Genomic DNA, 56,881 nt, shown 5'->3' with positions numbered 1-56,881 from the left:
GCAGCGAATCCCGCAGCTGGTCCTGGGACTGCGAGATCAGCTTGTGCACGCCGGTCGCCCGCACCGCGAAGGCCACGTTGAGACCAGCCTGGTCGGCACCGAGCAGGCCGGCCATGTCGAGGTCGCGGAGCGGGCGCACCGCGTCGGCGCCGGCGGCGAAATGCTCGACCGCCGGGTCCAGATGATCAGTCAGCGATTGTTTGAACCCTTCGAGGTCCACCGAATACCCGTCCGGCACGACCTGCCCCCTTCGTCCGTCGGCCGCCCCCGCGTGCGGCCGTACGGACAGCGAAAACCACACCGCTTTCGGAACGCTGACAGATCGCTGTCTGAAGGAGCGCCGCCGTCACGAATGCGGCCGGACGATCCTTACCAGCCACTCCGCCGCCGCGCGGGCGAGCGCGTCCAGGTCGCTCGACAGGGCGTGGTCTCCCGCCACTACGACGATCTCGTGGTGCGGCGCGGGTTCCGGACGGCCGAACGGATCGCGCTCCCCCTGTATCACCAGCGCGGGCACCTCGACCGCGTCCAGTTCCGCTTGCCGCGACTTCTCCGGCTTCCCCGGCGGATGCTCCGGGAACGCCAAGCACAGCACCGCGACCGCCTGCCCGGCCGAAGCCGTCCGGCAGGCCACTCGCGCACCCGACGAGCGGCCGCCGAAGATCAGCGGCAAATCGTCGAAACGGGCGGACACCTCGTCCGCCACCGTGAGCCACGCCGTGTCCAGTTGCTTCGCCGGAGCGGGCGCGCGCCGCCCTGCCACGCGGTACGGCTGTTCCACCAGCGCCACGTGCACTCCGACCTTGGTGGCCGCGCGAGCTACCGCGACGAGGTCCTTCGCCCCGATGCCGCCGCCCGCGCCGTGGCCGAGCAGGAGCACCGCGTCGCCGTCGGGCGCGCAATGCAGCTCGGCTCGCGCGACCCCGTGCTCGGTGTCGATCTCGAGCGTGGTCATGACAGGTCGAACAGCGAGTCGACGGACTGTTCGGTTTCCGTGCGCCGCAAGAGTTCCGGGCCGTTGTTGCGGACGTTGTTCACCAGGCTCGACACCGGCCGCAGCTCCAGCGATTCGACGACCGAGGGCGACGTCGGCACCATCAGTTCGTCCACTTCGGACCGGTCCGGGTCGAGCCAGCCCGCCCAGTTCTCGTGCGGCACGATCAGCGGCATCCGGTGGTGGACGTCGGTGAGCTGCCCCGCGGCGTCCGTCGTCAGGATCGAGAAGGTGATCAGCGGTTCGGCGTCCGCGTCGTCCTTCGGCCGCCAGCTTTCCCAGATTCCGCCGAAAGCGAGCGATTTCCCGGAGGGATCCGTCATGTAGAACGGCTCCTTCTCCTTGCCCGTGCGCCGCCACTCGAACCAGCCGTCGGCGGGAACCAGGCAGCGCCGCGACGCCAGCGCGCGCTTGAACGCGGGCTTCTCCTTCGCGGTTTCCGCACGCGTGTTGATCATCCGCGAACCCGCCGAAGGATCCTTGGCCCAGAACGGAACCAGGCCCCACCGCATGATCCGCAGCGAGCGCTCCGCCGGTTCGTCCTCGAGAACGAGCCCCTCGGCGTCGCGGGGGTGCCGCTGCACCACGGTCACGACGTTCTTGGTCGGCGCGACGTTGTGGTCCACTCGCGCCCGGCCCTCGGTCAGGTCGACCGCGGCGAACTCCTCGACCAGCTTCGCCGGGTCTTTCGTCGCGGCGTAACGGCCGCACATGCCAACCTCCTCGGGGTGCCTCGAACGCCATCGTCGCACGCAAACCGGGCCCGGCGCGACCGGCATGGGATCATTCGACCAGGCAAAGGGCGACCGGGAGGACGTGGGCGGCTTGGGGCGAGGCGACTGGAGGCGGCTGGACGAATCCGACGTGCGGGTGCGTCCCGGCAAGGGCACCAGGCCACGCAGCAAGCGCAGGCCCGAGCACGCCGACGCGGTCACCGCGATGGTGATCGGCAAGGACCGCGGCCGCTGGACGTGCGCGGTCGACGCCGATCCGGATCGCGTCGTGATGGCCATGCGAGCCCGCGAAATGGGTCGGGTCTCGGTGGTCGTCGGGGACATGGTCGCGCTGGTCGGCGATGTGTCCGGACGGCCGGACACGCTCGCCCGGATCGTCCGCGTCGACGAGCGCACCAGCGTGCTGCGCCGCACCGCCGACGACACCGACCCGTACGAACGGGTGGTCGTCGCCAACGCCGCGCAGCTGCTGATCGTCACCTCGCTGGCCGATCCCCTTCCCCGGCCCGGATTCATCGACCGCTGCCTCGTCGCGTGCTACGCGGGCGGCCTGGAACCCGTGCTGTGCCTGACGAAAGCCGACCTCGCCAGCCCGGATTCGCTGCTCGCCGGCTACGCGGGGCTCGACGTCCCGGCCATCGTCACCCGGCACGACGAGGAGCCCGAGGGCCTGCGCGAACGCCTCGCCGGCCGGATCACCGCCCTCGTCGGACACTCCGGAGTCGGCAAGTCGACATTGGTCAACCGCCTGGTGCCCGCCGCCGAACTGGCGACCGGCGACGTCAGCTCGGTCGGCAAGGGACGGCACACCTCGGTCGCCGCGGTGGCGCTGCCGCTGGCGGGCGGCGGCTGGGTGGTCGACACCCCCGGCGTCCGGTCGTTCGGGCTCGCGCACGTGACCGCGGACGACATCGTGAACGCCTTCGAGGAATTCGCCGCGGCCGCCGAGGAATGCCCGCCGAACTGCGGCCACCTCGGCCCGCCCGAGGACCCGGACTGCGCGCTGGACGACGTGGTCGCCGACGGAAACGCCGGAGCGGAACGGCTGGCGTCGCTGCGCAGGCTCCTGGTGTCGCGTTCGGGCGGCGGGGACATCCGCACCGAATCGTGACCTGAACGGCGTAACCCCTGGCGTCGGCCGCCGATACGGAGTGCGACAGCTTCCAAGTCCAGGGGGATATCCATGCGGCTCCGCGTTGGCGCCGCGGCCGTTTGCGCCGCGCTCGCGCTGGCTGGGTGCGGCGCGCCCGCGCCATCGACGGCGGGCCCGTTCACCGATCTCGGGTCGCTCGCCGCGGCTGTCCGCCAGAGCCTCGGGAAGACCGGCACGGTGCGGCTGACCATGTCCGAAGAGAGCGGCAAAGGAACGGCCGACGTCGAGGTCGGCCTTCTCTACAACGGCCCGCACACCGCGGTCGACCTGCGCATGACCAACGGGGCCGAACTGCGCATGGCCAGCGAGACGGTCTTCGTCAAACCGCCCACCGCACAGGCCGACTCCGGCACTCGGTGGATCCGGGTCTTCCCACTCGCCGCCGACCTGTACTCCAGGGCGTTCTGGAAGCTCGCGGAGCAAACCGCCGAGCAGACCGACCCGCTGCGCACCGTCGACCAGCTCGTCCGAGGCGGCGAACTGACCGGGTCCGAGCCAGTCGAACTCGACGGCCGCAAGCTCACGCACTACCGCGTGCGGCTCGATTTCGAGCGTGTCGCGGACCATCTGATCGGATTCATCTCCGACGAATCGCAGTACCGGATCCGGACGCGCTTGTCCGGGAAGGGGGTGCGGATCCCGCTCGACCTGTGGCTCGACGACTATCAGCGACCGGTCAAGGTCGTCCTGGACGAACGGCCCATGGCCCGGTTCGACCCCGATCTGACCGGCTCGGTGCTGACCGTCCAGTACCGCCGCTGGGGCACTCCGGTCGAGGTCGCGGCCCCGGCCGCGGATCTGGTGGACAACCTGGGCGGATAAGGTAAACCGGAAAAACCTCTCCGGCGGAGGGAACCTTTTCCCGCCGGACGGCGTCTCAGAAGCAACCTCGCGGAGTCGCCCCGCGCGCCGGACCGCAAGGACGCGGCCGCGAAGGCAGCCGGCGGCAACGCAGGTGAAAGACCGATTCCTTCCTAGGGGGAGAACCATGCGCAAGACCACGACGTTCGCTGTCGCCGCAGGTGCGGCGCTGGCGCTGGTGCTGACGGGCTGCGGCTCGAGCGCCGAGAACGGCACCGCGTCCCCGGCCGGGCAGTCCAAGGACGGCGGGTCCGGCCTGGCGTCGCCGTTCAGCGACGCGCTGAAGCTGGCCGACGCGGCCAAGCAGGGCACGGAGAAGGCCAAGTCGGCGAAGATGACGATGGAAATGATGGGCCAGAAGGCCGAAGGCTCGATGCGCTTCGACGGCGAGAACTCGGCCATGGCCATGACGATGGACAGCCCGCAGGGCCCCACCGAAATGCGCTACGTCGACAAGACCCTCTACATGAAGGTCCCGGCCTCGCAGTCCAAGCAGTTCGGCAGCGACAAGCCGTGGCTGAAGATCTCGCCGGACGCCACCGACCCGATGTCGCAGTCGTTCAGCAAGATGATGTCGCAGTCGACCCAGCAGAGCGACCCGACCCAGATCCTCGACCAGGTCTCGAAGGCGGGCCGGATCGTCTCGGCCGACCAGGTCGACCTGAACGGCGAGAAGGTCAACCACTACAAGGTGGAGCTGGACGTCAGCAAGTCCATGGAGACCTACGCCAAGGGCATGCCCGAAGAAGTGAAGACCCAGATGAAGAAGATGCTCGAGGGCAAGAGCATCCAGATCCCGGCCGAGATCTGGATCGACAAGGACCAGCTTCCGGTGCAGATCACCATGGACCAGACGGAAATGATGAAGCAGCTCGGCGCCTCGACCGGCTCGCCCGCCGCGGCCGCGGCCGGCGGCAAGATCGACGTCAAGTACAGCGACTGGGGCAAGCCGGTCGACGTGACCGCGCCGCCCGCCGACCAGGTCACCGACTTCGGCGAGCTCATGAAGAAGATGGGGCGCTGACCCCCGCCGCTCTTCGCGGGCCCCGAGCCACTCCGGCTCGGGGCCCGTTTTTTGTGCGCTACTGCCGGTAGCACGCGTTCCCCCGAACGGGGCGGACCCGCCCGTTGTGCTTGGCTTGAGGCACTTTACGGCCGGTCAGAGAGGGTTTTCGGATGCGCAGGACGGCCGTGGCGGGTGTCGCCGCGCTGCTGGCGATCGCCTCGGCGGGTTGTTCCAGCACCCCGGAACCGCAACGCTTCACCGACGCCCGCGCGCTCGCGGACGCCGCTTCGGCCGCGACCTTGGCCGGGCACACCGCGAAGTTCACCGCTGACGTCACCACCGGCACCCTCGTGTCCCACGGCCAGGGCCAGGCGAAATTCGACCCCGCTGGAACGTCGCTCTCGATGACGACGGACTACGTCGGCGAGCCGATCGAACTGCGCCTGGTGGACAAGACGCTGTACGCGAAGGTGCCGGAAAGCGCGCGAGACCAGGTCAGCGACCACAAAGCGTGGGTGAAGGTGTCGCCGGACGGCACCGATCCGCTCTCGCAGGTGCTGGGCGGAAGCCTGGCGCAACTGGCCGAGCAGAACGACCCGGCGCGCACCCTGGCGCAGGTCCGCACGGCGGGAACCGTGGCGTCCAGCGAGCAAACCACCCTCGACGGAGCCTCGGCCGAGCACTATCGCCTGACCGTCGACCTGGGGAAACTCGGCTCGGAACTGCCCGGTGGGCTTCCCGCCGAAGCACTGACCCGGCTCGGCGACCGCGGCAAGACGGTCCCGTTCGACCTTTGGCTGGACCCGCAGCACCGGCCGATGCAGCTGGTCCTGGACCTGACGCCGGTCATGCAAGCCACCGGGCAGACCGGCGTCGCCACGGTCAAGGCGCACTACACGGACTGGAACTCCCCGGTCACCGTGAACGCCCCCGCCCCGGCGGAGATCGGCGTCCTCACCGGCGGCTGACGTGCCGTGAAGGGCTCCTTCCGGGAATCTGATTCCCGCAAGGAGTCCTTCACGGACCGCTAAAGCAGTTCGAGCAGGAAGGGCAGCTCCTGCAGCGCGTACCAGGCCAGCTCGTGGTCTTCGGCGTCGCCGAGGGTGAACTCAGCGTCCTCGTCGCCGAGGTCAGCGGCGTCGATCACCGCCGCCGCGGCGGCCACCGCTTCCTCGGCCTCGGCCGAGTCCACGTGGATCGCCGCGATCTGGGACTTCGGCACCGGACCCGCGAGGCGCACGACGGCCGCGTCCAGGTCCGGCCGCAGCGTCGCGTCGTCGACGTCCACCGAGACCACGGCCCGCCGCGGTTCGGCCTTTTCCTCAGCGGCGATCAGGCGCAGCGACGCACGGGCCGCGTCCAGCAACGCCGCGTATTCCAGTTCCTCGTCGGAACCGCTCGCGTACGCCTCGCGCAGGGCGGGCGTCAGCGCGAAACCGGTGCCGCTGCGAGCGCGGAACTCGCCATTGGCCTCCAGGTCGCGCAGCATCGCGATCGTCGCAGGCAGATAAACCCTCACCAGTGCGCACCCTTCAGCTCTTCCAGTGCTTCTTCGATCATCCCGCCGAGCAGCCCGACGTCGAACGCGGCCTTGCGGTCGCCGTTGAGTCCGAAGTAGACACCGCCGTGGTAGGAGGTGACCCCGATCGCCAGCGCCTGCGTGCGCATCAGCGGCATCACCGGGAACATCTCCACCAGTCTCGCCTCTCCGGCATACATCGGCACCTGCGGCCCCGGCGAATTCGTGATCATCAGGTTGAAAATCCGCCCGGACAGCGATCCGCCCGCCCGAGCGCCGAGCGAATGCAGCGTCGCCGGTGCGAACCCGCTCACCTTCAGCAACCCGCGCGCGGCCACCGATCTTCCCGAATTCAGGTGCTCGGCCATCGCGTGGCCGATGTGCTGCAGCCGCAGCACCGCGCTCGGCTCGCCGACCGGCAGGTCGATCAGGTAGGCCGCGACCTCGTTGCCGACCAGCGCAGGAGTCGCGAACTCGGCCGTTTCGGCGTCGGTGACCGCCATCGGCACGAGCGCGCGCACGGTCTCGGTCGGCGTGAGGTGCTCCCCGCGCGACAGCAGCCATTCCCGCAGCGCACCGGTGATCGCGGCGAGGATGACGTCGTTGACCGTGCCCCCGTGGTCCGCGCGGATCTTGCGGAAATCCTCCAGCCGCGTGCGCACGACCGAGAACACGCGGCCGCCGGAGACCCGGACGTTCAACGGCCCGGGCGGCGCGGGTCGGGTGATCGTCGCCGCGACGCCACCGAGCGTCTCGACGGCCTTGCTCACCGTGGTCACCGCGTCACCGGCGATGGAGCGCACGTTTTCGATCAGCTCGCCGGGCCGTTGCACGGTCTCGCTCATCGCGTCGAGCACCAGCTGCGCACGGCTGGGCTCGCGCCGCGGCGCCCACATGTCCTCGAACGGCTCGGGCGGTTCGGGAGTCTCGTCGAGGATGAGCTGGCCGAGGTCGATCGTGCCGACACCGTCCACAACGGACTGGTGCGTTTTCGTCACCATCGCGACCCGGTCACCGGCCAGCCCCTCGACGAAATACGCCTCCCACAACGGGCGTTCCGGCGCGAGCCGGCGCGACATCAGCCGCGCGACCAGGTCGAACAGCTGGTCGTCGCTGCCCGGCTGGGGCAGCGCGGAGCGGCGGACGTGGTAGTTCAGGTCGAAGTCGACGTCGTCCACCCACACCGGGCGCGCGAGGTGCCCCGGCACGCCGAGCACGCGCTGGCGGTAGCGGGGCAGGAACGCCAGCCGCGCGGCGACGAGGTCGAGGACCTGCTCGTAGGTGAACCCGGACGACGGCCGTTCGAAGATCGCCACACCCCCGACGTGCATCGGCGTCGTCTGGTCCTCGACGTACAGGAACGAGGCGTCCAGCGCGGACAGGCGGTCGGGCATGAGCCGATCCTTACACAATGCGAGACTGGCCGGTGTGGGTGATGAGCTGGCGGGTTCGCCGAAAGACCGCTTCCTGACCGTCTACGGGCGCAAACCCGTGCTGGAGGCGCTGGGCGATCCGGATCTGCGCGTGGACAAGGTGATCCTCGCCGACACCGCACGCGGCCCCGCCGCCGCGGAAATCCAGCGCGCCGCGAAAGCCGCCGGGGTGCCCGTGCAGCGAGCGAGCGCACACCGGGTGAAAGTGCTGGCCGGCAACGGAAAACAAGACCAGGGCGTACTGGCCGACGTCGTCGCGCCGCGAATGCGCGCCCTCGCCGCGGCCCTCGACGACCGCCGCCCACCCGCTCGGCTGCTGCTCCTGGACGGCATCACTACGCCGGCCAACGTCGGAATGATCCTGCGCACCGCGACGGCCGCCGGCCTGTCGGGCGTAATCGTGCCGCGCCGGGGCGTCGCCGCACTGGATCCGATGGTGGTGAAATCCTCAGCGGGCGTTGCCTTCCGGGCACCGGTACTGCGCTGCGGATCGGCGCGCGAGGCGGCGGAAATGCTGGTGGAAGCCGGATACAGCCTGTTCGCACTCGGTGCCTCAGCGTCGACCTCGGTATTCGACGCGGAGCTGCCGCAGCGCTCGGCCTTCGTGCTGGGCGGCGAAACCGAAGGCGTCGGCGAGGCAGTTGCCGACCTGGTGACTGAGTGGTTGTCCATCCCGATGCCCGGCGACGTCGAATCACTGAACGTCTCCGCCGCCGCTGCCGTGCTGTCGTTCGAGCTGGTGCGACGCGGGGTCAACTGAACAACGCGGCCAGCTCGTCGAGAGTCTCGGCGATGCTGCGATGGTGCACGCCAACCATGCCCGCGGCGACCGCCCCACGCACGTTCCGCTCGGCGTCGTCCACGAACACACACCGCGGCGCGGCCAGCCCGATCCGCTCAGCCGCGACAAGATAAATCTCGCGGTTCGGCTTGGCGACGCCGACCTCGCCGGAGAAGACGAGGGCGTCAAAGTATTGCGCCAGCTCAGTTTTCACCCCAGGATCGGCTCCGGGTGCGTTCGAGACGAGCGCGGTGCGGGTTCCGTTCTCGCGGGCGTCGCGGAGGTATTCGTAGAGCAGCGCGGCGTCCGGGTCGGTTAGGACTCCGGCGTAGTCGACGAGCAAGCCTTTCAGCACTTCGCCAGCCTAACTGTTTGTTCGGGCGGTCCGGCCCTTTAGCGCATCAAGCTCATCCCGTCTGCGCCAATCTGCCCTTTTCGCCGGATCAGGCACTCAACGTCCCATCCCCCGGCCCCCGGACGCACTAATCCGCGGGTGGACGTCCATGTTTCGGGGAGGGAACTCAATGACGAACCACAGCCTCCGGCCGCTGGCTGCGGTCCCGGAGGTCAAGGGGCGGCGCAGGCATCGGCGCGGTCGGTGGCCGTCGCCGCACGAACTGCCGCCTGCTGGGCATCGGCTGGTGCGGCTTGCCGATCCGCCTACCGGGCAGAGGCTGAGCCAGCGGCTCAACGCCATCCTCGAAGTCCTCGCCGGGCGGCGGGCGGCCGGGCAGATCCGTCCGCTCGTGGACGAGGCGTTGTTTTCCCGGCTCAGCAGTCAAGGGCTGATGCCGGGCATCCGCCATCACGTCGCCGGGGAGTTGCGCGTCTGCCGTCCGGCCGAGACCGCGTTGGAGACCAGCACGATCATCCACTCCGGACCCCGGGTGCTGGCGTTGGCGGCCCGGTTCGAGCGCACGCGGACGGGGTGGGTGTGCACGCGGTTTCACGTGCTCGCACCGCGCGCCGAGATCGCGCAGGCTGGTCGGTCCTCAGTGGCCTGATTCCCAGTGGGACACGTGTCCTGAAGATTAGGACAGGGATCCTGCAGCAAGTCCACTGTGGAGACAAAAAGAACGGCAGCACGAGCGTTCTCGTGCTGCCGTTCTCAGTCGATACCGTCCACAGTGGACGGAGTTAGGCACGCGTCAGCGACGCGGGCCCTTCTTGCCCTTCTTCGCCTGCGCCCGCTCGGCGGCCCGGCGTTCGCGGCGGGTGCCGCCCGCGGCTCCGGCGTCCGCGTCGTTCGCGCTGTCCGAATGGGACTCGACGCCGCCGCCCTCGGAGGGGCCGGACATGGTCAGTCCGGATTGGACACCGCCGCCGAGGCCCTTGCCGCGCAAGGCGGACGGGACCGAATCGGAGTCGGTGGCCGGCGGCTGCGGCGGGGCGGGGCGGGCGTGCTTGCCCTCGTCCTCGCCCTGGTTGCCGAAGGCGCCCGCCGCCGCGGCGGTCGCGGACGTGACTCCGCCCGGGAGCGCCGACGGTTCCGGCTGCTGCACGGTTTCCGGCTCGGCGCGCTCGACCTGAAGGTTGAACAGGAAGCCGACGGCCTCCTCCTTCAGCGAGTCGAGCATCGCGCGGAACATGTCGAAGCCCTCGCGCTGGTACTCGATCAGCGGGTCGCGCTGCGCGAGCGCCCGCATGCCGATGCCCTCCTTGAGATAGTCCATCTCGTAGAGGTGCTCGCGCCACTTGCGGTCCAGCACGGTGAGCATGACCTGGCGCTCGAGGCGGCGCATCGAGCCTTCCTCGCCGACCAGTTCGTCGATCTCGGCCTCGCGCTTGGCGTACGCGTCGAGCGCGTCGTCGACCAGCGCCTGGCTGAGCGATTCCGCGTCGAGGTCGCCGTCCTCGATCAGGTCGTCCCAGTCGAGGCTCACCGGGTACAGCGTCTTCAGCGCGGTCCACAGCTGCTCGTGGTCCCAGTCCTCGGCGTAGCCCTGGGAGGTCGCGCCCGAGACGTACGCCTTCACCACGTCGACGATCATGTGCTCGATCTGCTCGCGCAGGTCCTCGCCCTCGAGCACGCGGTGGCGCTCGGCGTAGATCACCTTGCGCTGCTCGTTCATGACCTCGTCGTACTTGAGGACGTTCTTGCGGGTCTCCATGTTGAGCTGCTCGACCTGGGTCTGCGCGCTCTTGATCGCCTTGGAGACCATCTTGTGCTCGATCGGCACGTCGTCCGGCAGCCGCATGGTGGTCATGATGCGTTCGACCAGCACCGCGTTGAACCGGCGCATCAGGTCGTCGCCCAGCGACAGGTAGAACCGCGATTCGCCGGGGTCGCCCTGCCGTCCGGAACGACCGCGCAGCTGGTTGTCGATGCGCCGGGACTCGTGCCGCTCGGTGCCGAGCACGTACAGCCCGCCCGCCTCGCGGACGACGTCGGCTTCGGCGCGCGCCTCTTCCTTGATCTCCTCGAGCACCTTCGGCCACGCGGCCTCGTACTCCTCGGAGTGCTCGACCGGGTCGAGGCCGCGCTCGCGCAGCACCTCGTCGGCCATGATGTCCGGGTTGCCGCCGAGCACGATGTCGGTACCGCGGCCCGCCATGTTCGTGGCGACGGTGACCGCGCCCTTCCGGCCGGCGCGCGCGACGATCAGCGCTTCCTTGTTGTGGTACTTCGCGTTCAGCACCTCGTGCGGCACGCCCAGCTTGAGCAGCAGCTTCGACAGGTGCTCGGACTTCTCCACGCTCGTGGTGCCGACCAGCACCGGCTGGCCCTTTTCGTGCCGTTCGGCGATGTCCTCGGCGACGGCCTCGAACTTGGCTTGCTCGTTCTTGTAGATCAGGTCGGCGCGGTCCGCGCGGACCATCGGCCGGTTCGTCGGGATCGGCACCACGCCGAGCTTGTAGGTCTGGTGGAACTCGGCCGCCTCGGTCTCGGCGGTACCGGTCATGCCGGACAGCTTCTTGTAGAGCCGGAAGTAGTTCTGCAGCGTGATCGTGGCGAGCGTCTGGTTCTCCGCCTTGATCTCGACGCCTTCCTTGGCCTCGATCGCCTGGTGCATGCCCTCGTTGTAGCGGCGGCCCACCAGGATGCGCCCGGTGAACTCGTCGACGATCATGACCTCGCCGTCGCGGACGATGTAGTCCTTGTCCTTGTGGTAGAGCTCCTTGACCTTCAACGCGTTGTTCAAGTAGCCGACCAGCGGGGTGTTCGCCGCCTCGTACAGGTTCTCGATGCCGAGCTGGTCCTCGACGAACCGGACGCCCTTCTCGGTGACCGCGACAGTGCGCTTCCGGACGTCCGTCTCGTAGTGGTACTTCGAGTTGATCAGGTTGGCCTTCTCGACCCGCTCGCGCGTGCCCATCGTGGTGGTGTCGATGCCCTGCATCAGCGGCGCGAGCCGGGCGAACTCGACGTACCACCGCGACGACTGGTCCGCCGGGCCGGAGATGATCAGCGGGGTGCGCGCCTCGTCGATGAGGATCGAGTCGACCTCGTCGACGATCGCGAAGTTGTGCCCGCGCTGCACGCATTCGTCGAGCGACCAGGTCATGTTGTCGCGCAGGTAGTCGAAGCCGAACTCGTTGTTCGTGCCGTAGGTGACGTCGGCGTTGTAGTGCTTGCGCCGTTCCTGCGGGTCCTGCTCGGCGACGATGACGCCGACCTCGAGACCGAGGAAGCGGTGGATGCGGCCCATCCACTCGGCGTCGCGCTTGGCGAGGTAGTCGTTGGTGGTGACGACGTGCACGCCGTCCCCGGGGATGGCGTTCAGGTAGGCCGCGAGGACACAGGTCAGCGTCTTGCCCTCGCCGGTCTTCATCTCGGCGACCTGGCCGAGGTGCAACGCGGCCCCGCCCATGAGCTGGACGTCGTACGGCCGCTGGCCGAGCACCCGGTGCGCGGCTTCCCGCGCGACGGCGAAGGCCTCCGGCAGCAGTTCGTCCAGGGATTCGCCCTTGCCGTACCGCTCGCGGAACTCGTCGGTCTTGGCCCGCAGTTCGGCGTCCGACAGGTCCTTCACGTCGTCTTCGAGGGTGTTGATGTGATCGGCGATGTTGCGCAGCCGCTTCACCATCTTGCCCTCGCCCGCGCGGAGCAGGCGGTTCAGCACCATCCGGTCGACCTCACTAGCTGATCATGATCGCGCCCAGGCCGTTCCCGGGCAGTAAATCGCCACGGCTGGCGCCCGTGTGCGCCGCCGCCGTCTCCCCCATCGTAGGGAACGCGGCCTGGTCCGCGCACGCACGTCGTCGCAGAAGGTCACGGAAGGTTTGCACAGGTCCCGACGAAGGTCGTGCCGCGGGTCGTGCTCCGGGCACGCGGACGGCCCGCACGCGTTCGCGTGCGGGCCGCCGGTGCGGTTTGTCCCTGGCTGGATCAGCCCAGCCGGATCACGCCGTAGTCGAAGCCCTTTCGCCGGTAGACGACACTCGGCCGGCCGGCCTCGGAGTCGTTGAACAGGTAGAAGTCGTGGCCGACCAGCTCCATCTCGTAGAGAGCCTGGTCCACCGTCATGGGATCCGCGTCGTGTTGCTTCTCGCGGACGACGCGGCCGGGCTGATGGCCCAGGTCCTCGTCTTCCCAGCGCCCCTGCCGGGGAATGTCGCCCGCACTCGTCGCCGCGAAACCGTTCACCATGGGTTCGGTCGCGTCGGGTGCGTCCAGGACGGCCGTGCCCATGGCGGGCCCGGCGACGGCATCGGATCCGCCGACCATCGAGGTCGCCTCGGCGACCGACTCCGGACGGCTGCGTCCGTAATGCACGCGCCTGCGGTCGTGTGTCCGCCGGAGCCGGTTTTCCAGCTTGGTGACGGCGGAGTCGAGCGCTGCGTAGAAGTCGGCTGCGCTCGCTTCCGCGCGAACAGCCGGACCGCGGCCCTTCCCGGTGATCTCGACGCGCTGGCAGCTCTTGGCCTGCCTGCGGTTGGGCTCGTGGAAGAGCTCCACGTCGTAGCGGATGACCTTCTTGTCGTAGCGCTCAAGGCGGGCCAGCTTTTCGCTGACAAGCGCCCGGTAATGCTCGGGCACCTCCACGTTGCGGCCCTTAACGACGATGTCCATACACGACCTCCCTCGCTGAGGAAACTGCGAGCTGTTGTGTTCTCACGGCACCGGTACTGAACGGCTACTGCACGGGTTCGGCGGGCTGATAAAGAATTCGCGACCGGATCACGACGTCTCGTGGCGGTAGCGCGAACGCGGACTCAGCGGGCCGCCGGCGCCAGGGACATGGGCTGCACACCTCCCTGCCTGCGGGTATTGCTGATAGCGGAGCACGTTAGCTTCATCACGCCGTCCGCAACAGCCCCCGAGCCGGGGGATGTCACGATCCGGGAACTCGTCACGGGGCGCAGTGAATCATGCGTGCGCAGCCCGGAACCGCCGCTCGGAAGGCCGAGCGCGCGTGCCCAAGTTTCACGCGGACGGCTCAACAGAGCGGCACCTCGGACGCCGAGGGTGACCGGCCCCTGCAGCACAGCCGCCACCTCGGTGGACTGCCCCGTCGCGGGGGTGATTCCGGCCTCGACCCTCATGCCCCGACAACGGGCGACGAGGACAGGAGGTTCCCTCTTGACATCACTCGTGTAGGTGACACCTGGCGGTAGTGGGCATGCGAACGCGAGTTGCCTCCCCGGCGAGAAAGCGGACGGACGTTTTCGGGCGGACGGTTTTTGGAATCGTTCCGTTTTGGCCGGACACGGAGTGGAGGATCGGTTTCCGCGTAACCGGATTTCGGTTTCCGAGCTCGCCGAACTGGGGCGCGCGGCGGATTCGCGGGCGGCCAGGGCGTGCTCGGGTTCCCGATTCGTGCACGGCCAGGACGCCTCCGGGTTCCAGATTCGCGCACGGCCAGAGCACGCTCGAGCCCCCGATTCGCGCACGGCCAAGGCACGTTCGGGTTCCGGAATCGCGCACGGCCAGAGCACGCCCGGGTTCCCGATACACGCACGGCCAGAGCGCGCTCAGGTTCCCGATTCGCGCAAGGCCAAGGCGCATCCGGGTGCCGGATTCGCCCACGGCCAGGGCACGTTCAGGTTTCGGAAGTGGGACAGGCCGCCTTTCAACGTGGGACAGGCTCCCTTCAGACTGTCGCCAGCAGGGCCAGCACCGCCACCACCGGCACGCCCGCGTTTTTCAACGCCGTGACGCATGCGGCGGACGTGGCGCCTGTGGTGATCACGTCGTCCACCACCACGACCCGCGTGCCCGGCGGCGGACGCCCTGCCTCGGCGAATCGCAGCCGTCCCTCCAGATTGGCCGTCCGTTCCGCCCGGCTCAGCCCGACCGCGTCCCGGCCGCCCTTCAGCACCAGGGCAGGCGCGACATACGCTCCCGTCAGCCGAGCGGCTTCCGAGGCGATTCGCTGGACGTGCGGACCGCCGCGCACCCGCGAAGCGATCCGGCGGCTCGGCGCTGGAACCAGGCACCAAGGACTGGCGCGAGGACCGCCGGAAGGCAACGCCGTCAGCCCGGCCGCCAGTACCCGGCCCAAAAACGGGGCCACGTCCCGACGGCGGCGTTCCTTGCAGGCGATCAAGATCCGCTTGGCGGCACCCGTGTAGCGAGCCAAGGCGTAGGCGGGGACCAACGCTGCCAAAGGCGCGCGGAATACCGCAGTGGGGGACCCCCACGTCGTGGAGCATCCGGCGCACACGGGCGCGCCGCGGGTTTCACAGCCTGCGCAGTAGGTCGGCAGGAGCAGGTTCAAGAGCAGTCTCAGCAACATGACTCCGAGTGTGCACCCGACCACCGACAGTTTTCGGCCGCGCGAGCACCGGAGCCCGGAAATCACCCCGGATAGAACGGATCCGCGTTCTGCATCGAGTGCGCCTGCGGCCGCCACACCTCGCCCAACTCGGTCGCCGTCCACAGACCCCCGGCGTCCGCGACCACGATCGGCTGGCTCGGGGCGGACGCGACCGCCCGCACCGGCGCGGTCAGGTTGGAACTGTTGTAAGCGTCCATCCGCCGTCCGTCGATCGACAGCCGCTGGACCGGCTGCGAGGGCGAGGACGTCGCGGCCACCAGGGTGTCCGGCGTCGAGCCCCAGTCCACGTCCAGCACGTCGGTGAGCACGCCGGGCTGCAGCACCCGCGGCTCGCGCAAGGTGACCGTGTCGCCGCTGCGCACCACCGACGCCACGACCAGCTGGCCGTTCACCGTCGCGGCCACGCGGGCGCCGTCCCGGGAAAGCCGCAGGACGCCGATTGACCCCAGCGCCAGCAGGTCGTTCGCGTTGACGCTCTGGCGCAGCCAGTGGCCGTTCGGGTCGAGGACCATCCGCGCGATGATCGAATGGTCGACGACCGTCCACACCTCGTTCGACGGCCCGGCCCCGGCCTGAGCCGGACGCCAGGTCGGGCGGCTCAGCGAACCGCCGCCGAGGTCGACCGTCGGCAGGTCGCGGCCGAGGTCGCCGATGCGCAGCCGCACGCGGTCGCCGTCCTGCTCGACCACCGCGAGGCGTTTGCCGTCGATCGACTCGGCCGCGCTCACCACCGGGTACGCGCCGTTGCCCACCGCGCCCGGGATCGGCGCACCGTCGCTGAGCGAGCGGACCCGGCCGCCGACCGTCATCAGCCCGTTCGGCGACGAGGAAGCGTTGTACGAGGGCAAATCGGTGCTGCGCCAGTATTCGTGACCGGCCACGAGCGGCGCGCCGTCGGCGAGCAGCCGGATCCGCGTGGACGTGACCGTCTGCATGGACAGCACGATCTGCGCGGCGATCAGCGACCGCGTGTCCGCGCCGACGCCGGTGAGCCCGCTCAGCTGCACGGTCAGCGAGCCGTCGTCGTTGTTCTTCACGTTGTTTTCGAGCGACACCCCGTCGCCGAACAGGTTTTTCACCGCACCGGTGAGCCCGGCGGACGGGCCCTGGAGGATCAGGTCCATCACCCGGCCCGGCATGCCCGACTGCGGTTTCGCCGGAACGTAGCGCAGGTCCGGCGCGAAGGATCCGGAGTCGGGCGAGTAGAAGCTCACCACGACCGGGTTGTAGTTGCCGTCGAACTCGTCGTCGGTCACCAGCAGCACCGGCGGGGGCGGGCTGGAGATCCGCCATTGCCCGTCGGCCTGCTTGCGCACCTGGAAAGTCTGTTCGGCGGGACCGCTGCCGGGGATGAACGCGGAATCCGCGCTCAGCGTGCCGAGCACCGAACCGCGCACGGTGACCGTGCGAACGTTCGGGTCCGGCGCGGTCGACGACGGAGTGGGCGTCGTGGTGGCGCCGGTGCTGGCCGTCGGGTCGTAGACCGTGCTGAAGGTCTTGTCGATGATCGTGAACGAGCGGTTCGGCCGCCACGCGCCGCGCTGTTTGTCGTCGAGGAACGCCCGCGAGGCCGCGTTGCCCGACCGCGGATCGGCGTTGGCCTTGATGAACAGCCGCACGATGTCGAGCGGTTCGGCGTTGGCCGGCGGTTCCGGCGCGTTGTTGGCCTGCTGGGGCGCCTTTTCGACCGACACCACGACCGGCAGCGATTCCTGCGGAACGTTCGCGCAGCTCACGAGCACCAGTGCGCAGGCGAGAAGGACGAGCACTCGCCTCACTGACCGACCTCCTCCCGGTCCGGCGCCGGATCGGCGAGGATCGCCTCCGGCGCGGGATGCAGTTCGGCGACCGACGACGGCGACAGCGTGATCTCCGAAACGGCGTCCGGCGGCGGCAGCACCAGCGGGCTGTCCGCGATCGGCACGCCTTGCCGGCGCGGCACCACGAGCCGGAAGCACGCGCCGTGTCCCGGCTCGCCCCACGCGTCGAGGACGCCGCCGTGCAGCCGCGCGTCCTCCTGGCTGATCGCGAGGCCGAGCCCGGTGCCGCCGGTGCGCCGGTTGCGCGACGGGTCGGCGCGCCAGAACCGGTTGAACACCAGGTCGGCCTCCCCCGCCCGCAGGCCGACGCCGTAGTCCCGGACGGTGATCGCGACCGCGGACTCGTTCACCGCGACCGTCAGCACCACGGGTTTGCCCTCGCTGTGGTCGACGGCGTTGGCGAGCAGATTGCGCAGGATCCGTTCGATGCGCCGCGCGTCCACCTCGGCGGAGGTGTCCTCGTCCGGCAACACCAGTTCGACCGCGCTGCCCGCGGTCCCGGCGAGCACCCGCACCTGCTCGACCGCGCGCGTCGCGATCGGCCGCACGTCGATGTACTCCGCCGACAGCTCCTCGACGCCCGCGTCGAGCCTGCTGATCTCCAGCAGGTCGCCCAGCAGCGCCTCGAACCGGTCGAGCTCGTCGACCAGCAGTTCGGTCGAGCGGGCGAGGCCGGGCGGGAACTGCTCGCGGGAGGCGTGCAGCACGTCGGCGGCCATCCGCACGGTGGTCAGCGGGGTGCGCAGCTCGTGCGACACGTCGGAGGTGAACCGGCGCTGCAGACCGCCGAATTCCTCGAGCTGGCGGATCTGGTTCTGGATGCTGGCCGCCATGCTGTTGTAGGACACCGCGAGTTTGGCGAGGTCGTCCTCGCCCACGACGGCGAGCCGCTGGTCGAGGTCTCCGCCGGCGAACTGCTCGGCCGCCGCGACGGCTTGCCGGACCGGCCGCACCACCTGCCGGACCACCAGGTTCGTGATGCCGGCGAGCAACAGCAGCAGCACGATCCCGGCGACGAACAACGTGTTCTGCACTGTCGACACAGTGGTCTGCTCGCTGGTCAGCGGGAACAGCAAGTACAGCTGCAGCGGACTGGCCGCGGTCGACAGCGGAGTGCCGACGATCAGGTAAGTGGTCCGGACGCCGTTCTCGTCGACAGTGTGCTCAAGCCGGGCGAGATGGTCGGCCTCGACGAACTGGCGCAGCCGCTCCGGCACCGCGGGGAACGGCCCGACGTACACCGGGTCGGCGTCCGACTGGCCGCGGCCGACGCTGGCCAGCACCGGCTCGAAGGTGCCCGCGGTGGAACCCGCGCGCGACGAGGACGTGGTCGAGATCTTCTTGAGCGCGTTCTGCAGGCGCGTGTGCAGCGCCTCCGGGGACTCGCCGCCGATCCCGACCAGTTCGCGCGTGGCGGTGTCGGCCAGCGCCTGGGTCTGCTCGATCGCGGCGCGGCGTTTGGTGTCCAGCAGCCGTTCGGTGATCTGGTTCTGCAGGACCATGCCCAGCACGAACACCACGGCCGAGGACAGCGCGAGCGTCGAGATCGTGACGCGGAACTGCAGCGAGTGCTTCCACAGCTCGTTGAACGCCACCGCGCGGCGGCGTGCGAAAACCACGACCCGGGCCGAAAGCCGAGCCGTGGCGCGGGCGGCGGCGCGAAGCCGCCCCGCGAAACCGGTCATCGCACAATCACGGCGGGCCGGCCTTGTACCCGACCCCGCGCACCGTCAGCACCACCTCAGGGTGCTCCGGATCCTTCTCCACCTTCGAGCGAAGGCGCTGGACGTGCACATTCACCAGCCGGGTGTCGGCCGCGTGCCGGTAGCCCCACACCTGTTCGAGCAGCACCTCGCGGGTGAACACCTGGCGCGGCTTGCGGGCCAGCGCCACGAGCAGATCGAACTCGAGCGGCGTCAGCGGGATCGCCTTGCCGTCGCGGGTGACCTCGTGTCCGGGAACGTCGATCGCGAGATCGCCGATGGTGAGCGATTCGGCGGGCTCGGCCTCGGTGCGGCGCATCCGGGCGCGCACGCGGGCGACGAGTTCCTTCGGCTTGAACGGCTTGACCACGTAGTCGTCGGCGCCGGACTCGAGCCCGAGCACGATGTCCACGGTGTCGCTCTTCGCGGTGAGCATGACGATCGGCACGCCGGACTCGGCGCGGATCGCTTTGCACACGTCGATGCCGTTCATGCCGGGCAGCATGAGGTCGAGCAGGACCAGGTCCGGTTTCAGCTCCCGCAGCGCGGGAAGCGCGCGCGAACCGTCCGCGACCACCGCGGTGTCGAACCCTTCGCCGCGCAGGACGATGGTGAGCATCTCCGCCAGCGCCGGGTCGTCGTCGACCACCAAGACACGTGCCTTCATGACCACATGTTCGCACTACCTCCCGCACCCGTGCGCACGACCCGCGCGTTTGACCACCGGAAAGATCAAGATCACCGACCCAGTTGGGCCATCCGGACGCCTCGGGCGCCCGGCCGCGGCCGGATTCGCCCGCTCAGCCGAACAGATCGAAGCCGAGCGGTTACTGTTGCGCTATGCGGAACCAGGACTCGGGAAACGCAACGGGAAGCGCGGTGCAGTCCGTCGACCGGGCGATCACCGTCCTGGAGCTGCTGGCTCGCAACGGCGAAACGGGCATCACCGAGATCGCGGGCGAGCTGGGCGTGCACAAGTCCACCGCGTCCCGGCTGCTGAGCGTGCTGGAGGCGCACGGGCTGGTCGAGCAGCTGGGCGAACGCGGCAAGTACGCGATCGGGTTCGGCGTCGTCCGGCTGGCGGGCGCCGCGACCGGCCGGATGGACCTGGCGAAGCTCGGCAGGCAGACCTGCCAGTCGCTCGCCGAGGAACTGGGCGAGACGGTCAACATCGCGATCGCCGACGACGGCGTCGCGATCAACATCAGCCAGGCGCGCGGGTCGGCGGCGATCACCACGCAGAACTGGACCGGGCAGCGCACGCCGCTGCACGCCACGTCCAGCGGCAAGGTCCTGCTCGCCGCGATGGACGACGCCGAGCGCAAGCGGATGCTCGCGCACGAATTAGAGCAGTACACGCCGCGGACCACGGTCGACCGGGACGAGCTGGCGGCCGAACTGGACCGCGTCGCGGAGGACGGCTACGCGGCCTCGTTCGAGGAGCTGGAACTGGGCATGCACGCGGTCGCGGTGCCGGTGCGCGGCCCCGGCGGCGAGGTCGTCGCGGCGATGAGCGCGTCCGGTCCGTCCTACCGGCTGTCCAAACAGCGGATCCGGCAGATCGTCGCGCCGATGGCGGAAGCGGCCCGGGAGCTTTCCGCTCAGCTCGGCTACTTTTCCGCGTGACCCCGGCGGCCGCGGCGGCTCTCTTGACAGCACGCCCGCGATCCCGCAATTTGTGAGTTGCAGCAGACGGAACATCGATCTCCATCCGCAACGCGTCCGTTCCCCGGCGGGGGCGTTCCGGCATGCCTGTCTCGTCCCGAGCCGGGCCGTCCGCGACGGCCGGCAGGCAGGAGGTACCTCGCGATGGCAGTGCGACCGCGGGTGGTTGTGCTCGGCGCCGGGCTCCTCGGCTGCGCGGTCGCCGACGAGCTGACCGGACGCGGCTGGACCGACGTCACCGTCCTCGAACCGGAACCGGCGCTCGCCTCGGCCGGACCGGGGCTGCTCTTCCGCACGCACGCCGACCGCACGGCGTCCGAGTTCGCCAAGTACACCGCGGAGAAGTACAGCGGGCTGACCGTCGACGGCGGCTGGTGTTTCCAGCCGGTCGGGAGCCTGGAGCTCGCGACCACGCCCGAGCAGCTTTCCCGGCTGCGGCAACGGCTTGGCTGGGCGACGTCGTCCGGCGTGCGCGGCTACCTGCGCGAACCGGGCGAATGCGCGCAACTGCATCCGCTGCTCGACTCCGCGAAGGTGTTCGGCGGCTTGCACATTCCCGGCGACGGGCTGGTCAAACCGATCCGCGCGGCGCTCGCCCAGGCCCGCCGCGCGAAGGATCGGGGCGCGAAATTCCTTACTGGGCAAGAGATTGTCGAGATCGTGCGCACGGCGGGCCGGGTGACCGCCGTGGCGACCGCGACCGATCGGTTCCGCGCCGATGTGGTCATCTCCTGCGCCGGAGTACGCGCGCCTCAGTTCGGACGGCTGGTCGACCTCGCCGTGCCGGTGGTGCCGATCGCCGTCGAGCACGCGCGGACCACGCCGTTGGCGCAGCTCGCCGGGGACAACGACCACTTCACCGAGGCTGACAAACCGATCCTGCGCGGAGCCGGGCTGTCGCTGCGCGAGCACGTCGACCGGCTGGGCATCAGCGCACTGGGTCCGGTCGAGGCCGACGCCGAGTTCGCTCCGGCGGGCTTCGAGGAGTCGTGGACGGCCGCGCTCGGACTAGTGCCGGCGCTCGCCGACGCGAAGGTCGAGGAGGGCGTCCGCCAGCTGGTCCCGGGTACCCCGGACGGGTTGCCGCTGTTGGGCGAACATCCGGAGCTCGACGGGTTCTGGGTCGCCGAAGCGGTGGACTGCGCGTGGTCCGCCGGGGTCGCGCGGGAGCTGACGCGCTGGCTGATCGAGGGGCAAGCACACCTTGACCTGCACTCCGTCGACCTCGCCCGGTTCGATCGGCTGCAGCTCGCGCCCGGCCGGGTGCGGGAGCGGAGCCTGAGGGCGGCGGGCCATCAGCGACCGGCGACGGAACTGGTGCGGATCACGCCCTGTTACGAGCGCGAAGTCGCGCTGGGCGCGGAGTTCCGCGAGGTGGACGGCTGGGCGCGGCCGCAGCGGTATTCGTCAGGCAGCCGCGCGGAGGCAGTCGCGGCCCGGAGCCGGGTGGCGTTGTTCGACCTGACCCCGCGGCGACGGCTGGAGATCACCGGCCGCGGCGCGCTGCCGTTCCTGCAGACGATGACCACGAACCAGCTCGACCGGCCGCCCGGTTCGGTCACCAGCACGTTGCTGCTCGGCGAAGACGGCGGGATCCGCAGCGATCTGACGGTCGCCCGGCTAGGCGTCGAGCGGTTCCACGTCGCCGCGCACCATCATCGGGACGTCGCCTGGCTGCGCCGTCATCTGCCCGGCGACGGCTCGGTTCAGCTGCGCGAAACCACCGGCGGTACCTGCTGTCTCGGCTTGTGGGGACCGCTCGCCGAACAGGTGCTGCCCGAACTGTCCACATCGGACTCGCGCGCGTGGCGGACGTACGTCGGCGACGTGCCGGTGACCGTGCTGCGCGGGTCTGACGTGGGCGAACCCGGCTGGGAGCTGCACACCGGCGCGGATCTCGGGCGGGCGCTGTGGGACGCGGTCTGGTCGGCCGGGCAGCCGTACGGGATCGTCGCGGCCGGAGAGGACGCGCTGCGCAGCCTCCGGATGGAGGAGGGCCACCGGAACTGCGGCGTCGACGTGACCACCGAGCACGATCCGTACGAGGCGGGTCTCGGGTTCGCGGTGCGGATGGACAAGGGCTACTTCCTCGGCCGGGACACGCTTCTCCACCGTTCTCCCTCGACGGTGCGGCGGAAACTGGCGTGCTTGACCGTCGACGACCCGCACTCGGTGCTGCAAGGCCGGGAGCCGGTGTACGTCGACGGCCGTCCGGCGGGATACGTCACGAGCGGCGCGTACGGCTACACCGTCGACAAAAACCTCGCCTACGCCTGGCTTCCCGTCGAGGACGCCAGGCCGCGGACGCCGGTGGAAATCGAGTACTTCGGGAAACGGCTCGCGGCGAAGGTGGCCGCGGAACCGTTGAGGAGCAGTGAATGACGCACTACGACGTGATCGTGATCGGCCTCGGCGGAATGGGCAGCGCTGCCGCCTACCGACTGGCGCAGCGAGGCCAGAAGGTGCTCGGGATCGACCAGTTCGCGCCAGTGCACAACCTCGGTTCGAGCCACGGCGGCTCACGGATCACGCGGCAGGCGTACCTCGAAGGTCCGGATTACGTACCGCTGCTGCTGCGCGCGCACGAGATGTGGGACGAACTCGAACGCGACTCCGGACGGTCGCTGTTCACCCGCTGCGGCGCGGTGATGGGCGGACCGCCAGAGTCGCGCACGATCGCGGGCAGCACGCTTTCCGCGGAGAAGTTCGACATCCCGCACGAAATCCTGGACGCGGCCGAGATCCGGCACCGGTTCCCCACCATCACCCCGGCCGACGACGAGGTGGCGCTGTGGGAACCGGGTGCCGGTTTCGTATCGCCCGAAGGAAGCGTCGCCGCACACCTGCAACTCGCCGCGCGCCACGGTGCCGAATTGCACCACGAGGAGCAGGTGTTCACGTGGACCACCACGGAAACCGGGGTGCGCGTCGGCACCGCTTCGAGCTACTACACCGCCGAGCGGCTCGTGCTGTGCCCCGGCGCTTGGGCACCCGTGCTGCTCGCGGACCTAGGCGTCGATTTCGAGGTGCGCCGCCAGGTCCAGTATTGGTTCGAACCGGCCGACGTGCGGCCGTTCACCGATCATCCCGTCTATCTGTGGGAAACCGCTGAAGGCGGCCAGTTCTACGGTTTTCCCGCGCACACCACGCAAGGCGTCAAAGTCGCCGTGCACCTTGGCGGCACGCCGTGCACCGCCGACACGATCGACCGGCGGATCCACGACGACGAGGTACGCGCGGTCGCCGACGTCGTCGGCTCCCGGATCCCGACGCTCCCGGCGACCTTCCGCCGCGCGGCGACCTGCCTCTACACGAACACCCCGGACGAGCACTTCGTGATCGCCCCGCACCCGCGGCATCCGCGCGTGGTCGTGGCGTCCGGGTTTTCCGGGCACGGCTTCAAATTCGTGCCGGTGGTCGGGGAAATCCTCGCCGACCTGGTGGTGGACGGCGAGACGCGGCACCCGATCTCGCTGTTCGATCCGGCGAGGTTCACGCCGTAGCGAAGTAGTGCTCTTCGGCGAGATCTTCAAGCAGGCCAGGGTGTTCCGGCTTCCAGTCGAGGAGTTCACGCGTGCGCGCGGCGGACGTCGGCGCGTCCGACTGCACCATCGGCGCCAGGAACGAGAAGTGCGCCGCGGCTTCCTCCGGCGCGATGGACTTCACCGGAACCCCGAGCCGCGCGCCGATCGTCTCGGCGATCTGCCGGAGCGAGATGGCTTCGTCGCCGACGGCGTGCAGCATCGTCCCGGCCGGAGCCTTCTCCAGAGCCAGCCGGTAGAGCCGGGCCGCGTCGAGCGTGTGCCCGGCGGACCAGCGGTTGGTGCCCTCGCCGACGTACGGCGAAACCCCGGCCGCACGAGCGAAGCGGATCATGGTCGGGACGAAGCCGTGCTTGTCGAGCGAACTGTGCACCGACGGCGGCAGCCGCACGACTGACGACCGGACGCCGCGGTCAGCGAGCCCGAGCACGTAGTTCTCCGCGTCCACGCGCGGGCCGCCGGGGAGCCGGTCGTCCTCGGTGCCAGCGCGGCCGAGCCCGGCGAACATCAGGGTTCCGGAGGTCGAGACCAGTGGCTTGCCGGTGTCGGCGAGAGCCTCACCAAGCGCTTTCAGTGCGGACAGATCCGCCTCGACCGCCGCGCCGAACTCGCCGCTGGCCATCAAGTCGTGCTTGAACGCCAAGTGCACGACGCCGTCCGCCTCGGCCACCGCTTCGCGCAGGCCGTCCAGATCGTCGAGGTCGCCGCGCCGCACCTGCGCGCCGCGTTCGGCGAGCGCCGCGGCGGAGGCGTCCGACCGGGCGAGCCCGACCACCTCGTGTCCGGCGGAGAGCAATTCGGGAACGAGAGCCGAGCCGACGTGGCCGCTGGCCCCGGTGACGAAAACCCGCATGAGTTGTCCTTTCACAGTTGATGACACCTAGTGCCATCACCGTACGCCTGATGTCATCTGGTGTCATCACCTAGACTGGACGGCATGGGCCGCTGGGAACCGAACGCACGCCAACGCTTGGAGCGGGCCGCGCTCGACCTGTTCACCGAACGCGGCTACGACCAGACCACGGTCGCCGAAATCGCCGAACGCGCCGGGCTCACGAAACGCACCTTCTTCCGCCATTTCGCCGACAAGCGCGAGGTGCTGTTCGGCGGGCAGGAGGTACTGACCCGGCTGTTTTCCGAGGGCATTGCCGGGACGCCAGCGGGCGCGACGCCGTTCGAAGCGGTCGGCGGGGCATTGGATGCCGCGGCGGCGGTTTTCACCGGCGAGCGGCTGGCTCAGGCCCGGGCGCGGCAGCCGGTCGTGGCGGCGAACAGCGAACTGCTCGAACGCGAATTGCTCAAGCGCACCAAGATGGTCCAGGCCATGCACGACGCACTCGCGGCACGCGGAATCAGCGAGTCGACCGCACGCGTCGCCGCGGAACTGGGCTGCCTCGCGTTCGGGACGGCTTTCCACCGCTGGGTCGAGACGGGGAACCGGCGGGAGTTCGGGGCGCTGGCCGACGAAGTGCTCAGCGAATTGCGCAAGGCGACCGCGGCGCTGGGTTAAGCGAGCAGAGACTTCGCCAGCATCGGCAGATCAACGCCCGCCACGCCGTCCAGCACATGCCACGGCGCGAGCCACGAAGCCACGGCCAGCTCGTCGTACACCGCGGCGCAGCGCTGCTGCAGCGAGTCGTCCGACTCGAACGCGTCCCGCGCCCGCGCCGCGTCCGACTCCGCCCGGCGGACTGCCCGCTCGGCGGCGACCTCCGGGCTCACCCGCAGCAGCAGATGCGCGTCCGGCCGGGGCAGCCCGAACCGCGTGACCTCGAGGTCCCAAACCCACTGCACCACAGCGCCATCGGCGTGCTCGCGCAGGCGCGCGGCGGCGTACGCGGCATTCGAGGCGACGTAACGATCCAGCAGGACGACGTCGTTGGCCGCGAGCAGCGCGCGGATCTCGTCGGCCGCACCGCTGCGGTCGAGGGCGTAGAGCAACGCCATTCCGTACACCGAGTCGGCGAGGTCGCCGTGCCCGCGGTGCAGCGCTTCCCGCACCAGGTCGGCGTGCACGCTGCGGCCGTAACGCGGGAAGGCGAGGCTGCCGACGCTCGCGCCCGCCTCTTGCAGCGCAGCTGTCAGCCCCTCGGACAGCGTCCGCTTGCCCGCGCCGTCCAGACCTTCGATTACGACCAGTCGCCCCACGTCGTCGAAGATACTTGGTGGCGTGCTCAGGCCGTCTCTCGGCGGGCGCGGGCGTAGCCGAGGTAGCCGACCGGCACCGCGACCAGCAGCCCGGCGAGGCAGAGCAGCGGGATCCAGTCGTCGCCGTGCGGCTGCGCCGGCGTGCTCTGGCCGCCGTCCCGCTGCACCACCTCGCTGCGCGGTGCGGCCGTAAGGTGGGCGTTGCCGGTGTCAGCGGGCTGCGCCGCGCCCGCGCCCGGAGCCGACACCGGCAACGCCAGGCCCGTGAACGCCACGAGGAGCAGCAAGCGTCCGACGTGCCTTCGGCAAGTGGTCGAGGACCGCCGGACCCGCCCGGCAGTGCTCCCCACGTGATTCGGTTTCCCCAGACCCATGACGCACCTCCCGCCTAGACGTGGCCAGTGGTGGTCACAACGGTGAACCGGTCGATCACTCCGAGCAAGATGCCTGTCCGGCGACGAGGGTGTTCCGGGTCCGCGGTGGAACACGGAACGGTTACCCTTCCGTGGCCAAGCACACCAAACGGGGGCCGGACCCGTTACCGCGCGCTGCTAACGTGAACGTTCCGCGGCATTCACGCCCAGCGCACGGGCGGCGTTGAAGGGACAGCGGTGGCACGAGACGGGGATGGCCCACTGATCATGGAACCTGGCCGGCGCGGCGCGGGTGAACTGCCGCCCGAGCTCGGCGAAGCACTGCGATCCGGTGAATTCCACCAGGCGCTGCGGCTCGCGATCGCGCATCGCGGCCTGTCGCTCGCCCGGCTGCGAGCGCATCTCGCGCTCCGCGGCGTCCACATCGGACAGTCGACGCTGAGCTACTGGCAGCGGGGGCTGCGCCAGCCGGAGGTGCCGAAGGCGCTGCCCGCGGTCCGCGCGCTGGAGTCGGTGCTGCAATTGCCCGCGGACTCGCTCGTGGTGCTGATCGGCCCCCGCACGGCGCGCCCGCGCGGGCACCAGGCCGCGGCGTCGTTCCACGACCTGCGCTCGGGCGAGATGGGCGCGATCGTCGAACAGCTGATGAGCGACCTCGGCGCGGCGCCAGCGTCCCGGCAGTCGAACTCCGACCTGGAGATGCTGTCGGTGCACGACCAGATCACCATCGACGAACAGAAACATCAGGTGAAATTCCGGACCCGGCTGGTCACCCGCGCGCGGCGGCACGGACCGGACCGGTACGTGGCGGTCTACAACGGCGACCCCGGCTGCCGGATCGACGACGTCGAACTGATCACCGCGGAAGGCTGCCGCGTCGGACGGATCCGCAGGCATCCCGCCCGCGAGACGATGGCGACGGAACTGCTTTTCGACCGGAAGCTCGCCGAGGGCGAGATCCACGTTTTCTGCTTCGAAATCCACGACAATTCCGCCGTGACGTTCCCCGGGTACTACCGGATGCTGCGCGACCAATGCGCCAGCTATCTGCTGCAACTGCAGTTCGCGCCCACCGCGATGCCCGCCCGGATCACCCGGGAAGTCCGCGCCCGCGACGACGCGCTGCCGGTCGAGGCGGAGGAATTGCCGTGCGACACCGGCGGCGTGACGAGCGGGTATTTCCGCGACACCGGGCCAGGGCTGGCCGGCATCGCGGTGGAATGGAACTGAGCTTTATCCGTCCACCCGCAGCGGCGTGCCCTTGGTGATCCGCACCAGTTCGTCGAACGTCGTCGGGAAGACGGCGTTCGGCGTACCGGCCGCTGCCCACACCTCGGTGTACTGCCGCAACGCCTCGTCGACCACGGTCTCCAGCGGAGCCGGATGCCCGACCGGCGACACCCCGCCGATCACCTGCCCGGTAGCCGCGCGCACCTCGTCCGGCTTGGCCCGGCGGATCCGGCCGCGCCCGAGCCGCGCGGCGAGCGCCTCGGTGTCCACGCGGTGCGCGCCACTGGTCAAGACCAGCAGCGGGGCGTCGTCGGCCATGAAGACCAGGCTGTTCGCGATCGCGCCGACCGGACAGCCCAGCGCGTCCGCCGCCTCGGCCGCCGTCCGAGTGGACTGCGGAAGAGTCCGCGCCCGGCCTTCGACGCCCGCCTCGTCGAGCGCGTCCTGCACGTTTTGCACTGCCGACATCTGCACACCTCCAGCTGTTCTGTAAACAGAACACTAGACTAGGCCCAATGTCGACGTCACCCGCCCCGGACGGCCGCGCCCTCGCCGCGGCGGTCGGTACCCGCATCCGAACGCTCCGCACCCGCGCGGGCGTCGGCCTGACCACGCTCGCCGCCGACAGCGGTCTCGGCAAGGGAACGCTGTCGGAGTTGGAAAACGGCCGCCGAAACCCGACGTTGGACACGCTGTTCGCGATCGCCACCGCACTGTCGATCCCGTTGAGCGACTTGCTCTTCGGCGACGAAGGGGTGGCTGAAGCGCATGGCGATAGCGTGGCGGCGACGCTGCTCGGCCGGTGGGAGGATCCGGACGGCGTGACCGAGGTGTACCGGCTGACGATCCACGAGCGGGTTCAGGTGTCGCATCCGCACAGCCCTGGGGTGCGGGAGGTTTTGACGGTATTGACCGGGACGGCTGAAGTGGGGCCGGTTGACGCGCCGGTGACGGTTGCCGCTGCCGGGACGCATACGTTTATCGCGGAGACGGACCATGTTTATCGAGGAATCGGCGGTCCGGCTACTGCGGTGTTGACGATGCGGTATCCGCGTTAGCGGACGAGGAGGCCATTGGCCTTTGCCGCATCAGCCTGCCGCGCGTCACAAGTAACCACAGTGACGGGTTCACCGCCAGTGAGGTCGGCGGTTTCCCGCATCACGACCGCGAGATGAAGCGCATCAAGCGTGCGAAGAGAATAGTTCTCGACGACCAATCGCTGCGCGGCGGGAAAAACACGCGCAGGCCGGAACGGAATCACGCCCAACGTCGAAGAACGACTCATCGCGTCGAACCGATCGAGAAACTCCCGCGCATCCGGGATGCGCCCGGACCGCTTGGCCGCCGCCATCGCGCTCGCGAACTCGATCCGGGTCAGCTCACTGGTGAGAACCCGGTTCCGGCCGCTCGCAAGCAGGTCGCGCAACTCGGCGTGCTCGGGCTCATCAGCGAAGAACACCCGCACGACCGCGCTCGTATCGGCGTAATAGACAGTCACCATTCACCCCGCGACCAGTCGAGCGCCTCGCTGACCGACGCACCCCATCCAGCCGAACGCCGCTCCAGTTCGTCGAGGCCAACCGGCTCCCGCTCAGACTCGAAAGCGATCAGCTTGCCCTCCGCGAGCAGCCGGGCTTTCCACGCCTCCGGCGTCTCTTCCCTGTTGAGCGCGTTGCTGAGCACTTCGGTGACCAGGTCGTTCATGCTGCGCCCCTCGGCCTCGGCCCTGGCCTTCAGCCGAGCGTGCAGCTCGTCGTCGACGCGAGTGATCAATTGCTTCACCACACCATGATAACACGTAACCCATTAGAGTTATCACGTGTTTTCATATGCAGACAAAAGCCGCCCCGAAACGCATTCCGGGGCGGCCTTAGCGTCAGCAATCAGTAACGATAGTGCTCAGACTTGAACGGACCCTCGACATCCACGTCGATGTATTCCGCCTGTTCCTTCGACAGCTTCGTCAGCTCGCCACCCAGCGCTTCCAGGTGGATCCGCGCGACCTTTTCGTCCAGTTTCTTCGGAAGCCGGTAGACCTCCTTGTCGTACTCCTCCGTCTTCGTGAAGAGTTCGACCTGCGCGATGACCTGGTTGGCGAAGCTGTTCGACATCACGAAGCTCGGGTGCCCGGTCGCGTTGCCCAGGTTCAGCAGCCGGCCCTCGGACAGCACCAGGATGCTCTTGCCTTCCGGGAACACCCATTCGTCGACCTGCGGCTTGATGTTCACGCGCCGCACGCCCGGGTAGCGGGCGAGGCCCGCCATGTCGAGTTCGTTGTCGAAGTGGCCGATGTTGCCGACGATCGCCTGGTGCTTCATCCGCGCCATGTGCTCGACCATCACCACGTTCTTGTTGCCCGTGGTGGTGACGTAAATGTCACCCTCGTCCAGCACCGTCTCCAGGCGCTTGACCTCGTAGCCGTCCATCATCGCCTGCAGTGCGCAGATCGGGTCGATCTCGGTGATGATCACGCGGGCGCCCTGGCCGCGCAGCGATTCCGCCGCGCCCTTGCCGACGTCGCCGTAACCGCAGACCACCGCGACCTTGCCGCCGATCAGGACGTCGGTGCCGCGGTTGATGCCGTCGATCAGCGAGTGGCGGATGCCGTAGCGGTTGTCGAACTTCGACTTCGTCACCGAGTCGTTGACGTTGATCGCCGGGAACAGCAGTTCGCCCGCGGCCGCCAGCTGGTACAGCCGCAGCACGCCGGTGGTGGTCTCCTCGGTGACGCCCTTGACGCTCTGCCCGATGGCGGTCCACTTGCCCTTGTCCGCCGCGACCGACGCGCGCAGCAGTTCGAGGAAGACCTTCCACTCCTCGGGGTCCTCGTCGTCGGCGGGCGGGACCACGCCTGCCTTCTCGTACTCGGTGCCCTTGTGGACCAGCATGGTGGCGTCGCCGCCGTCGTCGAGGATCATGTTCGGGCCTTCGCCCTCCCACGTGAGCATCCGCTCAGTGCACCACCAGTATTCCTCGAGCGTTTCGCCCTTCCACGCGAACACCGGGACGCCCTTGGGCTCCTCGGGCGTGCCGTGCGGTCCGACGACGACCGCGGCCGCGGCGTGATCCTGGGTGGAGAAAATGTTGCACGAGGCCCAGCGCACCTCCGCGCCGAGCGCCACCAGCGTCTCGATCAGCACCGCGGTCTGCACGGTCATGTGCAGCGACCCGGCGATTCGCGCCCCGCGCAGCGGGTAGACCTCAGCGTATTCGCGACGCAGCGCCATCAGGCCGGGCATCTCGTGCTCGGCGAGCCGGATCTCCTTCCGGCCGAACTCCGCGGCCTCGAGATCGGCGACGGCGAATTCGAGGCCGCCCCGGGTGTCGTGCCGCTTGACAACGCTTTCGGGGGTCATAGTGCGGTTCCTCCAAGGTTTGATGGCACCTGAACAGTACCGTTGTCGGCTCGACCCTGACTCGAACGGATGAGGAGAGAACCACCGTGCCCGCCCCGCTCCCCGGCCCTGACACCCGCATCGTCGAAATGAGGGTGTCCGGACTCGTGGGCACGAGCGGCGAGACGCTCCTCGACACGGTCCAGACCGTCGACGTCGCCGGCGACGAACTCGGCCGCGTGGTGCGCCCGGCCGACCGGCTGCGGCGCCCGGCTCCCGGTCCGGTGGTGCCCGCGCTCGGCCGGTCGATCCCGCGCACCGTCGAAGGCTACCTGTGGAGCGGCATGACGTCCGGCGGCGTCGCGAAGGCCGCCTGGGCGCTGCTGTTCCCGTTCTCGCTGGCGAACGTCGCGTTCTGGATGCTGCCGCCGGTCCACCGCGGCCGCTGGCTCGGCGGCCTGTGCCGCGGTCTGCTGCGGATCGCCGCGGTGCTGCTCACCATGCTGCTGGTCAGCCAGGTCGCGGCGGCGGTGCTGGACCTCGTCGCGACGCAATGCCTGGCGCCCGGACGCGCCTGCCTCACCTGGGTGACCCCCGAACTGCGCAAGGGACCGCTGCGGATCGGCGTCGGGGTCGCCGTGCTCCTCGCGCTGGTCTACGCCCTGCACCGGATCTCGTCGACGAACTGGCGAGTCCGCCCGCCCGATCCTCCCGTCCGCCAGGGCGTCCCGATGCGGTTGCGCGCCGATCCGGAGGCGCCTGGAATGTCCGCGACACACGCGGTCGCCGCACTCGCCTGCATCTCCTTGCTTTTGCTGGGCGGACCCTTCCACGTGCCCACGAAAATCCCGCAGTTGATCGCGTGGATCTGCACCCTCGCCCTGGTCCTCGCGGTTTTGCTCGGAGGCGCGATCGGCAGCGACACCGGCACCATCGCGCGCCGAAGCTTGATCACCTTCGCGACGCTGCTGGTCATCTTCGCCACCGTGCTGGCCGCCCCCGTCGACAACCGGTTGCCCGGCGTCGACAACACCGTCGAAGGACTCGGCGGCGCTCTGCTCGTCGTCACCCTGCTGTTCGCACTCGCGCTGATCCCGTCGGCACTGCTGGCCCGCTCCGCCTGGCGCGACCGCCCACGCCGGCTCCGTCCGTGGCTCGGCGGCTGGGCAGCAGCCCCGGTACTCGCACTCGCCGGCCTTCTCGGCGGCGGTTTCGGCGCCGGACTGGCAATCGCCATCCGAAAACTTCTCCGCGCGGAGAAACTGGCGCTGCCCACGACGTACGACCTGGTCACCGTCCTGTGGGGAGGCGGTCTAGGCCTGATGGCCCTGCTCGCCATCGCCGGGTACGCCATCGCCGTCCCGCTGCGCCGCCGCCGACGCGGCATCCCGCCCATCGTCGAACTGATGGAACACGACGAACAACAAGAACAAGACGCCGCCCGAGCCTGGGCCCGCTCAGCCTGGGAACGCCGCCACCTGCACCACCTGGCCGTGATCGTCGCGCTGGGCCTCTGCGTCGGCGCGATCGCACTGCTGGTCGTGCGGTTCGGTTTCAACCTGCAGCCAGGCTGGTTCACCACCGTGTCGGCGATCGGCGTATTCGCTCTGGGCGCGCTGGCCGCCGGCCTGCTGCGAGTGGTCTACTCCGCGGCCCGCTCCCCCCAACGAAGCCGCCACCTAGGCGCTCTGGCGGACCTGGTCTCGTTCTGGCCGCGCGCCGCCCACCCCGGCGTACCCCCTTGCTACGCGCTGAAGGTCGTCCCCGAACTGGCAGCACGAGTCAAGGAACACCTCGCCGAGCCAGGCACGCGAGTCGTCCTGTCCGGCCTGAACCTGGGCAGCATCCTCACCGTGCTCACGGCAGCTCAACTCAGCGCCGAACTCCCCCCGAACGAACGCGACCGAGTCGGCCTCCTCACCGCAGGCTCCCCCCTGCAGTGGGGCTACCAGCGCGCCTTCCCCGCCGTCCTGCCACAGGATTCGCTCGCCGACTTGTTCTCGTCACTGGACGGCCGCTGGCGCGCACTGTGCCGAGGCACCGACATCTTCGGCGGCGGCGTAACGACCTGGCGCCACCAAACAAGCAACGGCCACCTGCTGGGCGAGGGCTACCTCCCGGACGGCAAATGGGGAGCCCTGGAAACCACCCCAGACGACGCAGGAGTCCTCATCCTCGGCGGCGACCACTGGGTCCCCGACCCCCTGCGAGCCCCCGACGGCCGCAGCCGCTGGGCCCCCGGAGTCCTGAAACACACCGAATACCTGGCCGACCCAGAGTGGGACAACGCCGTAGCAATGGCCGCAGGCCTAGGCCGCCCCAACGGCCGCGCCCGCACACTAGGCGAACAAGGCTCCCTCTTCGGCGACCTGCCCCGCCCCCGCTAATCCCCCCTTGTCCTGAGGGCCACCCTCACAGCCGCTGATTCCCCCAGGGTTCCCCTCACGACCCTTTCGCGTACGTGAGGGCCACCCTGAGGGAACCTGATTCCCTGAGGGTTCCCCTCACGACCCGCTCACGACCCGAGCGAGTCCGTGAGGGCCCCCTTCACGGACCTGGATTCCCTCAAGGAGCCCTTCACGGCCCACCCCCGCCAGCCGCGGCCGCCGGGGTGCTGGCCCCAATGCCACATTCGTTGCGTCCCACGCACCGAACGCCACATTGGGTGCGTCAGATGCACCCAATGCCACATTGGGGCGCTAGCCCCGCCACGAACAAAACCGCAGCCGATGCACCCGCCATCGAGGCACCCAGCCCCAAACCGCAACCGATGCACCCACCCATCGAGGCACCCACACCACCCCCGCACCCCGATACGAAGCCAAAAATGCGGGCGGCGGGTGTTTGTCAAGGCATCTTTCCCGCCTTGACAAACACCCGCCGCCCGTCAGCACAATCAGCTTCGGGGTGCCCCGCCGCACCAACCGTGCGCAATGTCGCCGCCAGGCGGCGAGCCGAAACCCCGAACCGAATCAGTTAGTCCCGCGCCGCCGAACCTTAAGCAGCACCAGCAACGCACCACCGCCAACAATCAACACCCCGGCAACCCAAAACAGCCAGGCATTGTCGAACCCAGTGTTGGCCAACCCGCCACCAGTCCCGTTCTGATTCCCAGCCGGAACCACAGCCGGAGCACTGGTCGTAGTAGCAGGAGCAGAAGTCACACCCCCCGGCACCGACGACGTAGTCGGCGCAGGCGTAGTGCTAGGAGCCTCCGAAGTAGGCTGCGACGGAGCCGTGGTCGGAGTCTCCGAGACCGGCGGCTTGGTCGGCGTGGTCTTGGTCCCGCAGGCGAACCAGTGGCTGATCGTCGGCAGCTGGTCGCCGCGGTTGTACGGCGAGCGCAGCTTCTCCCACGGCGGCGTGGCCGACATGCCGCGCTCACCCGGCACGTACACGTTGAACCCGGGGCCGCCCTTGACCACGATCGCGGTGACCGTGACGCCCTCGCCCACCGCTGTGACGTTCAGGTACTTGTCCTTCTGCGTGCCGCCGGTGACGGTGAGGTCGCCAGCGCCGAGCAGGTCGCCGGGCACCTTCGCCTGGGCACAGGTGGTCGCGTTGCCCTCGACCGGCTTCGCCCGGCCGTCGTCCGTGGTGCAGGCGAGCGCCGAGGTCGCGGTGCCGAGCAGGGCGAGTCCGGCCACCGCGGCGACCGTGAAACCGGCACGCAGTCTGGTGCTGATGGGCATGGAGTTACTCCTCAGGGAAAAATCCGAACGGGGGATAACACACGCGGAGAACTGCGACCCTCCGTAGGAACCCCGACCACTGTTCGTGCGAATTACCCGAGAGTGATTAACCCGTCAGAGGGAAGACGACGCGGAGGGTATCGCACGCTCAGCACGCCTTCCCTGGTGGGCCCGAGTAGTCACCCGAACCGAGATCCGCGAGTTGCGCATCCGTGACCGACCATGCGAAACGGCCCGCCGCCCACAGGGGGCGACGGGCCGCTCGTCAGCGAAAACAGGTCAGTCGGCGACCGGCGGCGCGGGTTCGGAAACCGTCCCGCCCTGGTCGACGCCCGACTGCCGCTTCCCCAGCAGCGAATGCCGGCGGCTGTAGGCGAAGTAGATCACGACGCCGATCACCATCCAGGCGACGAACCGCAGCCAGGTCAGCACGGTCAGGTTCAGCATCAGCCACAGGCAGGCCAGGATCGCCAGCGGCGCGATGACCCACACGCCCGGCACGCGGAACGCGCGCGGCAGGTCCGGGCGGCTCTTGCGCAGCACCAGCACGCCCGCCGACACGAGGATGAACGCGAACAGCGTGCCGACGTTGACCATTTCCTCGAGCTTGTCCGCCGGGAAGAACGTCGCGCCCGCCGCGACCAGCGCACCGACCACGAGCGTCGCGCGCTTCGGCGTCCCGCGGTCGCTCGTCTTGGCCAGCGAACGCGGCATGAGGCCGTCGCGGGACATCGCGAAGATGATCCGCACCTGGCCGAGCATCAGGACCATGACGACGGTGGTCAGACCGGCCAGCGCGCCGACGGAGATGACGTTCGCGGCCCAGTCGACGCCGTTCGCGGAGAACGCGGTGGCGAGCGTCTTGTGGCTGCCGTCGCCCGCCGAGGTCGACAGATCGGTATAGGGCACCATGCCGACGACCACCAGCGACACCGCGACGTACAGGACGGTCACGATCGCCAGCGAGCCGAAAATGCCGCGCGGCACGGCCTTCTGCGGGTTGCGGGTCTCCTCCGCGGTGGTCGCGACGATGTCGAACCCGATGAACGCGAAGAACACGATCGACGCGCCGGCCAGCAGGCCGAAGATGCCGAACGAGCTGCTGCCGCCGCCGGCGAGGAGCGAGAACAGCGACTGGTCGACGCCGCTCGACCCGGATCCGGCGGGCTTGCCCTCGGGCACGAACGGCGTGTAGTTGCTGGACTTGATGTAGAAGAAGCCGAGGATGACCACGAACAGCACGACGGCGACCTTGATGCCGGTGATCACCATCGAGAACCGCGACGACAGCTTCGTGCCGAGCACCAGCAGCGTCACCAGCGCGGCCACGACGATGAACGCGCCCCAGTCGATGCCGAAACCGCCGCCGAGATCGATCGACGTCTTGGTGCCCTTGCCGAAGATGTAGTCCAGCACGGTCTGCAGGTACGACGACCAGCCCTTGGCGACCGCGGCGGCGCCGACGGCCAGCTCCAGGATCAGGTCCCAGCCGATGATCCACGCCATGAACTCGCCGAAGGTGGCGTAGGAGAACGTGTACGCGCTGCCCGCGACCGGGACGGTGGAAGCGAATTCGGCGTAGCACAACGCGGCGAGCGCACAGGCGATCGCCGCGATCACGAACGCGACGGACACCGAGGGACCGGCGAAGTCCCCTGCCGTGCGCGCGGTGAGCGTGAAGATGCCGGCGCCGATGACCACCGCGACGCCGAAGACCGTGAGGTCCCAGGCGCTCAGGTTCCTGCGGAGTTTTGTCTCCGGTTCATCGGTGTCCGAAATGGACTGCTCGATCGACTTAGTGCGCCACAACCCAGTGCCGGGCAACGTTGACCTCCTGCGGTGACCTTCGTGGGGACCGGGCGCCACCCTAGCCTGTCAGTTGGGCGCCAGCTGCCCGGACAGTCAGCGCGTCTCGCGGTCGAGGTCGGGCTCCAGGTAAATCAGCGTCGCGACGGGGACTTTCGCGCGCACGCGGGCCTCGGCGTCGTCGATCGCACCGGCGATCGCGGCGGTGTCGAGACCGGGCACGAGCGCGAGCTTCGCGGCGACGAGCAGTTCGTCCGGGCCGAGGTACTGGGTGCGGATGTGGATGACGCGCTCGACCTTGCCCGCGGCCAGTTCGTCCACAATGGTCGCGAGATCGGTTTCGGTCGCGCCCTCGCCGATCAGCAGGCTCTTCATCTCGATGATCAGGATGACCGCGATGACGCCGAGCAGCACCCCGATGAACACGGTGCCGATGCCGTCGAACACCGGATTGCCGGTCAGCACCGAAAGCCCGACGCCGAGCAACGCGAACACGAGACCGAGCAGCGCGCCGGAGTCCTCCAGCAGCACGACCGGCAGTTCCGGCTCCTTGGCCTGGCGGATGAACCGCCACCAGCTCGCATTGCCCTTGATCTTGCGCGACTCGCCCATCGCGGTGTAGAAGCTGTAGCCCTCGAGGCAGATCGCGACGAGCAGGATGATCACCGCGACGACCGGTGTCTCCAGCGGCTGCGGCTCGATGATCTTGTGGATGCCCTCGTAGAGCGCGAACGCCGCGCCGAGGGTGAAGAGCATGAGCGCGACGATGAACGAGTAGAAGTACCGATCGCGGCCGAACCCGAACGGATGTTCCTTGGTGGCGCGCCGCTTCGAGGTCTTCTGCCCGAGCAGCAGCAGCCCCTGGTTCGACGTGTCGGCCAGCGAGTGCACCGCCTCCGCCAGCATCGACGACGACCCGGTGACCAGGAAGCCGACGAACTTGGCCACCGCGATCCCGGCGTTGGCGGCGAGCGCCGCGATGATCGCCTTGGTTCCCCCGCCAGCTGACACTTCCCGCTCCCTGCTCCGCGCCCGAATTGCCCGGTGGGAGCCTAGAGGAACCTTGGCGAAGGGGAGCGCTGGGCCTGACAATCAGCTGGTCAGATCACAGCTCGCAAGCCCCGGCGGTAGCCCGGAACAGCTGCGACCGCTCCCCGCCCAACGGGCGTACCCGCACCGCCGGATCCGCGGCGGGCAGCCAGACCGACTGTCCCCTCCGCAATTCCGCCTGTTCCCCGTCCGAGGCGAGCACCAGGAGGTCCCCTTCGGTGCACAGCAGGATCTGCGGACCGGCCGAATCGACCTCGATCTCGGTGTCCTCCCCGGCCGCCCATTCCATTCGGGACAGTTCGAATTCCGGGGCGTCCGTGTGGTACACCGCCATCCGCTGGCCGGCGCATTCTCCGTGCTGCACCGGCATTTCCCCGCACGCGAAGTCGACCACGCGCAGCAGCTCCGGCACGTCCACGTGCTTCGGGGTGAGGCCGCAGCGCAGGATGTTGTCCGAGTTCGCCAGGATCTCCACCGCGGTGCCGTGCAGGTACAGGTGCAGGTTGCCGGCAGGCAGGTAGATCGCCTCGCCCGCACGCAGGGTCAGGCGGTTGAGCAGCAGCGCGGCCAGCACGCCTGCGTCGCGCGGGTGGGTTTCGCCCAGTTCCAGGATCGTGCGGCATTCGGTCGCGAACTCGCCGTGGTCCTGGACGTGCCGGACGCACGCGTCGAGCACCTCGGGCAGCAATTCGTCCAGCGCGGACTGCGGCAGCGTGATCCAGGTGGTGAACAGCGCGCGCAGCCCGGCGGGGTCCGGCTGGGCTTCCAGCAGGCCGGTGTACTTGCCCAGCCCGGGCGTCTCGATCGCCTTCAGGAGCTTGACCGTGCGGTGCGGGTCGCGGAACCCGGCGAGCGCGTGGAACTCCGTCAGCGCGCAGACCAGCTCCGGCTTCGCCGTGGGGTCCGGGTAGTTCCGGTTCGCGGCGTCGCGCGGGATGCCCAGCTTCTCCTCGCGGGCGTGTCCCTCCGCGGCCTGCGCCGCCGACGGGTGCGCCTGCATCGACAGCGGTTCTTCCGCGGCGAGGATCTTCAGCAGGAACGGCAGCCGGTTGCCCCAGCGCCGCGCGCAGTCCTCGCCGAGCTGGCCGACCGGATCGGCGTCGACGAGTTCGAGCAGGCTCACCTCGGCGCCGTCCGGGCCGAGCACGTGCGACGGGTCCCCTGGGTGCGCTCCCATCCACAGCTCGGCCTCGGGGTGCGGCGCCGGCACCGGACGTCCCTGCAGCTGCGGGATGGCCGTTCGCGATCCCCAGGCGTAGGGCCGTACGGCGTTGCGCAACAGCTCCACTGTCAACTCCCAATCCTTCCCGTCGGCACTGGGCCGACGCACGCGGCGGCGGAACCGCCTGCCCGCGTTCCCCCCTGCTCCCTCAGGCGGAGGCCGGTTCGTATCTCCCGGCCCCGCCGATGCTGCCCGCCGCCAGCCCCAGGTACACCGCGGCCAGCTCGAACCGCAGCGCCAGCACCGCGGCGCGGACGATCTCGTCCGCCTCGATCTCCTCGGCGGGCGCGATCAGGTCCGCGCCCGGCAGGAACTCCTCGGCCTGGTACCGGGCCGCCTCGGTGGCCGGACCGGTCCGCACCGACAGCAGCAGCACCCGGGTCGCGACTCCGCCGGGAGAGTCGTCCGGGTCGGCGAAAATGTCGCGCTCCGCCCCGCCGGACTGCGCGACCCGGCGCAACGCCGGGCGGGCCAGCGCCTGCCGGTAGTCCTCCACGTCGCACACCAGCGCGGCGTGCGCGGCGAAGGCGTGCGCCGCGTGCTCGCCGACCGCCACCGCGACCGGGTCGAGCCCCCACAGCAGCGGCACCCGGTCCGCGACCCGCAGCGCGAGCGCCTTCGCCGGATTGGCGAACGATTCGCGTGCCAGGTAGTCCTTCTCCGCTTCGAGGTCGAGCTGGTCGGCGAGCGCCTGCACGTCCGCGACCAGCAGGCCGAGCGCGTTCGCGGTGAGCAGCCCGGCCGCCAGCCCGCGCGGGAACGCCAGCTCCGGCGGCACCGGCACGCGCGGCGCGAGCAGCACGCCCTTGCCCGCCACCGATGCCGCGACCGGCCCTTCCGCCGGCGCGGACAGCACCACCGACGCGCCGAACCGGGCGGCGCGCTCCAGCGAAGCGGCCAGCTCGCGGTCGCCCGCGTCGTCGGTGTGCGCGAACACCACGTCGAGCGCGCCGATCCAGGCCGGCACCGATTCGGCCACCACGACCGGCACCGGGCACGACGGCGTGAGCAACGCGGCCAGCAGCCGGGTGAGCGTGCGGCTCACCCCTGGCCGGTCGATGAGCACCAGCGAACGCGGACGCCCGACGTCCAGCCGTTCGCTCAGCTCCAGTTCGGCCGCCGCCTCGGCGGTGGCCCGCACCTGCGCACCGGCCATCGCGGCGGCGCGCAGCAACCCCGCGCGGTCGGCATCGGCCAGCCGCGCGGAGTCGTCGAGCAGGGAATCGTCAAGCATGGTCAAGCACTGTCGCCGTGGTCAGCGGCCGAACCGGGCAGCGTCGCCTCGTCGAGCAGCAGCACCGGGATGCCGTCGCGGACCGGGTACACCCGGCCGCATTCGGTGCAGGTCAGCGCGTCGGCCTCGGCGTCGTCCGGCGTACCGGGACGCAGCGGGGCGTGATCCGGCGACGGGCACGCGAGGATCTCCAGCAGCTGTGCGTCAAGCGTGATGGCCATAGTTCCTCCATACCACGCGTCGTTGGGGTGTTGAGGGCGCCTTCCGGACACAATCCGGCGCCAGCCGGTCAGGCCCGGACAATGGCCAGCACCTCGGCGGTGAGCGCCTCGACCGCGGCCCGGTCGGCGGCCTCCACGTTGAGCCGCAGCAGCGGTTCGGTGTTGGAGGGGCGCAGGTTGAACCACGCGCCGCCGGGCAGCTGCACGGTGAGGCCGTCCAGCTCGTCGATCTGGACGCCGGACTTGCCCGCGTACGCGTCCTTCACCGCGAGCATCCGCGCGACCTGGTCGCTGACCGTCGAGTTGATCTCGCCGGACGCCGCGTAGCGCGAGAAGTCCTGGGTGAGCGCGGACAGCGGGCCGTTCTGCTCGCCGAGCGCGGCCAGCACGTGCAGCGCGGCCAGCATGCCGGTGTCGGCGCGCCAGAAGTCGCGGAAATAGTAGTGCGCGGAGTGCTCGCCGCCGAAAATCGCACCGGTGCGCGCCATCTCGGCCTTGATGAAGGAGTGCCCGACCCGCGTCCGCACCGGCTTGCCGCCGTGCTCGGACACGATCTCCGGCACGCCCTTCGACGTGATCAGGTTGTGGATGACCGTTCCGCCCGGCTCCTTGGCCAGCTCGCGCACCGCGACCAGCGCGGTGATCGCGCTCGGGGACACCGGCTCGCCGCGCTCGTCCACGACGAAGCAGCGGTCCGCGTCGCCGTCGAACGCCAGCCCGGCGTCCGCGCCGACCTCGCGCACCTTGGCCTGCAGGTCGACGATGTTGGCCGGGTCGAGCGGGTTGGCCTCGTGGTTCGGGAAGGTGCCGTCGAGCTCGAAGTACATCGGCACGACCTCGATCGGCAGCCCCTCGAAGACCGTCGGGACGGTGTGCCCGCCCATGCCGTTGCCCGCGTCGACCACGATCTTGAGCGGCCGCGAGCCGGAGAGGTCGACGAGGTTGCGCAGGTAGGCGGCGTAGTCGCTGAGGACGTCGCGCTCGGAGACGGTGCCGCGCTGGCCGTCGAAGGCGGGAACGCCCTGCTCGACGGTGTCGCGGATCTCCGCGAGGCCGGTGTCCTGCCCGACCGGCGAGGCTCCGGCGCGGCACATCTTGATGCCGTTGTACTTCGCGGGGTTGTGGCTGGCGGTGAACATCGCGCCCGGCAGGTTGAGCGAACCGGAGGCGAAGTAGAGCTGGTCGGTGCTGGCCAGGCCGATCGTCACCACGTCGAGGCCCTGGGAGGTCACCCCGTCGGCGAACGCCGCGGACAGTTCCGGCGACGAATCGCGCATGTCGTGGCCGATCACCACGGCCGGCGCCTCGGGTTTGATGAGCAGCGCGAACGCGGCCCCGAAGTCCCGGACGAGGGCGGCGTCGAGCTGTTCGCCGACCACGCCGCGAATGTCGTAGGCCTTCACGATGCCCGAAAGGTCTGGCACGCCTTCTCCCCGCCGCTAGTTCCGTGGCGACGCCACTCGCGCCGCGGGCGAAAGCCTACCGGTCGGGAGGATGGCTCAGGCGCGCCCCGGGAGGACGCGCAGATGGCCGCGCCTGCCGGAGGGCCCTTCGGGCTCGGGCTGCGCGGGCGGGACGTCGGAGCGACCGGCCTCGCGCACCGCCTCGGCCAGCGCGGTCAGCTCGTCGGCGGACTGCTCCGGAGCGGCGAAGGCCCCCTCGTGGCGGACGACTTCCCAGCCCTTCGGGACGGTCAGCCGCAGCGCGTGGGCCTCGCAGAGGTCGTAGGAGTGCGGTTCGGAAGCGGTGGCCAGCGGTCCGACGACCGCGGTCGAGTCCTGGTAGGCATACGTGAGCGTGGCGACAGCGGGTTCGAGGCAACCCGTTCGCGAACATTTCCGTACGCTCCGCACGATCCGAAACGATAGCGCGTCGCCGCAAGCGAGTACCGGCGACACGCGCGTTCCCCTGGCGACCGCATAGACTTGGCCGGTGGCGACGGCTCGTGACTACCGACAACGGCAGCGGCTGCGACGGGACCGGCACGGCCGGGGCCTGCGCGGAACGCTCTATCCGGCGACCCTGCCAGCGGCCGCGAGCCGCGCGGAACGCTTCGACGCGCTGGTGCTGGACGCCCTGGAACCCATCGAGGCCCGCTGGCGACACGAGCTGACGAAACTGGACGTAGCGGTAGACGACGTCCCCGAAGTCCGGATGGACGGCCGAGCCCCCGCAGACGGAGTGCTGCACGACGGCGCAGTGCCCCTGTCGAGGCTGGTCCCAGCCGGAGTAGACCGAGCAGGCCTGCCCACCCGCGCCCGCATCGTGCTGTACCGACGCCCACTGGAAGCACGCGCCAAGGACCCGTCAGAACTGGCAGACCTGGTCCACGACGTCCTGGTAGAGCAGGTCGCAGGCTACCTAGGCGTAGAACCAGACGTCATCGAAGGCGACTGACCCACCCACCGCGCCCCGAGGCCACCCACACCGCCCCCAACCCCGATCCGAAGCCTCCCTGCGGTTCGGGGGTGCTTGTCAAGGCATCTTTCCCGCCTTGACAAGCACCCCCGAACCGTCAGCACAATAAAACTTCGGGGTGGCGGGCCCCCATAGCGAGCGCAATGTCGCCGCCAGGCGACGAGCCGCTCAGTCCCGCCCCCGAGAAGGAATAGCCGTCAACGCCGTAAACAACACCGCCGCCAGTTGCACCAGCAGCAACAACCCCCGCTCAGTCCCAGGGAACGTCACCGACACCTCCGAAGACTTCGCAGGCACCGACACGGCCACCTGATGCCCCCAAGCAGGCACGATCGGCACCGCCTTCCCGTCGACACTCGCCTGCCACCCAGCCTCCTGCTCAGCCGCCAGCACGAGCAACCGCCCAGTGGGCCCCTCAGAAGCCCGCACCCGCACGTCCGGCAACCGAGCAGCCACCGGCGAAATCCCCGGATTAGTCCCCGGCGCACCCCCACCGGTCACGGCCTGCTTGGCCAACTCCGGCGAGATCAACGCCACCTCCCCGGACTTAGGCAGCAACCGCAACGTGGGCCGCCCGTCCGACATAGGCGCAGCCACCGCAGCAAGATCACTGGCCGCCGCGGCGAACGCCCGGGCATCCGTCCCCACCGGCAACACCACGTACTGCACCCCAGAAGCCGCAGCAGCCGCGAACACCCGCTTCAACGCCGCGACATCCCCCTGCCCCAGCCCCCGCCGCCAGTCGGCCAGCCGCTCCGGCGTCCCCTTGACCGGCGCGAGCTCATCGTCCCCGAAGAGCGCCAGCCGACCACCGGTCTGCCGCACCTGCCCCGCGCTGACATCCAGCACCGAACGCCCCGTAGCCGCGACATCCGCCGCCACCTCAGGCGCAAGCTGCGGCCGCGCCGTCGCCGTCAACGGCCCCTCGGACCCAGTCGCGACCGCCCCCACACCCAGCGCAGCCACCACCACAACCCCAGCGACCGCGAGCACCTTCGGCAACCAAACCGCAGGCACCGCCGCACCGCCCCGCTGCCAAGTAGCCAGCACCGCCCACAACAACCCGGCCCCGACCACCAGCAACGGCACCCCGGCGTACCCAGACGCGGGTGCCCCGCCCTGCATCGGCGTCAGCTGCACCTGCCGCACCAGCACGACGCCGATCAGCCCCAGCACCGCCAGCGCCAACCAGCCAACGACCTGCTTCCGCGGCCGCACCACGAGCGCGACCAACGTCGCCGCGAGCACCACCACCCCGATCGGCCACGCTCCCGGCCCACCCGGCGTAAGCCCGGCAAGATCCGTAGCGGACGCGGGCGCGGCCGGACCGCCAAGACCTTGCAGCAACAGTTCCGGATGCCGCAGCAGCACAGTCGGCCACGGCAGCAGCAGAACCAGCGGCAACAGCACCACGATCCCGACCGACGCCACCCGCCGAGCCAGCCCGGACGGCGCGGGCAGCACCACGAACCCGACCAGCAGACCCACCAGCGCCAGCCCGTGCGCGAGCGGCGAGAACGCGCCCAGCAACGCGACCCCGAACGCCGACAGCGCCGAGACGTGCAGCCACCGCGTGCCCGGCCGAGTCAGCAACCGAACGATGCCCGCGACCACAAGCGGCAGCACGAGATGCACCACCACCACATCGAGCCGCCCCTGCGCGACCGACGCGGTCGCGGCAGGCAGCAACGCGTACGTCGCGGCAACGGCAGCGCGCACCCAGCGGCGCACGGCGAGCTTGCGAGTGGCGACGTACGCACTCAGCGCGGCAAGCGGGATGTCGCCGATGAGCAGGATCGCCACGAGCGCGGCCGGACCGCCGATCGGGGCGAAGATCGCGCCGATCGTGCCGAGCACCGGCAGCGTCGCGGGAGCGGGCGCACCGGTGCCGCCGGCGACCGAATGCCACGGCGACAGGTACGTCGACCAGATCTCGCCGAGCCCGCCGACCGGCAGCAGTTGGCCGCCCCACAGGTCGAGACCGAGCCGGCCGCGGTTCAGCACCAAGGCCAGCGCGGTGAGCAGAACGACCAGCACCACCGGCGGAGCGAAGACGGTCGCGGCGAGCACGCGTCGCCGGTTGACCTCCACGAACACCAGATCCGGTTCGGGCGCGGCGGGTTCCGGACGGGGCGAAGGCGACGGCTGGGCCGCGGTCTCCTCGGCCGGTTCAGTGTCCTCTTCGGACACCGGCGCTTCCGGCAGCGTGACCGCGACGACCGTGCCCGGCCGGCGCAGTCCCCGGCCGCGCGTGCTCAGCCCGCGCAGCGCACCGGCGGGCAAGGCGTCCGGACCGACCGGACGCGCGCCGGACGCGGCGAGCGCCTCCGGCGGAATCCACGCCGACTCCTGCTCGACGCTTTCCGGCACCGTCCCGAGTGCTACATCGCTCTGCACCCCGCGCCGGACGAGTCCAACCACGCCGGCGCTGATCGCGTTGCGCAGCCTCGCGATCCGGCTCGTGAAGAGCCCGCGGACAGTGCCGGGCCGCGGCTGCTCGCGCCGCCGCGCCCGGGCCGCACGGAGATTTCCCTTGCCCCCGCACAGGTATCCGAGCGCGGCCAGTTCCGCGCCCGCTTCGGTGGTGCGCCGCAGCACGAAGAACACGAACGCGCGCAGCACCAACAGGACCGGCAGCCGGACGAGCCCGAACCAGAACGACGGGGTCGAGCAGTTCACGAGAAAGACGCGTACGCCGTGCGAACGGTTCAGCGCGGCCAGCGGACGACCGGCGGCGTCCGGGGTGCGCTGCCCGGTGGACACGGCGCGAGCGTGCCGGACGCGCGCGGAGGGCACCGACAGCACTAGCGAGCCCGCCGCGTTGGCGCGCCAGCCGAAGTCGAGATCCTCGCGCAGCAACGGGAAGTCCTCGTCGTAGCCGCCGAGCGCGTCCCAGAGTTCCCGCTGCACCAACGATCCGGCGCTCGGGACGGCGAGGACCTCGCTGGGTTCGCCGTCCGGCGCGGCCATCTGCTGGCGGTGCCCGGAGGCGTCGGTGGACAGCCCCGCCTCGACGATCAGCCGCGGATCGGTCCAGTCGGTGCCGAGCGGCCCGAGCACTTTCGCGGACGGGTTTTCCTCCGCGGCGCGCACGAGCTGGTCGAGGCAGTCGGGTTCGGGGGCGCAGTCGTCGTGCAGCACCCACAGCCACGTTCCCGGGTCGCCCCACCGTTCCACCGCGTGCGCGACGCCCGCGGCGACCGCCTCCGCGAACCCGGTTTCACTCGTCAGAGTGACGACTCCGGACAGCACCGGCTCCTCGGCGGCCGCGCCCGGTTGCGCTGCGTCGGCGAGCAGTTTCGGGGTACGGTCGGTGGATCCGGTGTCCACGGCGAGCACGTGCCGCGGACGGACTGTGCTGCGCCGCAACGCGGAAAGCGCCAGCGGCAGCCATTCTTCGCCGTCGTGACAGACCACAATGGCCAGAACGGGCAACGTCCGCACAGCGGGCGGAACGACGATGCGAGGCAAGAACGGCTCCTGCTCGGACGGGACGATGGGTGCGGTCACCCTACGGCCTGCGCGGACCCGCGGGCACCGGCCCACGCCGCGCGTCCGGCGGATCCCACCGCGTGGACGAACCGAGCACGAGAAAAAGTCCGCGAACGCCGAACCGGCGCGCTCACGTGAGGAACCGGCACCCGATCCAGCCGCGAGATCCGCGGCACACCGGGGTTTCAGCGGCGAAAGACGAAGATCACAAAGAGAACCACGGCACAGCACCGATTTTCCGGCCGCCGTGACGGTACTTCTGCCCTCAGGCCCGCCGCTGGCGGCGGCCGCACGAATCCGGCGAATGTGCCCGGCGCCACCTCGGCGAGGACTCCCATCCCGCCGTGCCGCGCCGGCCGCAGCACTCGCTCACCGCCGCGCTCGCGGCGGGGCGCACCCCCGGCCCGTGTGGACCGGGGGAACCGAAACCCGTTTAGACAGCCCGTTTCTTCAGCTTGCGACGTTCCCGTTCGGACAGTCCGCCCCAGATGCCGAAGCGCTCGTCGTGCGCCAGCGCATACTCGAGACAGTCGTCCTTGACCTCGCAGCCAAGGCAAATCCGCTTGGCCTCGCGGGTCGAGCCGCCCTTCTCGGGGAAGAACGCCTCCGGGTCGGTCTGCGCGCACAGGGCGCGCTCCTGCCAGTCCTGCTCCTCGGGGACGTCGAAAAGGTCGGTCAGATCCCCGAGCTGCTGCTCCGGGTTCTCTCCCCAACCCACGACGTGCCCCCATTCCCTGTTGTCCGCTTCCAACCGCACGTCCGCCTCCTCGCTCCTACGCACTCCCCAGGCTGGCGGTGGTGAAACGACACCCGCTGCCCCCTCCGACAGCGAATGACATCACTGTGATTACACCTGTGTAGTGCGGCCAGGTCAAGCCGAGTAGCGAGTTCGGGGGATCTCTGTGCCCGGGTGCGCAAGGGGACACGCCGAAGACTTCACACCGGGCATACGGAAGACTGGTGGGGTGCAGAGATCAGCAGTGCGTCCGAGCCCGATCTTCCTCGGCATCCTCGCCGTCGCCGTCGCCGGTGGTTTCCTGGCTGCATACGGTGATTCCACGACTCTTCTCGGTTCCCGCGACCCGATGTTCATCGCGGGCGTCGTGCTGCTCGTCTTGGGCGGCTGGATGGCGTCGCTGACGCTCCACGAGTTCGGGCACGCCTTCGTCGCCTTCCGCGGCGGTGATCACGAGATCGCTCACAAGGGGTACCTCTCGCTGGACGTCCGACGCTATGCCGACCCCGTCCTGTCCTTCGTGCTGCCGCTCATCTTCTTGCTGATCGGCGGCATCCCGCTGCCGGGCGGCGCGGTGTGGATCAACCGCGGCGCGCTGCGCAATCGCGCGACGGCGTCGTGGACCTCGCTGGCCGGTCCGCTCAGCAACCTCGCCGTCGGCGCCGCGCTGTGCCTGGCGACGATGCTGATCCCGATGGCGACCGGCCTCTTCTACGCGATGTCGTACCTCGCGCTACTGCAGATGATGACCTTCCTGATCAACATCCTGCCGGTGCCGGGGCTGGACGGCTGGGGTGCGCTGGAGCCGTACCTCTCGCCGCAGGCGCGGGCGTTCGGCGCGCGGGTGCGGCCGTGGGCGCCGCTGGTGCTCTTCGCGCTGTTCTTCCTTTTCCGGCCGGTGTCGGATCTGCTCTGGACGATCGCCGGGCACATCTACGAACCGCTCGGCGGGAACGCGGCCGCGGCCTACATCGGGCAGAGAGCGTTCCTCTTCTGGCACTGACCGCTCAGGCCCACTCCCGGTGGGCCATGAGCCAGGCGTGCGCGCGCTTCCAGACCTTTTTGAGCCCGGAGCGCTCGCCGAGGTAGTCGCCCGCCGCGCCGACCACCGGCAGCATCCCGAGCGCCCGGTGGAACCATCGGCCGCGCGGGCGCTTCTCGAGTTCGCCGGTGATCCCCCACAGCGACTTGCCCAGGTGCCAGAGCGTGCTGGCGACGGCTTTCGCGGTCACCTTGCCGTGTTTGCGGTGGGATTCGTCGAGTTCCTCGGTGAGCCGCGCGGTCTCACTGTCCTCAGCGGACTTCGCGGACTTGTCGTGCTTGGCGCCCGACGCGAGGTCGGCGTCGATGTCGCGTTCGAACAGCACCGAGGCGATCAGCCGGACGCGGCTGCCGACGTCGGTCACGCCGTACTCCCCCGCGATCGCGCACAGCACCAGTCCCTGCGACGCCGCGCCGAGGGTGTCCTGCACCGGCAGCCGGTCGGCGAGCGCGCCGCCGAGCCCGGGGATCGAGGTCAGCAACGAGGTGAGCCTGCCGACGCGGTTGACCCACCAGCTCGCGCGCTGGTCGATGTCCATCGCCGCCCATCCCGCGGTGCCCGGCACCTTCACCGAGGTCAGGGCGCGGAGCATTTTCTTCTTCAACCCGGCGTCGACGAATTCGCCCTCGCCGCGCCGGGCGCGCGCCTGCATGCCGAACGGGTCGGCCTCGCGCAGCGCGTCGATCATCGGCGCGCAGGCCCGGACGAACGGACGCAGGATCGCTACGACCTGACGGTCCGAAATGGCCTCAGACACCGACGCCTCCCTTCGCCGCGGCCCGGCCGAGCCCGCCGCCGAGGACCAACGCGGCGGGCAGGGCGCTCGCGCCGAGCAGCAGCAGCGCGCGCCAGTCCTGGACGAGCACGACGTCGCCGCCCGGACCGAACAGGCCGACCCCGAACACGACGAGTACCCACACCAGCAGCGGCACGAACGACAACCCCGGGCGGACGAGCTTCGCCGCGGTCAGCACGAGCCACGGCGTGGTGACCGCGCCGACCACCGCGGTGACCGGCAACGGCACCTCGCCGAGCGGGCCGACCCGCAGCGGGAGGAAGAACAGTTCGAGCAGTGCCAGCACGACCGCGTCGAACGCGAGCAGCGCCAGCATCAGCCGCTGGTCGCGAGTGAGCGGGGCGGACACCGTCACCACCCGCCGAACAGATCGGTCTCGGCGCCGGCCGCGTCGCCGTGGGCGAGCACGAAGTATTCGGCGGACGGGATCGGCTGCGCGATGCTGTTGGTCAGCGCGAAGTGGCTGACCGCGCCGTCGACCACGGTCAGCTGGGTTTCGTGCGCGCGCAGTGCCGCCAGCTTGGTCTGCCGGTGCGCGGAGATGTCGACCACGGTGGTGATCTTGCCGTCCGGAGTGGACGGAAGCTCGCCGTCGTCAGCCACCCGGAACGGTGATGTTCCGTCGGCGCGCAGTTCGGCGAGCCCGGCGGCGAGCGCGGCCTCGGACTGGACCACGTGGAAGACCCGCTGGACCGACGGGGCGTCCGGGGCCGCCGCCATGGTGATCTCGTGCGCGCGGATGTGGTCGGGATGGCCGTAGCCGCCGAAGGAGTCGTAGGTGACGACTACCTGCGGGGCGAAATCGTCGATGAGCTCGCGCAGCTGAGCGGTCTGCTCCGCCGCCGACCCGCCGGTGAACGCCCGCGGGTGCTCGGCAGCGGGCGTGCCCGCCATGCCCGAATCGCGCCACCGGCCGATGCCGCCGAGGTACTCGTGCCGGGCAAGGCCGAGCGCGGCGGCCGCGGCGGCCATTTCCCCGGACCGGTACCCGCCGAGCTGGTCGGCCTCCGCCGCGACGAGCCGCGCCAGCCGCGGCGGGACGATTTCGCCCTCTTCGCCGAGCGTGCAGGTCACGACGCACACCTCGGCGCCCTCCGCGCCGTAGCGGGCGATGACGCCGCCGGTGGCGATGCTTTCGTCGTCCGGGTGCGCGTGGACCAGCAGCAGCTTCCGCTTCACGCCCTCAGGTTAATGACCGTCGCGTCCGCGCCCGGGAGGCCGACCCCCGGCGCGGCGCTCGGGACCGGAAATCGGCGGCGTGCACGGGAAAATGCATTCGCATCCCACCACGTCGGACCAGCGTCCCGGACCGTGGGCGTTCCCTTCCGCGGAACGTTCCGCGGTTCGGAATACGCGGGCAAGGACGCAAGATGCTCGGAACACCCACCGAGCACCTCTCGCCGTCCGGGCCGCCGTGTCCGCGTTCGGCGACGGGCGCGTTCTTTCGCTTCACGAGATCGGACCAATTTCTTGTCACTTCGGGTTCGTCGCGGCCGCGTGACTACTCCATTAGCTGGGGTACCGCGTACGGAACGGGGCGGTTATTGTCCGCCGGGCCTATCGGTCCGCTGGACTGAACTGCCACTCGAACCGGTTCCGAATTTCCGTGATCAACTACTGACCGTAGTCGATCAAGTGCGGAAACCACGGTGCAACCAGGGGGCACGAGATATCTGTTCCGCAACGATCTCACTGAGAGTGTCCGGATCGATAGGTTTGCCGTCTGTCCAATGCCTAAGTTTCACGGCTACGGTGAGCAACGCGATACCGATCGGTGCTTGCGCGTCAGGAAGAGCCGCCTCGCAAACCCGCGACGGCGTCGAGCAAGGAGAATGAATGTTAGTGACGACTAGGTCGCGCGCCGCGAAACTCGGCGCGTTCGTCGCGGGCGCGGCCCTTCTGCTCTCCGCATGCGGTGGTGGCGGAGGCGGCAACAGCGCGGTGCAGACCGGGCAGGCATTCGCCGACTGCGACAAGAACCCGAACACCTGCAACGCGGCACAGGCCGATCAGCTCCAGCAGGGCGGCGACGTCACCTACGCGATCGAGAAGAACGTCCCGAACTGGAACGTCATCTCGGCCGAGGGCAACGTCTTCGAAACCGGCGAGGTGACCAAGGGCCTGCTGCCCTACACCTTCTACGCGACCCCCGACCTCAAGCCGGTCCTGAACAAGGACTTCGTCGAGTCGGCCGAGGTCACCAGCACCAGCCCGCAGACGGTCGTCTACAAGCTGAACCCGAAGGCCGTCTGGTCGGACGGCACGCCGTTCTCCGCCGACGACTTCATCTACAACTACAAGGTCCAGAACGGCAAGGACTGCCCCGACTGCGCCGCGGCCAGCACCGCGGGCTACGACCAGGTCAAGTCCGTCACCGGCTCCGACAACGGCAAGACCGTGACGGTCGTGTTCGACAAGCCGTTCACCGACTGGAAGCTGCTCTGGAGCTCCGGCGGCGCGATGTACCCGGCGCACCTGGCCAAGCAGCACGGCGACACCAACACCCCGGCCGGCCTCGCGTCGTCCTTCAAGTGGTTCGGCACGACTGTCCCGACCTGGTCGGGCGGCCCGTGGAAGATCTCGAAGTTCGTCAACAACCAGTCGGTCACCGAGGTCCCGAACGACAAGTACTGGGGCGCGAAGCCGAAGCTGAACAGCGTCATCTTCCGCGTCATCACCGACGCGACGCAGGAGCCGACCGCACTGCAGAACAACGAAGTGCAGGTCATCTACCCGCAGCCGCAGGTCGACCTGATCAACCAGGTCAAGAACATGCCGAACATCTCCTCGTTCATCGGCCTCGGCCTGACCTGGGAGCACTTCGACTTCAACCTGAAGAACCCGGCGCTGGCCCAGAAGCCGCTGCGCCAGGCGCTGTTCACCGCGGTCAACCGCAAGGACATGATCGCCAAGACCGTCGGCCAGTTCACCAACAAGGTCGAGCCGCTCAACAACCACAACTTCGTGCCGCAGCAGACCGGCTACAAGGACACGGTGAGCGCGACCGGCCAGGGCTCCGGTGACATCGAGAAGGCCAAGAAGATCCTGACCGACGCGGGCTACAAGCTGGCCAACAACCAGCTGTCCGACCCGAGCGGCAAGCCGATCCCCGAGCTGCGCATCCGCTACACCGTCGGCAACCAGATCCGGCAGAACGAGTGCGAGCTGTTCGCGCAGACCGCGGCTCAGCTGGGCGTCAAGGTGAAGGTCCAGTCCACCGACGACCTCGGCCAGACCACCACCAGCGGCGACTACGACGTCATCGTGTTCGCGTGGGTCGCTTCGCCGTTCCCGTTCGGCGGCGCGATCCAGAACTGGGGCACCGGGCAGGGCAACAACTACGGCAAGTACAGCAGCCCGCAGGTCGACAGCCTGATGGCGCAGGCCAACGCCGAGACCGACCAGACCAAGGCGGCGGACCTGCTCAACCAGGCCGACCAGATCATGTCCGAGGACGCGTACGTGCTTCCGCTGTACCAGAAGCCGACCTTCATCGCCTCGTCGGACAAGATCGCGAACATCCGCAACAACTCGACCCTCGACGGGCCGGTGTACAACATGGCGGAGTGGGGCATCCGGAAGTGATCAACGACCGGTAGATTCCCGCAGGACAACCGGTGAAGGGCCGGCCGCAAAGCCGGCCCTTCACCGTATCCGCGAACAATTGCCCTTTTAGTTCCCGAACACCACGATTGCCCCGTTACGTCGCCAAGGCCTGCCACCACGAGCGGCGGGCGCCGGCAGAACACCGTCCAGAGCAGGAAGACCTCCATGCTTGCCTTCGCACTGCGCCGGCTTTTCGTCTCGGTGCCGATCCTCATCGTGTCGACGTTCGTCGTCTTCGTGATGGTGTCGCTTTCGGCCAACCCGTTGACCCCGCTGATCGCGAGAAACCCGCCGCCGCCCCCTCGCACCATCGAGCTCGAACGCATCCGGCTGCATCTCGACCAGCCGATTCTCGAGCGATACTGGCACTGGATCACCGGCGTGCTGCACGGTGATTTCGGGCCCTCGGTCCAGTCCACCATGAACATCGGCAGCGAGGTGTTCGGCCGGTTCGGCGTGACGCTGCGGCTGATCGTGCTCGCCATGGTGGTGGCGCTGATCCTCGCCGTGCTGATCGGCGTGATCAGCGCGTCGCGGCAGTACTCCAAGTTCGACTACACCGCGACCTTCTTCGGCTTCCTCTTCCTGTCGATGCCGTCGTTCTGGTTCGCCCTCGTACTGAAGCAGATCGGCATCTCGATCAACACGACGGTCGGCGACCAGGTCTTCTACACCATCGGTTCCTCGTCGGTGGTCGCCGCGGGCGGGTTCTGGTCCCAGTTCGGCGACGTGCTCGGCCACCTGATCCTGCCGACGATCTCGCTCGCGCTGACCAGTTACGCGGCCTGGAGCCGCTACCAGCGCGCGTCCATGCTCGAGGTGCTCAACAGCGATTACGTCCGTCTCGCCCGGGCCAAGGGCCTGCCGCGCTGGACGGTCACGCGCAAGCACGCGCTGCGCAACGCGCTGATCCCGCTGACCACGGTGACCGCTCTCGACATCGGCTCGATCCTCGGCGGTGCCGTGGTGACCGAGACCGTGTTCCAATGGCAAGGCGCGGGCGCTTTCCTGCTGGACGCGATCAAGCGAAGCGACGTGTACGCGGTGGAAGCGTGGCTTCTCATCGCGGCCACGTTCATCATCCTGCTCAACTTGGTCGCCGATCTGCTCTACGGCCTGCTCGACCCGAGGATCCGCTATGCCTAACGACGTATTCGACACCCCGCCCACCACCCTGGGCGGTGCTCGGTTCGCTCCGGACGACCCGCAGACCCCGCAGGGCGCGCCGGAACGCGAGTTCACGGTCAAGGAGCGCAGCCAGGCTCAGCTGGTTTTCCGGCGGTTCCTGCAGCACCGGCTCGCGATGATCAGCCTCGTCGTGTTCGTGCTGATCATCCTGTTCGCCTATGTCGGAGCCGCGATCTGGAAGTACAACGCGGCCGACATCACCGACCAGAACTCGGCGCCGCCCTCGGGCGACCACCCGTTCGGCACCGATGCGGTCGGCCACGACACCCTCGCGCAGGTCATGCGCGGGACGCAGATCTCGCTGCAGATCTCGATCCTCGTCGCGATCTTCGCGACCGTCGTGGGCACGGTGTGGGGCGCGGTCGCCGGTTATTACCGCGGCTGGCTCGACACGGTCCTGATGCGCATCGCCGACCTCGTGCTCACGCTGCCGCTGCTCGCGGTGGCCGCGGTGCTCGGCCACCAGTCCGGCGGCACGTGGTGGCTGATCGCGGTCGTCATCGGCGGGCTTTACTGGGCGTATGTGTCCCGGGTGGCGCGCGGTGTCGTGCTTTCCTTGCGCGAGAAGGAGTTCGTCGAGGCGTCGAAGGCGCTCGGCGCGAGCGACAGCCGGATCATCTTCCGGCACCTGGTGCCCAACGCGCTCGGCGCGATCATCGTCAACCTGACGATCCTCGTGTCGATCGCCATCCTGCTCGAGACGGCGCTGTCGTTCCTCGGCTTCGGCGTGCAGCCGCCGGACACCTCGCTCGGGCTCCTCGTGAGCAGCGCGCAGACCGCGATCGACACGCGGCCGTGGCTGTTCTACTTCCCGGGCATTTTCATCATCCTGATCGCGCTGACGATCAACTTCATCGGGGACGGCCTGCGGGACGCGTTCGACCCCCAGCAGACGAAGGTGCGCGCATGACCGAGAACGGCTCGCAAGGACGCGGCGGCGATCCCGTCCTCGTCGTTGAGGACCTGACCGTGCAGTTCCCGACCAGCGAGGGCGTGGTCAGCGCCGTGCGCGGCGTGAACTACCAGCTTCGCCGCGGCGAGGTGCTCGGCATCGTCGGCGAATCGGGTTCCGGCAAGTCGGTGACCTCGCTCGCGGTGATGGGCCTGCTGCCGAAGACCGCGAAGGTGTCCGGCTCGATCCGGTTCGGCGGGCAGGACCTGCTGAAGTCGAGCGAGAAGGAACTGAACCGGGTCCGCGGCAAGGGCATCGCGATGGTCTTCCAGGACCCGATGACCTCGCTGAACCCGGTGTACACCGTCGGCGACCAGATCGCCGAGGCGATCACCGCGCACCACGACGTGCGCAAGGACGTCGCGAAGAAGCAGGCGATCGAACTGCTCGACCTGGTCCGCATCCCGAACCCGGCGCAGCGTGCGGACGAGTACCCGCACCAGCTGTCCGGCGGCATGCGCCAGCGCGTGGTGATCGCGATCGCGATGGCCAACAACCCGGACGTGATCATCGCGGACGAGCCGACCACCGCGCTCGACGTGACGGTGCAGGCGCAGATCCTCGAGGCGCTGCAGGCCGCGCAGAAGGAAACCGGCGCGGCGATGGTGCTGATCACGCACGACCTCGGCGTGATCGCGGGACAGGCGGACCGGGTGCACGTGATGTACGCGGGCAAGGTCGTCGAGTCCGGCACGGTCGACGACATCTTCTACAACCCGCGGATGCCGTACACGCTGGGCCTGCTCGGCAGCCTGCCGCGGCTGGACGTGAAGACCGACCGGCTCACGCCGATCACCGGTTCGCCGCCCGCCACGCAGAACATGCCGCCGGGCTGCCCGTTCAGCCCGCGCTGCCCGCTGTCGCAGCCGATTTGCGACGAGGAGGAGCCCGCGCTCGTGGCGGGACCCAACGGCCAGCACGCGGCCTGTCACTTCACCGAGCAGGTCGTCGGGAAGGACCCGGCCGAGCTGTTCAGCGCCACCTCGGCCGACGCGGCAGCCGTCCCGGTCGCCGTGGAGGCCGCCGCGACCGACACGGAGACGAACCGATGAGCGAGGCCACGACGGGGCAGGCGCCCGTCCTCTCCGCGCAGAACCTGGTCAAGCACTTCCCCATCCGCGGCGGCGGCCTGATCCGCCGCGTCTCGGGGGCCGTGCAGGCGGTGTCGGACGTGTCGTTCGACATCTACCCGCACGAGACGCTCGCGCTGGTCGGCGAATCCGGCTGCGGCAAGTCGACCACCGCCCGGGTCGCGCTGGCACTGCAGCCGCTCACCAGCGGCAAGGTGACCTACGAGGGCAAAGACCTCGCGACGATGGGCAAGCGCGAACTGCAGCGGCTGCGGCGCAGCATGCAGATCGTGTTCCAGGACCCGTACGCCTCGGTCGACCCGCGGCTGCCGGTGAACGAGATCATCGCCGAACCGCTGCGCATCCACGGGCTGTACGAAAAGGGCGGCAAGCAGCAGGTCCGCGACCTGATGAAGACCGTCGGCCTGCGCCCGGAGCACGGCAACCGGTTCCCGCACGAGTTCTCCGGCGGCCAGCGCCAGCGCATCGGCATCGCCCGCGCACTCGCGTTGAAGCCGAAGGTGCTGGTGCTGGACGAGCCGGTGTCCGCACTGGACGTCTCGATCCAGGCCGGCGTGCTGAACCTGCTGAAGGACCTGCAGGCGGAACTCGGCTTGTCGTACCTGTTCGTGTCCCACGACCTCTCGGTGGTGCGGCACGTGGCCGACCGGATCGCGGTGATGTACCTCGGCAAGATCGTCGAGACCGCGCCGTCGGAGGAGCTGTTCCAGACCCCGGCGCACCCGTACACGCAGGCGCTGATCTCGGCGATCCCGGTGCCGGACCCGCGCAAGGAGCGGACCCGGCAGCGGATCGTGATCACCGGCGACGTGCCCAGCCCGGCCAACCCGCCGTCGGGCTGCCGGTTCCGCACCCGGTGCCCGAAGTTCGCGAACCAGCTGGACGACGCCGGACGCGAGAAGTGCAAGACGGAGGAGCCCGCTTTGGTGGACCGGGGGCACGCGCACCCGGTGGCTTGCCACTTCGCGGAGAGTCTGCAGTTGATCTGACGCAGGGTGTGGAAAAGGGGCCTCGCACCTAGCGGTGCGAGGCCCCTCTTGCATGACCGGCCGAGCCCGGGGGGTGTGGCGCGCGACCTCGTTAGGGCGATGCGCAGCGTCAGCCGCGCGGCATGGCTTCCCCGCTTCCGCTGACGTCCGTGAGGGCCACCCTGAGGGAATCTGATTCCCTCAGGGTGGCCCTCACGGACGTTCGCACCGGGCCGAGCGCGGTCCTCAAGCAGCGACTTCGCGCGAGGGTTCCGCCCGCCACTGCAGGCTGGCGTGCGATGACGAGGTCCGTGAAGGGCTCCTTGAGGGAATCTGACCTGGATCCA

Annotated in this window: 51 protein-coding genes and 1 pseudogene (1 of these 52 cut by a window edge); 20 read left to right on the top strand and 32 right to left on the bottom strand. The window is 69.5% G+C overall.

The features are described from left to right. From EIZ44_RS07620 to EIZ44_RS07610, 3 genes are all read right to left on the bottom strand, one after another. Positions 1-238: the 5' portion of a hypothetical protein gene (locus tag EIZ44_RS07620; protein ID WP_037816550.1), read on the bottom strand. 95 nt of this gene lie to the left of the window's left edge; 238 of the gene's 333 nt are visible here — the first part of the coding sequence; it begins with the start codon at positions 236-238; its stop codon lies off the left edge, out of view. Between the two features lie 108 nt (positions 239-346). Then, complete coding sequence (locus EIZ44_RS07615; RefSeq protein ID WP_134728090.1) at positions 347-955, bottom strand: alpha/beta hydrolase family protein; 609 nt, start codon at positions 953-955, stop codon at positions 347-349. Further along, positions 952-1,707 (bottom strand): SOS response-associated peptidase, encoded by a 756-nt coding sequence (locus tag EIZ44_RS07610; RefSeq protein WP_043832896.1) that lies wholly within the window; start codon positions 1,705-1,707, stop codon positions 952-954. Before EIZ44_RS07610 ends, EIZ44_RS07615 begins: the two co-directional genes overlap by 4 nt. A 112-nt stretch (positions 1,708-1,819) precedes the next feature. Here EIZ44_RS07610 and rsgA point away from each other — a divergent pair, with 112 nt between their 5' ends. The 4 genes from rsgA (at position 1,820) to EIZ44_RS07590 (ending at position 5,716) form a co-directional block, all read left to right on the top strand. After that, positions 1,820-2,839 (top strand): ribosome small subunit-dependent GTPase A, encoded by a 1,020-nt coding sequence (rsgA, locus tag EIZ44_RS07605; RefSeq protein WP_037816845.1) that lies wholly within the window; start codon positions 1,820-1,822, stop codon positions 2,837-2,839. A gap of 72 nt (positions 2,840-2,911) precedes the next feature. Next, positions 2,912-3,703: an SCO4651 family lipoprotein gene (locus tag EIZ44_RS07600; RefSeq protein WP_134728089.1), complete on the top strand. Its 792-nt coding sequence runs from the start codon at positions 2,912-2,914 to the stop codon at positions 3,701-3,703. A gap of 166 nt (positions 3,704-3,869) precedes the next feature. After that, positions 3,870-4,766 (top strand): SCO4651 family lipoprotein, encoded by an 897-nt coding sequence (locus EIZ44_RS07595; RefSeq protein WP_037816559.1) that lies wholly within the window; start codon positions 3,870-3,872, stop codon positions 4,764-4,766. A gap of 152 nt (positions 4,767-4,918) precedes the next feature. Continuing rightward, on the top strand, positions 4,919-5,716 hold the full coding sequence (locus EIZ44_RS07590) for an SCO4651 family lipoprotein (protein ID WP_134728088.1): 798 nt from the start codon (positions 4,919-4,921) through the stop codon (positions 5,714-5,716). 59 nt (positions 5,717-5,775) lie between these two features. Here the strand turns inward: EIZ44_RS07590 and EIZ44_RS07585 are convergent, their stop codons facing one another. Both EIZ44_RS07585 and EIZ44_RS07580 read right to left on the bottom strand, forming a co-directional pair. Continuing rightward, a complete protein-coding gene (locus tag EIZ44_RS07585) occupies positions 5,776-6,267 on the bottom strand; it encodes a DUF6912 family protein (RefSeq protein WP_106961329.1) in 492 nt (163 codons plus the stop codon). Continuing rightward, positions 6,264-7,661, bottom strand: a complete 1,398-nt coding sequence (locus tag EIZ44_RS07580) for a WS/DGAT/MGAT family O-acyltransferase (protein ID WP_037816566.1) — start codon at positions 7,659-7,661, stop codon at positions 6,264-6,266. The genes EIZ44_RS07585 and EIZ44_RS07580 overlap by 4 nt, the downstream gene beginning before the upstream one ends. A 34-nt stretch (positions 7,662-7,695) precedes the next feature. Here EIZ44_RS07580 and EIZ44_RS07575 point away from each other — a divergent pair, with 34 nt between their 5' ends. Beyond that, positions 7,696-8,460, top strand: a complete 765-nt coding sequence (locus EIZ44_RS07575) for a TrmH family RNA methyltransferase (RefSeq protein WP_134728087.1) — start codon at positions 7,696-7,698, stop codon at positions 8,458-8,460. On the opposite strand, the gene EIZ44_RS07570 is transcribed toward EIZ44_RS07575, so the two are convergent. Continuing rightward, complete coding sequence (locus EIZ44_RS07570) at positions 8,453-8,836, bottom strand: HAD-IA family hydrolase (RefSeq protein ID WP_134728086.1); 384 nt, start codon at positions 8,834-8,836, stop codon at positions 8,453-8,455. The two genes, EIZ44_RS07575 and EIZ44_RS07570, sit on opposite strands and share 8 nt — an antisense overlap. A 169-nt stretch (positions 8,837-9,005) precedes the next feature. Between EIZ44_RS07570 and EIZ44_RS07565 the strand changes: the two genes are divergently transcribed. Then, positions 9,006-9,485: an Rv3235 family protein gene (locus EIZ44_RS07565; protein ID WP_205670141.1), complete on the top strand. Its 480-nt coding sequence runs from the start codon at positions 9,006-9,008 to the stop codon at positions 9,483-9,485. A gap of 507 nt (positions 9,486-9,992) precedes the next feature. Here EIZ44_RS07565 and secA read toward each other — a convergent pair. The 6 genes and pseudogenes from secA to mtrA all read right to left on the bottom strand — a co-directional run. After that, a pseudogene (secA, locus tag EIZ44_RS07560) lies at positions 9,993-12,548 on the bottom strand (preprotein translocase subunit SecA); the annotation flags it as partial. A 263-nt stretch (positions 12,549-12,811) separates the two neighbouring features. After that, positions 12,812-13,495 carry a ribosome hibernation-promoting factor, HPF/YfiA family gene (hpf, locus tag EIZ44_RS07555; protein WP_037816576.1) on the bottom strand — a complete coding sequence of 228 codons (684 nt, stop codon included), beginning with the start codon at positions 13,493-13,495 and terminating at the stop codon, positions 12,812-12,814. A 1,021-nt stretch (positions 13,496-14,516) separates the two neighbouring features. After that, positions 14,517-15,032: a ComF family protein gene (locus tag EIZ44_RS07550; protein ID WP_240691237.1), complete on the bottom strand. Its 516-nt coding sequence runs from the start codon at positions 15,030-15,032 to the stop codon at positions 14,517-14,519. Positions 15,033-15,223: 191 nt separating this feature from the next. Beyond that, positions 15,224-16,981, bottom strand: coding sequence for an LpqB family beta-propeller domain-containing protein (locus EIZ44_RS07545; protein ID WP_037816578.1), 1,758 nt, complete (start codon positions 16,979-16,981; stop codon positions 15,224-15,226). Beyond that, positions 16,978-18,708, bottom strand: a complete 1,731-nt coding sequence (gene mtrB / locus EIZ44_RS07540; RefSeq protein ID WP_134666969.1) for an MtrAB system histidine kinase MtrB — start codon at positions 18,706-18,708, stop codon at positions 16,978-16,980. Before mtrB ends, EIZ44_RS07545 begins: the two co-directional genes overlap by 4 nt. A 7-nt stretch (positions 18,709-18,715) precedes the next feature. Then, on the bottom strand, positions 18,716-19,393 hold the full coding sequence (gene mtrA, locus EIZ44_RS07535) for an MtrAB system response regulator MtrA (RefSeq protein WP_037355684.1): 678 nt from the start codon (positions 19,391-19,393) through the stop codon (positions 18,716-18,718). 173 nt (positions 19,394-19,566) lie between these two features. Between mtrA and EIZ44_RS07530 the strand changes: the two genes are divergently transcribed. From EIZ44_RS07530 to solA, 3 genes are all read left to right on the top strand, one after another. Further along, the gene (locus EIZ44_RS07530; RefSeq protein WP_037816581.1) at positions 19,567-20,352 is read left to right on the top strand and encodes an IclR family transcriptional regulator; all 786 of its coding nucleotides are present in this window, start codon (positions 19,567-19,569) and stop codon (positions 20,350-20,352) included. 183 nt (positions 20,353-20,535) lie between these two features. Continuing rightward, positions 20,536-22,773 (top strand): FAD-dependent oxidoreductase, encoded by a 2,238-nt coding sequence (locus tag EIZ44_RS07525; protein WP_134728083.1) that lies wholly within the window; start codon positions 20,536-20,538, stop codon positions 22,771-22,773. Next, positions 22,770-23,894: an N-methyl-L-tryptophan oxidase gene (gene solA, locus EIZ44_RS07520; RefSeq protein WP_134728082.1), complete on the top strand. Its 1,125-nt coding sequence runs from the start codon at positions 22,770-22,772 to the stop codon at positions 23,892-23,894. The genes EIZ44_RS07525 and solA overlap by 4 nt, the downstream gene beginning before the upstream one ends. On the opposite strand, the gene EIZ44_RS07515 is transcribed toward solA, so the two are convergent. Next, entirely contained in the window at positions 23,884-24,786 is a 903-nt protein-coding gene (locus tag EIZ44_RS07515; RefSeq protein ID WP_134728081.1) for an SDR family oxidoreductase, read from the bottom strand. The two genes, solA and EIZ44_RS07515, sit on opposite strands and share 11 nt — an antisense overlap. A gap of 84 nt (positions 24,787-24,870) precedes the next feature. Between EIZ44_RS07515 and EIZ44_RS07510 the strand changes: the two genes are divergently transcribed. After that, positions 24,871-25,443: a TetR/AcrR family transcriptional regulator gene (locus EIZ44_RS07510; protein ID WP_134728080.1), complete on the top strand. Its 573-nt coding sequence runs from the start codon at positions 24,871-24,873 to the stop codon at positions 25,441-25,443. Here the strand turns inward: EIZ44_RS07510 and EIZ44_RS07505 are convergent. Further along, positions 25,440-26,081, bottom strand: a complete 642-nt coding sequence (locus EIZ44_RS07505; RefSeq protein WP_134728079.1) for a dTMP kinase — start codon at positions 26,079-26,081, stop codon at positions 25,440-25,442. The two genes, EIZ44_RS07510 and EIZ44_RS07505, sit on opposite strands and share 4 nt — an antisense overlap. 26 nt (positions 26,082-26,107) lie before the next feature. Next, positions 26,108-26,356, bottom strand: coding sequence for a hypothetical protein (locus EIZ44_RS07500; protein ID WP_205670142.1), 249 nt, complete (start codon positions 26,354-26,356; stop codon positions 26,108-26,110). Between the two features lie 366 nt (positions 26,357-26,722). Here EIZ44_RS07500 and EIZ44_RS07495 point away from each other — a divergent pair, with 366 nt between their 5' ends. After that, positions 26,723-27,685 (top strand): hypothetical protein, encoded by a 963-nt coding sequence (locus EIZ44_RS07495; RefSeq protein WP_240014178.1) that lies wholly within the window; start codon positions 26,723-26,725, stop codon positions 27,683-27,685. Between the two features lie 3 nt (positions 27,686-27,688). On the opposite strand, the gene EIZ44_RS07490 is transcribed toward EIZ44_RS07495, so the two are convergent. Further along, on the bottom strand, positions 27,689-28,153 hold the full coding sequence (locus tag EIZ44_RS07490; RefSeq protein WP_134728077.1) for a YbaK/EbsC family protein: 465 nt from the start codon (positions 28,151-28,153) through the stop codon (positions 27,689-27,691). Positions 28,154-28,200: 47 nt separating this feature from the next. Between EIZ44_RS07490 and EIZ44_RS07485 the strand changes: the two genes are divergently transcribed. Then, positions 28,201-28,743, top strand: a complete 543-nt coding sequence (locus EIZ44_RS07485; protein ID WP_134728076.1) for a helix-turn-helix domain-containing protein — start codon at positions 28,201-28,203, stop codon at positions 28,741-28,743. Here the strand turns inward: EIZ44_RS07485 and EIZ44_RS07480 are convergent. The 3 genes from EIZ44_RS07480 to ahcY form a co-directional block, all read right to left on the bottom strand. Then, positions 28,740-29,186, bottom strand: coding sequence for a type II toxin-antitoxin system VapC family toxin (locus EIZ44_RS07480; RefSeq protein WP_134728075.1), 447 nt, complete (start codon positions 29,184-29,186; stop codon positions 28,740-28,742). The two genes, EIZ44_RS07485 and EIZ44_RS07480, sit on opposite strands and share 4 nt — an antisense overlap. Continuing rightward, positions 29,180-29,467, bottom strand: a complete 288-nt coding sequence (locus EIZ44_RS07475) for a FitA-like ribbon-helix-helix domain-containing protein (RefSeq protein ID WP_037816605.1) — start codon at positions 29,465-29,467, stop codon at positions 29,180-29,182. Before EIZ44_RS07475 ends, EIZ44_RS07480 begins: the two co-directional genes overlap by 7 nt. A gap of 101 nt (positions 29,468-29,568) precedes the next feature. Further along, a complete protein-coding gene (gene ahcY, locus EIZ44_RS07470) occupies positions 29,569-31,041 on the bottom strand; it encodes an adenosylhomocysteinase (protein WP_134666987.1) in 1,473 nt (490 codons plus the stop codon). A gap of 128 nt (positions 31,042-31,169) precedes the next feature. Here ahcY and EIZ44_RS07465 point away from each other — a divergent pair, with 128 nt between their 5' ends. Then, positions 31,170-33,407, top strand: coding sequence for a hypothetical protein (locus EIZ44_RS07465; protein WP_134728214.1), 2,238 nt, complete (start codon positions 31,170-31,172; stop codon positions 33,405-33,407). A 585-nt stretch (positions 33,408-33,992) separates the two neighbouring features. Here EIZ44_RS07465 and EIZ44_RS07460 read toward each other — a convergent pair. From EIZ44_RS07460 to EIZ44_RS07425, 8 genes are all read right to left on the bottom strand, one after another. Then, positions 33,993-34,712 carry an LPXTG cell wall anchor domain-containing protein gene (locus tag EIZ44_RS07460; protein ID WP_134728074.1) on the bottom strand — a complete coding sequence of 240 codons (720 nt, stop codon included), beginning with the start codon at positions 34,710-34,712 and terminating at the stop codon, positions 33,993-33,995. A 279-nt stretch (positions 34,713-34,991) separates the two neighbouring features. Continuing rightward, positions 34,992-36,536 carry an amino acid permease gene (locus tag EIZ44_RS07455; RefSeq protein ID WP_134728073.1) on the bottom strand — a complete coding sequence of 515 codons (1,545 nt, stop codon included), beginning with the start codon at positions 36,534-36,536 and terminating at the stop codon, positions 34,992-34,994. Between the two features lie 78 nt (positions 36,537-36,614). Further along, the gene (locus tag EIZ44_RS07450; RefSeq protein ID WP_037816609.1) at positions 36,615-37,529 is read right to left on the bottom strand and encodes a cation diffusion facilitator family transporter; all 915 of its coding nucleotides are present in this window, start codon (positions 37,527-37,529) and stop codon (positions 36,615-36,617) included. Positions 37,530-37,623: 94 nt separating this feature from the next. After that, positions 37,624-38,856 carry a mannose-6-phosphate isomerase, class I gene (gene manA / locus EIZ44_RS07445; protein WP_037816612.1) on the bottom strand — a complete coding sequence of 411 codons (1,233 nt, stop codon included), beginning with the start codon at positions 38,854-38,856 and terminating at the stop codon, positions 37,624-37,626. 82 nt (positions 38,857-38,938) lie between these two features. Beyond that, positions 38,939-40,024: a hypothetical protein gene (locus EIZ44_RS07440; RefSeq protein WP_037816614.1), complete on the bottom strand. Its 1,086-nt coding sequence runs from the start codon at positions 40,022-40,024 to the stop codon at positions 38,939-38,941. A 2-nt stretch (positions 40,025-40,026) separates the two neighbouring features. Further along, complete coding sequence (locus EIZ44_RS07435; RefSeq protein WP_037816616.1) at positions 40,027-40,245, bottom strand: Trm112 family protein; 219 nt, start codon at positions 40,243-40,245, stop codon at positions 40,027-40,029. Positions 40,246-40,313: 68 nt separating this feature from the next. Then, a complete protein-coding gene (locus EIZ44_RS07430; RefSeq protein WP_037816618.1) occupies positions 40,314-41,669 on the bottom strand; it encodes a phosphomannomutase/phosphoglucomutase in 1,356 nt (451 codons plus the stop codon). Positions 41,670-41,744: 75 nt separating this feature from the next. Next, positions 41,745-42,098 (bottom strand): DUF3499 domain-containing protein, encoded by a 354-nt coding sequence (locus EIZ44_RS07425; protein WP_037718335.1) that lies wholly within the window; start codon positions 42,096-42,098, stop codon positions 41,745-41,747. A gap of 79 nt (positions 42,099-42,177) precedes the next feature. On the opposite strand from EIZ44_RS07425, the gene EIZ44_RS07420 reads away from it, so the two are divergent. Continuing rightward, positions 42,178-42,642 (top strand): metallopeptidase family protein, encoded by a 465-nt coding sequence (locus EIZ44_RS07420; protein ID WP_037816621.1) that lies wholly within the window; start codon positions 42,178-42,180, stop codon positions 42,640-42,642. 189 nt (positions 42,643-42,831) lie between these two features. Here the strand turns inward: EIZ44_RS07420 and EIZ44_RS07415 are convergent, their stop codons facing one another. Together EIZ44_RS07415 and EIZ44_RS07410 are read right to left on the bottom strand one after the other, a co-directional pair. Beyond that, the gene (locus tag EIZ44_RS07415; protein WP_439098587.1) at positions 42,832-46,107 is read right to left on the bottom strand and encodes a glycosyltransferase; all 3,276 of its coding nucleotides are present in this window, start codon (positions 46,105-46,107) and stop codon (positions 42,832-42,834) included. Between the two features lie 481 nt (positions 46,108-46,588). Next, entirely contained in the window at positions 46,589-46,912 is a 324-nt protein-coding gene (locus EIZ44_RS07410) for a WhiB family transcriptional regulator (RefSeq protein WP_037355639.1), read from the bottom strand. 223 nt (positions 46,913-47,135) lie between these two features. Between EIZ44_RS07410 and EIZ44_RS07405 the strand changes: the two genes are divergently transcribed. Continuing rightward, positions 47,136-47,894, top strand: a complete 759-nt coding sequence (locus tag EIZ44_RS07405; protein ID WP_037816623.1) for a site-2 protease family protein — start codon at positions 47,136-47,138, stop codon at positions 47,892-47,894. Positions 47,895-47,898: 4 nt separating this feature from the next. Here the strand turns inward: EIZ44_RS07405 and EIZ44_RS07400 are convergent, their stop codons facing one another. The 3 genes from EIZ44_RS07400 to mshB are packed head-to-tail and all read right to left on the bottom strand — an operon-like array spanning position 47,899 to position 49,908. Further along, positions 47,899-48,690 (bottom strand): hypothetical protein, encoded by a 792-nt coding sequence (locus tag EIZ44_RS07400; protein ID WP_134728071.1) that lies wholly within the window; start codon positions 48,688-48,690, stop codon positions 47,899-47,901. Then, entirely contained in the window at positions 48,683-49,084 is a 402-nt protein-coding gene (locus EIZ44_RS07395; RefSeq protein ID WP_134728212.1) for a hypothetical protein, read from the bottom strand. Before EIZ44_RS07395 ends, EIZ44_RS07400 begins: the two co-directional genes overlap by 8 nt. Beyond that, positions 49,081-49,908: an N-acetyl-1-D-myo-inositol-2-amino-2-deoxy-alpha-D-glucopyranoside deacetylase gene (mshB, locus tag EIZ44_RS07390; RefSeq protein ID WP_134728070.1), complete on the bottom strand. Its 828-nt coding sequence runs from the start codon at positions 49,906-49,908 to the stop codon at positions 49,081-49,083. Before mshB ends, EIZ44_RS07395 begins: the two co-directional genes overlap by 4 nt. 657 nt (positions 49,909-50,565) lie before the next feature. Here mshB and EIZ44_RS07385 point away from each other — a divergent pair. From EIZ44_RS07385 to EIZ44_RS07365, 5 genes are all read left to right on the top strand, one after another. After that, the gene (locus EIZ44_RS07385) at positions 50,566-52,314 is read left to right on the top strand and encodes an ABC transporter family substrate-binding protein (RefSeq protein ID WP_134728069.1); all 1,749 of its coding nucleotides are present in this window, start codon (positions 50,566-50,568) and stop codon (positions 52,312-52,314) included. A 186-nt stretch (positions 52,315-52,500) separates the two neighbouring features. Continuing rightward, entirely contained in the window at positions 52,501-53,481 is a 981-nt protein-coding gene (locus tag EIZ44_RS07380) for an ABC transporter permease (protein ID WP_037816627.1), read from the top strand. Then, positions 53,474-54,433, top strand: coding sequence for an ABC transporter permease (locus EIZ44_RS07375; RefSeq protein WP_037816628.1), 960 nt, complete (start codon positions 53,474-53,476; stop codon positions 54,431-54,433). The genes EIZ44_RS07380 and EIZ44_RS07375 overlap by 8 nt, the downstream gene beginning before the upstream one ends. Continuing rightward, on the top strand, positions 54,430-55,527 hold the full coding sequence (locus EIZ44_RS07370) for an ABC transporter ATP-binding protein (RefSeq protein ID WP_134728068.1): 1,098 nt from the start codon (positions 54,430-54,432) through the stop codon (positions 55,525-55,527). The genes EIZ44_RS07375 and EIZ44_RS07370 overlap by 4 nt, the downstream gene beginning before the upstream one ends. Next, entirely contained in the window at positions 55,524-56,555 is a 1,032-nt protein-coding gene (locus EIZ44_RS07365) for an ABC transporter ATP-binding protein (protein ID WP_037816630.1), read from the top strand. The genes EIZ44_RS07370 and EIZ44_RS07365 overlap by 4 nt, the downstream gene beginning before the upstream one ends. Positions 56,556-56,881: the final 326 nt, after the last annotated feature.

Source organism: Amycolatopsis nivea, from assembly GCF_004522235.1.
Classification (GTDB): Bacteria; Actinomycetota; Actinomycetes; order Mycobacteriales; family Pseudonocardiaceae; genus Amycolatopsis; species Amycolatopsis nivea.
This window is presented reverse-complemented; position numbering and strand designations above follow the sequence as displayed.

Excerpts from the sequence above, each read along its gene's own strand:
- EIZ44_RS07595 (WP_037816559.1), top strand. The coding sequence starts at position 3,870 with ATGCGCAAGACCACGACGTTCGCTGTCGCCGCAGGTGCGGCGCTGGCG.
- EIZ44_RS07495 (WP_240014178.1), top strand. The coding sequence starts at position 26,723 with ATGGAACCTGGCCGGCGCGGCGCGGGTGAACTGCCGCCCGAGCTCGGC.
- EIZ44_RS07615 (WP_134728090.1), bottom strand. The coding sequence starts at position 955 with ATGACCACGCTCGAGATCGACACCGAGCACGGGGTCGCGCGAGCCGAG.
- EIZ44_RS07600 (WP_134728089.1), top strand. The coding sequence starts at position 2,912 with ATGCGGCTCCGCGTTGGCGCCGCGGCCGTTTGCGCCGCGCTCGCGCTG.
- EIZ44_RS07510 (WP_134728080.1), top strand. The coding sequence starts at position 24,871 with ATGGGCCGCTGGGAACCGAACGCACGCCAACGCTTGGAGCGGGCCGCG.
- EIZ44_RS07580 (WP_037816566.1), bottom strand. The coding sequence starts at position 7,661 with ATGCCCGACCGCCTGTCCGCGCTGGACGCCTCGTTCCTGTACGTCGAG.
- EIZ44_RS07490 (WP_134728077.1), bottom strand. The coding sequence starts at position 28,153 with ATGTCGGCAGTGCAAAACGTGCAGGACGCGCTCGACGAGGCGGGCGTC.
- EIZ44_RS07440 (WP_037816614.1), bottom strand. The coding sequence starts at position 40,024 with ATGCTTGACGATTCCCTGCTCGACGACTCCGCGCGGCTGGCCGATGCC.
- EIZ44_RS07460 (WP_134728074.1), bottom strand. The coding sequence starts at position 34,712 with ATGCCCATCAGCACCAGACTGCGTGCCGGTTTCACGGTCGCCGCGGTG.
- mtrA (WP_037355684.1), bottom strand. The coding sequence starts at position 19,393 with ATGAAGGCACGTGTCTTGGTGGTCGACGACGACCCGGCGCTGGCGGAG.
- EIZ44_RS07525 (WP_134728083.1), top strand. The coding sequence starts at position 20,536 with ATGGCAGTGCGACCGCGGGTGGTTGTGCTCGGCGCCGGGCTCCTCGGC.
- EIZ44_RS07435 (WP_037816616.1), bottom strand. The coding sequence starts at position 40,245 with ATGGCCATCACGCTTGACGCACAGCTGCTGGAGATCCTCGCGTGCCCG.
- EIZ44_RS07485 (WP_134728076.1), top strand. The coding sequence starts at position 28,201 with ATGTCGACGTCACCCGCCCCGGACGGCCGCGCCCTCGCCGCGGCGGTC.
- EIZ44_RS07480 (WP_134728075.1), bottom strand. The coding sequence starts at position 29,186 with ATGGTGACTGTCTATTACGCCGATACGAGCGCGGTCGTGCGGGTGTTC.
- EIZ44_RS07530 (WP_037816581.1), top strand. The coding sequence starts at position 19,567 with ATGCGGAACCAGGACTCGGGAAACGCAACGGGAAGCGCGGTGCAGTCC.
- EIZ44_RS07590 (WP_134728088.1), top strand. The coding sequence starts at position 4,919 with ATGCGCAGGACGGCCGTGGCGGGTGTCGCCGCGCTGCTGGCGATCGCC.
- ahcY (WP_134666987.1), bottom strand. The coding sequence starts at position 31,041 with ATGACCCCCGAAAGCGTTGTCAAGCGGCACGACACCCGGGGCGGCCTC.
- hpf (WP_037816576.1), bottom strand. The coding sequence starts at position 13,495 with ATGGACATCGTCGTTAAGGGCCGCAACGTGGAGGTGCCCGAGCATTAC.
- solA (WP_134728082.1), top strand. The coding sequence starts at position 22,770 with ATGACGCACTACGACGTGATCGTGATCGGCCTCGGCGGAATGGGCAGC.
- EIZ44_RS07380 (WP_037816627.1), top strand. The coding sequence starts at position 52,501 with ATGCTTGCCTTCGCACTGCGCCGGCTTTTCGTCTCGGTGCCGATCCTC.
- EIZ44_RS07610 (WP_043832896.1), bottom strand. The coding sequence starts at position 1,707 with ATGTGCGGCCGTTACGCCGCGACGAAAGACCCGGCGAAGCTGGTCGAG.
- EIZ44_RS07375 (WP_037816628.1), top strand. The coding sequence starts at position 53,474 with ATGCCTAACGACGTATTCGACACCCCGCCCACCACCCTGGGCGGTGCT.
- EIZ44_RS07365 (WP_037816630.1), top strand. The coding sequence starts at position 55,524 with ATGAGCGAGGCCACGACGGGGCAGGCGCCCGTCCTCTCCGCGCAGAAC.
- EIZ44_RS07565 (WP_205670141.1), top strand. The coding sequence starts at position 9,006 with ATGACGAACCACAGCCTCCGGCCGCTGGCTGCGGTCCCGGAGGTCAAG.
- EIZ44_RS07370 (WP_134728068.1), top strand. The coding sequence starts at position 54,430 with ATGACCGAGAACGGCTCGCAAGGACGCGGCGGCGATCCCGTCCTCGTC.
- mtrB (WP_134666969.1), bottom strand. The coding sequence starts at position 18,708 with ATGACCGGTTTCGCGGGGCGGCTTCGCGCCGCCGCCCGCGCCACGGCT.
- EIZ44_RS07515 (WP_134728081.1), bottom strand. The coding sequence starts at position 24,786 with ATGCGGGTTTTCGTCACCGGGGCCAGCGGCCACGTCGGCTCGGCTCTC.
- EIZ44_RS07465 (WP_134728214.1), top strand. The coding sequence starts at position 31,170 with ATGAGGGTGTCCGGACTCGTGGGCACGAGCGGCGAGACGCTCCTCGAC.
- EIZ44_RS07385 (WP_134728069.1), top strand. The coding sequence starts at position 50,566 with ATGTTAGTGACGACTAGGTCGCGCGCCGCGAAACTCGGCGCGTTCGTC.